Annotated in this window: 61 protein-coding genes and 1 pseudogene (1 of these 62 only partly in view); 21 read left to right on the top strand and 41 right to left on the bottom strand. The window is 43.5% G+C overall.

Features of this window, described 5'->3' with window-relative positions; genetic code table 11:
- Window positions 1–526, bottom strand: the 5' portion of a protein-coding gene (liaF, locus tag BLV00_RS16640; protein WP_176791663.1) for a cell wall-active antibiotics response protein LiaF. 242 nt of this gene lie to the left of the window's left edge; the window shows 526 of its 768 coding nt (coding positions 1–526); it begins with the start codon at window positions 524–526; its stop codon lies off the left edge, out of view.
- Window positions 527–685: 159 nt separating this feature from the next.
- Window positions 686–1321: a phosphatase PAP2 family protein gene (locus BLV00_RS16635; protein ID WP_093046092.1), complete on the bottom strand. Its 636-nt coding sequence runs from the start codon at window positions 1319–1321 to the stop codon at window positions 686–688.
- 105 nt (window positions 1322–1426) lie between these two features.
- Between BLV00_RS16635 and BLV00_RS16630 the strand changes: the two genes are divergently transcribed.
- A complete protein-coding gene (locus BLV00_RS16630) occupies window positions 1427–1861 on the top strand; it encodes a ferritin-like domain-containing protein (protein ID WP_093046091.1) in 435 nt (144 codons plus the stop codon).
- Between the two features lie 121 nt (window positions 1862–1982).
- Complete coding sequence (locus tag BLV00_RS16625; RefSeq protein ID WP_093046090.1) at window positions 1983–3161, top strand: M20 family metallopeptidase; 1179 nt, start codon at window positions 1983–1985, stop codon at window positions 3159–3161.
- Here BLV00_RS16625 and BLV00_RS16620 read toward each other — a convergent pair.
- The 3 genes from BLV00_RS16620 to BLV00_RS16610 all read right to left on the bottom strand — a co-directional run bounded on the left by BLV00_RS16620 (window position 3158) and on the right by BLV00_RS16610 (window position 6401).
- Complete coding sequence (locus BLV00_RS16620) at window positions 3158–3871, bottom strand: EcsC family protein (protein ID WP_342722962.1); 714 nt, start codon at window positions 3869–3871, stop codon at window positions 3158–3160. The genes BLV00_RS16625 and BLV00_RS16620 overlap by 4 nt on opposite strands.
- 579 nt (window positions 3872–4450) lie before the next feature.
- A complete protein-coding gene (locus tag BLV00_RS16615; protein ID WP_093046089.1) occupies window positions 4451–5665 on the bottom strand; it encodes an ABC transporter permease in 1215 nt (404 codons plus the stop codon).
- Window positions 5658–6401, bottom strand: a complete 744-nt coding sequence (locus BLV00_RS16610; RefSeq protein WP_093046128.1) for an ABC transporter ATP-binding protein — start codon at window positions 6399–6401, stop codon at window positions 5658–5660. The genes BLV00_RS16615 and BLV00_RS16610 overlap by 8 nt, the downstream gene beginning before the upstream one ends.
- Before the next feature lie 501 nt (window positions 6402–6902).
- On the opposite strand from BLV00_RS16610, the gene BLV00_RS16605 reads away from it, so the two are divergent.
- The 3 genes from BLV00_RS16605 (at window position 6903) to BLV00_RS16595 (ending at window position 8545) form a co-directional block, all read left to right on the top strand.
- The gene (locus tag BLV00_RS16605) at window positions 6903–7337 is read left to right on the top strand and encodes an HIT family protein (RefSeq protein WP_093046088.1); all 435 of its coding nucleotides are present in this window, start codon (window positions 6903–6905) and stop codon (window positions 7335–7337) included.
- Between the two features lie 121 nt (window positions 7338–7458).
- On the top strand, window positions 7459–7983 hold the full coding sequence (locus BLV00_RS16600; protein WP_093046087.1) for a tryptophan transporter: 525 nt from the start codon (window positions 7459–7461) through the stop codon (window positions 7981–7983).
- A gap of 151 nt (window positions 7984–8134) precedes the next feature.
- Window positions 8135–8545: a YtxH domain-containing protein gene (locus tag BLV00_RS16595; RefSeq protein WP_093046086.1), complete on the top strand. Its 411-nt coding sequence runs from the start codon at window positions 8135–8137 to the stop codon at window positions 8543–8545.
- 783 nt (window positions 8546–9328) lie between these two features.
- Here the strand turns inward: BLV00_RS16595 and BLV00_RS16585 are convergent.
- The 3 genes from BLV00_RS16585 to BLV00_RS16575 all read right to left on the bottom strand — a co-directional run bounded on the left by BLV00_RS16585 (window position 9329) and on the right by BLV00_RS16575 (window position 12375).
- A complete protein-coding gene (locus tag BLV00_RS16585) occupies window positions 9329–10267 on the bottom strand; it encodes a glycine betaine ABC transporter substrate-binding protein (RefSeq protein WP_093046084.1) in 939 nt (312 codons plus the stop codon).
- Window positions 10268–10343: 76 nt separating this feature from the next.
- Window positions 10344–11189: an ABC transporter permease gene (locus tag BLV00_RS16580; protein ID WP_093046083.1), complete on the bottom strand. Its 846-nt coding sequence runs from the start codon at window positions 11187–11189 to the stop codon at window positions 10344–10346.
- Window positions 11173–12375, bottom strand: a complete 1203-nt coding sequence (locus BLV00_RS16575; RefSeq protein WP_093046082.1) for a quaternary amine ABC transporter ATP-binding protein — start codon at window positions 12373–12375, stop codon at window positions 11173–11175. Before BLV00_RS16575 ends, BLV00_RS16580 begins: the two co-directional genes overlap by 17 nt.
- 286 nt (window positions 12376–12661) lie before the next feature.
- Between BLV00_RS16575 and BLV00_RS16570 the strand changes: the two genes are divergently transcribed.
- Window positions 12662–13186: a GbsR/MarR family transcriptional regulator gene (locus BLV00_RS16570; RefSeq protein WP_093046081.1), complete on the top strand. Its 525-nt coding sequence runs from the start codon at window positions 12662–12664 to the stop codon at window positions 13184–13186.
- Window positions 13187–13237: 51 nt separating this feature from the next.
- On the opposite strand, the gene BLV00_RS16565 is transcribed toward BLV00_RS16570, so the two are convergent.
- Window positions 13238–14887 carry a right-handed parallel beta-helix repeat-containing protein gene (locus BLV00_RS16565; RefSeq protein WP_176791661.1) on the bottom strand — a complete coding sequence of 550 codons (1650 nt, stop codon included), beginning with the start codon at window positions 14885–14887 and terminating at the stop codon, window positions 13238–13240.
- Window positions 14888–15200: 313 nt separating this feature from the next.
- On the opposite strand from BLV00_RS16565, the gene BLV00_RS16560 reads away from it, so the two are divergent.
- Complete coding sequence (locus tag BLV00_RS16560; protein ID WP_093046079.1) at window positions 15201–15749, top strand: DUF3267 domain-containing protein; 549 nt, start codon at window positions 15201–15203, stop codon at window positions 15747–15749.
- Window positions 15750–15875: 126 nt separating this feature from the next.
- On the top strand, window positions 15876–16061 hold the full coding sequence (locus BLV00_RS16555; RefSeq protein ID WP_028781956.1) for a hypothetical protein: 186 nt from the start codon (window positions 15876–15878) through the stop codon (window positions 16059–16061).
- Between the two features lie 99 nt (window positions 16062–16160).
- Here BLV00_RS16555 and BLV00_RS16550 read toward each other — a convergent pair whose 3' ends face one another.
- Window positions 16161–16244, bottom strand: a complete 84-nt coding sequence (locus BLV00_RS16550) for a YjcZ family sporulation protein (protein WP_037985558.1) — start codon at window positions 16242–16244, stop codon at window positions 16161–16163.
- A gap of 189 nt (window positions 16245–16433) precedes the next feature.
- Between BLV00_RS16550 and BLV00_RS16545 the strand changes: the two genes are divergently transcribed.
- Window positions 16434–17348, top strand: coding sequence for a peptidylprolyl isomerase (locus BLV00_RS16545; RefSeq protein WP_093046078.1), 915 nt, complete (start codon window positions 16434–16436; stop codon window positions 17346–17348).
- Between the two features lie 147 nt (window positions 17349–17495).
- On the opposite strand, the gene BLV00_RS16540 is transcribed toward BLV00_RS16545, so the two are convergent.
- From BLV00_RS16540 to BLV00_RS16520, 5 genes are all read right to left on the bottom strand, one after another.
- Entirely contained in the window at window positions 17496–17693 is a 198-nt protein-coding gene (locus BLV00_RS16540; RefSeq protein WP_028781954.1) for a sporulation YhaL family protein, read from the bottom strand.
- A 66-nt stretch (window positions 17694–17759) separates the two neighbouring features.
- Window positions 17760–18707: a 3'-5' exoribonuclease YhaM gene (gene yhaM, locus BLV00_RS16535; RefSeq protein ID WP_093046077.1), complete on the bottom strand. Its 948-nt coding sequence runs from the start codon at window positions 18705–18707 to the stop codon at window positions 17760–17762.
- Between the two features lie 146 nt (window positions 18708–18853).
- Window positions 18854–19414 (bottom strand): GbsR/MarR family transcriptional regulator, encoded by a 561-nt coding sequence (locus tag BLV00_RS16530; RefSeq protein WP_245729000.1) that lies wholly within the window; start codon window positions 19412–19414, stop codon window positions 18854–18856.
- Between the two features lie 70 nt (window positions 19415–19484).
- Window positions 19485–22421 (bottom strand): ATP-binding protein, encoded by a 2937-nt coding sequence (locus BLV00_RS16525; protein WP_093046075.1) that lies wholly within the window; start codon window positions 22419–22421, stop codon window positions 19485–19487.
- A gap of 16 nt (window positions 22422–22437) precedes the next feature.
- Entirely contained in the window at window positions 22438–23658 is a 1221-nt protein-coding gene (locus tag BLV00_RS16520; RefSeq protein ID WP_093046074.1) for a metallophosphoesterase family protein, read from the bottom strand.
- Between the two features lie 118 nt (window positions 23659–23776).
- Between BLV00_RS16520 and BLV00_RS21745 the strand changes: the two genes are divergently transcribed.
- Window positions 23777–23929 carry a YuzL family protein gene (locus BLV00_RS21745; protein WP_143030740.1) on the top strand — a complete coding sequence of 51 codons (153 nt, stop codon included), beginning with the start codon at window positions 23777–23779 and terminating at the stop codon, window positions 23927–23929.
- Window positions 23930–23981: 52 nt separating this feature from the next.
- On the opposite strand, the gene BLV00_RS16515 is transcribed toward BLV00_RS21745, so the two are convergent.
- Together BLV00_RS16515 and BLV00_RS16510 are read right to left on the bottom strand one after the other, a co-directional pair.
- A complete protein-coding gene (locus BLV00_RS16515; RefSeq protein ID WP_093046073.1) occupies window positions 23982–25238 on the bottom strand; it encodes an ABC transporter permease in 1257 nt (418 codons plus the stop codon).
- Window positions 25231–26130 (bottom strand): ABC transporter ATP-binding protein, encoded by a 900-nt coding sequence (locus BLV00_RS16510; RefSeq protein ID WP_093046072.1) that lies wholly within the window; start codon window positions 26128–26130, stop codon window positions 25231–25233. The genes BLV00_RS16515 and BLV00_RS16510 overlap by 8 nt, the downstream gene beginning before the upstream one ends.
- Before the next feature lie 185 nt (window positions 26131–26315).
- On the opposite strand from BLV00_RS16510, the gene BLV00_RS16505 reads away from it, so the two are divergent.
- On the top strand, window positions 26316–26501 hold the full coding sequence (locus BLV00_RS16505; protein ID WP_093046071.1) for a YhzD family protein: 186 nt from the start codon (window positions 26316–26318) through the stop codon (window positions 26499–26501).
- Window positions 26502–26794: 293 nt separating this feature from the next.
- Here the strand turns inward: BLV00_RS16505 and BLV00_RS16500 are convergent, their stop codons facing one another.
- The 3 genes from BLV00_RS16500 to BLV00_RS16490 form a co-directional block, all read right to left on the bottom strand.
- Complete coding sequence (locus tag BLV00_RS16500) at window positions 26795–27565, bottom strand: enoyl-CoA hydratase (protein ID WP_093046070.1); 771 nt, start codon at window positions 27563–27565, stop codon at window positions 26795–26797.
- Between the two features lie 752 nt (window positions 27566–28317).
- Window positions 28318–28671 carry a YlbF/YmcA family competence regulator gene (locus BLV00_RS16495; protein ID WP_028781945.1) on the bottom strand — a complete coding sequence of 118 codons (354 nt, stop codon included), beginning with the start codon at window positions 28669–28671 and terminating at the stop codon, window positions 28318–28320.
- An 89-nt stretch (window positions 28672–28760) separates the two neighbouring features.
- Window positions 28761–29927 (bottom strand): DUF445 domain-containing protein, encoded by a 1167-nt coding sequence (locus tag BLV00_RS16490; RefSeq protein ID WP_245728999.1) that lies wholly within the window; start codon window positions 29925–29927, stop codon window positions 28761–28763.
- A gap of 87 nt (window positions 29928–30014) precedes the next feature.
- On the opposite strand from BLV00_RS16490, the gene BLV00_RS16485 reads away from it, so the two are divergent.
- Both BLV00_RS16485 and BLV00_RS22075 read left to right on the top strand, forming a co-directional pair.
- On the top strand, window positions 30015–31325 hold the full coding sequence (locus BLV00_RS16485; RefSeq protein WP_093046068.1) for a YheC/YheD family endospore coat-associated protein: 1311 nt from the start codon (window positions 30015–30017) through the stop codon (window positions 31323–31325).
- 64 nt (window positions 31326–31389) lie between these two features.
- Window positions 31390–31557, top strand: a complete 168-nt coding sequence (locus tag BLV00_RS22075) for a hypothetical protein (protein WP_176791657.1) — start codon at window positions 31390–31392, stop codon at window positions 31555–31557.
- Between the two features lie 172 nt (window positions 31558–31729).
- Here BLV00_RS22075 and BLV00_RS16480 read toward each other — a convergent pair whose 3' ends face one another.
- Window positions 31730–32008 carry a metal-sensitive transcriptional regulator gene (locus BLV00_RS16480; protein WP_093046067.1) on the bottom strand — a complete coding sequence of 93 codons (279 nt, stop codon included), beginning with the start codon at window positions 32006–32008 and terminating at the stop codon, window positions 31730–31732.
- A gap of 168 nt (window positions 32009–32176) precedes the next feature.
- On the opposite strand from BLV00_RS16480, the gene BLV00_RS16475 reads away from it, so the two are divergent.
- Entirely contained in the window at window positions 32177–33097 is a 921-nt protein-coding gene (locus tag BLV00_RS16475) for a PucR family transcriptional regulator (RefSeq protein ID WP_176791654.1), read from the top strand.
- A 267-nt stretch (window positions 33098–33364) separates the two neighbouring features.
- Window positions 33365–34462 carry an ABC transporter ATP-binding protein gene (locus BLV00_RS16470; RefSeq protein WP_093046065.1) on the top strand — a complete coding sequence of 366 codons (1098 nt, stop codon included), beginning with the start codon at window positions 33365–33367 and terminating at the stop codon, window positions 34460–34462.
- Window positions 34463–34537: 75 nt separating this feature from the next.
- On the opposite strand, the gene BLV00_RS16465 is transcribed toward BLV00_RS16470, so the two are convergent.
- The 3 genes from BLV00_RS16465 to fumC all read right to left on the bottom strand — a co-directional run bounded on the left by BLV00_RS16465 (window position 34538) and on the right by fumC (window position 36616).
- The gene (locus BLV00_RS16465) at window positions 34538–34810 is read right to left on the bottom strand and encodes a hypothetical protein (protein WP_245728998.1); all 273 of its coding nucleotides are present in this window, start codon (window positions 34808–34810) and stop codon (window positions 34538–34540) included.
- A gap of 117 nt (window positions 34811–34927) precedes the next feature.
- Entirely contained in the window at window positions 34928–35137 is a 210-nt protein-coding gene (locus BLV00_RS16460) for an alpha/beta-type small acid-soluble spore protein (protein ID WP_028781938.1), read from the bottom strand.
- Window positions 35138–35224: 87 nt separating this feature from the next.
- On the bottom strand, window positions 35225–36616 hold the full coding sequence (fumC, locus tag BLV00_RS16455; RefSeq protein WP_093046063.1) for a class II fumarate hydratase: 1392 nt from the start codon (window positions 36614–36616) through the stop codon (window positions 35225–35227).
- A gap of 349 nt (window positions 36617–36965) precedes the next feature.
- Between fumC and BLV00_RS16450 the strand changes: the two genes are divergently transcribed.
- On the top strand, window positions 36966–37883 hold the full coding sequence (locus BLV00_RS16450) for a zinc dependent phospholipase C family protein (protein WP_093046062.1): 918 nt from the start codon (window positions 36966–36968) through the stop codon (window positions 37881–37883).
- Between the two features lie 74 nt (window positions 37884–37957).
- On the opposite strand, the gene BLV00_RS16445 is transcribed toward BLV00_RS16450, so the two are convergent.
- Window positions 37958–39253, bottom strand: coding sequence for an MFS transporter (locus BLV00_RS16445; RefSeq protein WP_093046061.1), 1296 nt, complete (start codon window positions 39251–39253; stop codon window positions 37958–37960).
- Between the two features lie 105 nt (window positions 39254–39358).
- Between BLV00_RS16445 and BLV00_RS16440 the strand changes: the two genes are divergently transcribed.
- Entirely contained in the window at window positions 39359–39979 is a 621-nt protein-coding gene (locus BLV00_RS16440) for an NAD(P)-dependent oxidoreductase (RefSeq protein ID WP_093046060.1), read from the top strand.
- Between the two features lie 120 nt (window positions 39980–40099).
- Here BLV00_RS16440 and BLV00_RS16435 read toward each other — a convergent pair whose 3' ends face one another.
- The 9 genes from BLV00_RS16435 to BLV00_RS16395 form a co-directional block, all read right to left on the bottom strand.
- Window positions 40100–40987, bottom strand: coding sequence for a M15 family metallopeptidase (locus BLV00_RS16435; RefSeq protein ID WP_093046059.1), 888 nt, complete (start codon window positions 40985–40987; stop codon window positions 40100–40102).
- Between the two features lie 87 nt (window positions 40988–41074).
- Window positions 41075–42553: a methyl-accepting chemotaxis protein gene (locus BLV00_RS16430; RefSeq protein WP_093046058.1), complete on the bottom strand. Its 1479-nt coding sequence runs from the start codon at window positions 42551–42553 to the stop codon at window positions 41075–41077.
- Window positions 42554–42690: 137 nt separating this feature from the next.
- Window positions 42691–42933 (bottom strand): IDEAL domain-containing protein, encoded by a 243-nt coding sequence (locus tag BLV00_RS16425; protein ID WP_093046057.1) that lies wholly within the window; start codon window positions 42931–42933, stop codon window positions 42691–42693.
- A 235-nt stretch (window positions 42934–43168) separates the two neighbouring features.
- A complete protein-coding gene (locus BLV00_RS16420) occupies window positions 43169–44233 on the bottom strand; it encodes a hypothetical protein (RefSeq protein ID WP_093046056.1) in 1065 nt (354 codons plus the stop codon).
- Window positions 44234–44399: 166 nt separating this feature from the next.
- Window positions 44400–45014, bottom strand: coding sequence for an NAD(P)H:quinone oxidoreductase (gene wrbA, locus BLV00_RS16415; RefSeq protein WP_093046055.1), 615 nt, complete (start codon window positions 45012–45014; stop codon window positions 44400–44402).
- Window positions 45015–45169: 155 nt separating this feature from the next.
- Window positions 45170–45811 (bottom strand): ATP-binding cassette domain-containing protein, encoded by a 642-nt coding sequence (locus BLV00_RS16410; RefSeq protein WP_093046054.1) that lies wholly within the window; start codon window positions 45809–45811, stop codon window positions 45170–45172.
- A gap of 5 nt (window positions 45812–45816) precedes the next feature.
- Window positions 45817–46497, bottom strand: a complete 681-nt coding sequence (modB, locus tag BLV00_RS16405; protein ID WP_093046053.1) for a molybdate ABC transporter permease subunit — start codon at window positions 46495–46497, stop codon at window positions 45817–45819.
- A 14-nt stretch (window positions 46498–46511) separates the two neighbouring features.
- The gene (gene modA / locus BLV00_RS16400; protein ID WP_093046052.1) at window positions 46512–47264 is read right to left on the bottom strand and encodes a molybdate ABC transporter substrate-binding protein; all 753 of its coding nucleotides are present in this window, start codon (window positions 47262–47264) and stop codon (window positions 46512–46514) included.
- A gap of 132 nt (window positions 47265–47396) precedes the next feature.
- The gene (locus BLV00_RS16395) at window positions 47397–47615 is read right to left on the bottom strand and encodes a hypothetical protein (protein WP_093046051.1); all 219 of its coding nucleotides are present in this window, start codon (window positions 47613–47615) and stop codon (window positions 47397–47399) included.
- A gap of 246 nt (window positions 47616–47861) precedes the next feature.
- Here BLV00_RS16395 and BLV00_RS16390 point away from each other — a divergent pair, with 246 nt between their 5' ends.
- A complete protein-coding gene (locus BLV00_RS16390) occupies window positions 47862–48737 on the top strand; it encodes a cation diffusion facilitator family transporter (RefSeq protein WP_093046050.1) in 876 nt (291 codons plus the stop codon).
- Window positions 48738–48844: 107 nt separating this feature from the next.
- Here BLV00_RS16390 and BLV00_RS16385 read toward each other — a convergent pair whose 3' ends face one another.
- From BLV00_RS16385 to BLV00_RS16370, 4 genes are all read right to left on the bottom strand, one after another.
- A complete protein-coding gene (locus BLV00_RS16385) occupies window positions 48845–49396 on the bottom strand; it encodes a GNAT family N-acetyltransferase (RefSeq protein ID WP_093046049.1) in 552 nt (183 codons plus the stop codon).
- Window positions 49397–49472: 76 nt separating this feature from the next.
- Window positions 49473–49985, bottom strand: a complete 513-nt coding sequence (locus tag BLV00_RS16380) for a hypothetical protein (RefSeq protein WP_093046048.1) — start codon at window positions 49983–49985, stop codon at window positions 49473–49475.
- A gap of 63 nt (window positions 49986–50048) precedes the next feature.
- Window positions 50049–50339: an AzlD domain-containing protein gene (locus BLV00_RS16375; RefSeq protein ID WP_093046047.1), complete on the bottom strand. Its 291-nt coding sequence runs from the start codon at window positions 50337–50339 to the stop codon at window positions 50049–50051.
- A complete protein-coding gene (locus BLV00_RS16370; protein ID WP_093046127.1) occupies window positions 50336–51025 on the bottom strand; it encodes an AzlC family ABC transporter permease in 690 nt (229 codons plus the stop codon). Before BLV00_RS16370 ends, BLV00_RS16375 begins: the two co-directional genes overlap by 4 nt.
- Window positions 51026–51490: 465 nt before the next feature.
- Here BLV00_RS16370 and nhaC point away from each other — a divergent pair, with 465 nt between their 5' ends.
- Window positions 51491–52867, top strand: a complete 1377-nt coding sequence (gene nhaC, locus BLV00_RS16365; protein ID WP_093046046.1) for a Na+/H+ antiporter NhaC — start codon at window positions 51491–51493, stop codon at window positions 52865–52867.
- A 65-nt stretch (window positions 52868–52932) separates the two neighbouring features.
- Entirely contained in the window at window positions 52933–53760 is an 828-nt protein-coding gene (locus BLV00_RS16360) for an MBL fold metallo-hydrolase (RefSeq protein ID WP_093046045.1), read from the top strand.
- Here the strand turns inward: BLV00_RS16360 and BLV00_RS16355 are convergent.
- Window positions 53757–54539 carry a cobalamin-binding protein gene (locus BLV00_RS16355; RefSeq protein WP_093046044.1) on the bottom strand — a complete coding sequence of 261 codons (783 nt, stop codon included), beginning with the start codon at window positions 54537–54539 and terminating at the stop codon, window positions 53757–53759. The genes BLV00_RS16360 and BLV00_RS16355 overlap by 4 nt on opposite strands.
- Before the next feature lie 96 nt (window positions 54540–54635).
- On the opposite strand from BLV00_RS16355, the gene BLV00_RS16350 reads away from it, so the two are divergent.
- Window positions 54636–55493, top strand: a complete 858-nt coding sequence (locus tag BLV00_RS16350; RefSeq protein ID WP_093046043.1) for an alpha/beta fold hydrolase — start codon at window positions 54636–54638, stop codon at window positions 55491–55493.
- A 66-nt stretch (window positions 55494–55559) separates the two neighbouring features.
- On the opposite strand, the gene map is transcribed toward BLV00_RS16350, so the two are convergent.
- Both map and BLV00_RS16340 read right to left on the bottom strand, forming a co-directional pair.
- Window positions 55560–56315: a type I methionyl aminopeptidase gene (map, locus tag BLV00_RS16345; protein WP_093046042.1), complete on the bottom strand. Its 756-nt coding sequence runs from the start codon at window positions 56313–56315 to the stop codon at window positions 55560–55562.
- Window positions 56316–56408: 93 nt separating this feature from the next.
- Window positions 56409–56960 (bottom strand): annotated as a pseudogene (locus tag BLV00_RS16340) (sugar O-acetyltransferase).
- Between the last annotated feature and the right edge of the window lie 556 nt (window positions 56961–57516).

Here is a 57516-nt window from a genome sequence, read left to right as displayed (position 1 = left end):
CAGGAATGAAAGCTTTCGTAAAATCAAAATGATAGTCGCCGACCACATTGCGCAGCTCCATTGGCTCTACTTTCCAGTTATCTGCAGTATATTGATGATCGCCGATTACCATGTGTTGTTTTTTATGTTTCTTTTTTGCAGCTTTCCCATCCCCGCCATTCGTATCTACCTCTACCCGGAATTTTGGTTTGCTGCCGCCAAGAAATATCCCAAATCCGATATAGATGAACAACAGCGGCCATAATTGCAGCACATCTCCGAAAGTGAACGGAATAACATTTACCTTACCCAGCAGCACCAATACTCCATAAATGAACAGGAAAGACCCTGCCATCCATGAGCCACCGTTGCCGGTGATGCGGTCCCACCAAAGCTTTAGCCCTATAATTGTCAAGCAGGCCGCAATAATGATGCCCCAGGAAAAATACAACGTTTTTTCAATTACTCCGAGGTTCTCCAGCACCAGTATAATGCCAACTGCTATCAACAAAAAAGCAAGCAGAAATTGTAACCATCCTTTTCTCATCATCGCTCATCCCTTTTTATCTCTATCTTTTGTAAATTAGACATTTATGTCTTTAATCCCTTCTTTCCAGGATCCTTCCTTGTCTTTATTATCACAAAAAAACCCCCGGGCAGTAACGCACGGAGGAATGGTTTCTTCTCCGCCTTAAGACGGAGATGATTATTTTCTTTTTTTTACCCAATGATAGATAGAAAGCCAGATGACCACCACAAGGATACCGAAACTGAATCCAGCTACCACATCGGTCAGATAATGCACCCGCAGGATGTAGCGGCTGAACCCTATCAATAAAATCAATACCATGCCTGAAGCGATCATCCAGATGGCAGTTTTCATATTGTTCAATTTTCCTATTAAAAAATAAATCAAGAGTCCATAAGTAACCATTGAAACCATGGCGTGTCCGCTGGGATAACTCAACCCTGTTCCATCGACGCTCTCCAATATACGGGGGCGTTCCCGCTCTACCAAATGCTTGATTAAGAAATTGGCACCATAACCGACCGCCACCCCGAGCACAAGCATAATCCCTGCAATCAGATCTTTAAAATACAGCCACAGCACCAGGCCAAAGATAATTGCAATCGTATATAAAGCTATGCTTGAGCCTAATTCTGTAACCCAACGGAAAATGGCTTCGATACTTGTGCCTTCGATGTCAGCAACAAACTGATTCGCCCAGCGGTCGATGGCCGGTTTCCCATTCCCTTTCACTTCCATCGTGAAAATGACAACAGAGAGCAATGCCAGGATTACCATAGCAGCCAGAAAGTACCGTTGTTTTTGTGTCAACATCCCTAACACCTCTATTCTTCATTACGATACCCACTACTACGTTTATTAAAAACAATCCAGGGAATATTACCTGTGGATGAAGAATAATCGAAAGGGTGATAATCAATGGATGAAAAAATGAAAGAATTAATTGAAGGTTTAAATGAAGATTTAGCGAATGAATATGCCGCGGCTATCATGTATACCTACAATGCATCTACTGTGGATGGGCTTTACTACTCTGTGCTAAAGCCATTTTTCGAAGGGGAAATCGGTGACGAACAAGGCCACGCTCTGTATCTATCGGAAAAAATAAAGATCTTAGGTGGTACTCCGACGACTACGCCGGCAGAAGTCAAACAGTTTACAAACGTCAAGGATATGCTGGAAGAAGCACGTAAGTCAGAGGAAGACACGATCAACCGCTACGAAACACGTAAAAAGCAGGCAGAGGAACTAGGCCTTACCGAACTGGTCGTAAAGCTTGATGATATGATTGCTGATGAAACGCATCATATGGAAGAGATGGAACGCCTGTTGGCTGATCCTCGTTTATCCTAAAAACCATTAAGCGCTCTGACAAATGACCGTCAGAGCGCCTTTCTATTAATTGAACTATTCTGACACTGACCGAGGATGTGGTAGAATAAGGACACGCAAACTGTAAAGGAGGAGCTAATCGATGTGGCAAGAAATCTTCACGGCAATTGATCAGGCATATGAAGAAATGGTAGAGATCAGGCGATATTTACACCAATATCCTGAAGTATCATTCAAAGAAGAAAAGACAGCCAAGTACATTGCAGATACATATGAACAGCTCGGTATCCCCTATCAAGCACACGTAGGTGGAAACGGGATCATCGCCAGGCTTGAAGGTGATAAGCCAGGAAAGACGGTCGCCCTCAGAGCCGACTTCGATGCATTGCCGATCCAGGAAGAAAATGATGTACCGTATAAATCAAAAAATGACGGCGCCATGCATGCGTGCGGCCATGATGGTCATACAGCAACCCTACTGTCCCTCGCCAAGGTACTGGTGGACTATCAACACGATTTACCAGGCACAATTGTATTTTTGCATCAGCATGCGGAAGAATATGCCCCTGGTGGAGCGAAACCGATTATCGAAACCGGTGCATTAGAAGATGTGGACGCAGTTTTCGGTACCCATCTATGGGCTACAACTCCCTTAGGGACCATCGAAACCGCCAAAGGTCCCTTTATGGCTGGAGCAGACCGATTTGAAATTCTCATCAAAGGGAAAGGCGGGCACGGAGCCCAGCCCCACTTAACAAAAGATGCATTGGTCATTGGCTCCCAGCTTGTCACCTCGTTGCAGCAAATTGTCAGTCGGCGCCTTGACCCGCTAGAGACAGCCGTTGTCACCGTCGCACAATTTGAATCAGGTACAGCGTTCAACGTCATCGCAGACACTGCCAAACTCACGGGAACCGTGCGTACCTTTGATGCGGATATCCAGGATACGATTATCGAAGAGATGGAAAAGATCATCAAAGCCTCCTGCCTCCCTTATGATGCAGACTATCAATTCGATTATTACAAAGGCTACCCTCCGGTGATCAACCATGCGGATGAGGCAGACCTGATCCTGAAGCATGCTCACGAGGCAGATGAAACCTTAACTGCCAGAGAAACAGCACCAAGCATGGCCGGAGAAGATTTCGCTTATTATCTGGAGGAAAAACCAGGTGCCTTTTACTTTACAGGCGCAAAAATCGAGGGACATGCTTATCCCCATCATCATCCGAAATTCGACATTGATGAAAGAGCGCTCCCGCTTGCGGCAAAAACACTGCTACAGGCGTATCGTTCCTATCAGGAAAAGCATGCTTATTAATTTCGAAGCAATCGGAGACGGTAGCAGTTCATGGCCGTCTCCCCTAATTGCTCCAGCAAGCGCGTATTGGCTACTGCCCCGACAATAGCACCGATGCCCGGCAGCAGCTGTAGCATTTTAGCAAAATCGATGGTATCACGATATTCTAACTGCAATGTTTTCCAATCGACTTCCCGCCATTTTTCTTTCTCCTCTTCCCAATTAGCTAGGATCATCGCTACCTCTTTTTGATTGGCATCGCTGGAAAAAGCGAGCATGAAGACTTGCAGGATATACATCCGCTCCCGATAATCCCTTACCTCATAACCGTAGATCTGACCGACGTCAAACAAAAATTTCATTTTAAGGCTGAGCAAAAGGGGAAAATCAGCCATCCCCAGCCATAATCCTCCCGCTCCTGTACCTGCGCCTTCAATGGCAGCGGTCCGCTTATACTTTTTCAATCGTTTGTGTACCATTTCTTCCCTCTCCCTGAAAGAGGCTTCCGATGATATTTCTACTGGATCGATATAATCGGAGCTTGTTAATGCAAGCTCAATCATTTTTCGGATACTTTCCGTTACGACATGGTGAACACGCTCTGGTATTTTTTTGTTGATTTTCTTCTGAAACTGCTTAGATGAACGCTGCAATAATGGTGATCGTTTGCTTAACGACTTCTCCCATCTTTTCGCTTCTTTAAGTACAGTCTCCTCGTAAGCTGTCAACATACTAATCACTCCTAAACTGGTTGGCTCTATATTACTATTGGTGGCGAAGAAATTCACTCCCTCCCCCCTTAATAAAAAAGCTCTGTTAATCTCAGTGTTAATTTTACAGCTAAGCTCCCAATTGCTTAAGACTCAGTTTCAAGATAGTAGAGAAATGGGTTCTTGGAAATAACTCGCTTTCCACGGGGAAGACGGCACTGTTATGGTAGTTGATCTTTATTTTCATCTTCATAAACAGAATGGAATTCAATCGATTCCACCTAAATTTTCAATTCAAGGGGCGTAGGGAAACGGTGAGACTCCTCGAAAATGCTACGCATTTCCTTCGTGCGTGGGTTAACTCAAGGTGAAAATGCAAAGTCCTGTGGAAGCTGAGTGATAGATGAGGCCCCGCAAGACGAAGCCTGAGGAGACTCAGCACACGCCCACGGAAAGCGAACCGTTTCCTGAAGCCCTCTTATACACATGAAAGCCTCGGAATCGAGTGTCTTCAACTTTACGGCCTTAAAATTAAATTATTCAACAATAACCTTTAACAGAGCCAAAAGAAAAAAGAGGCTTGATTTCAAGCCCCTTCGCTTATGTCAATCTTGGTTTGATATAGCTTTGGGTAAACAGCCAGCTGAAAACCGCACCGCCGCCCCAGACGAGGACGAGGCCGAGCAGATTCCACTGGATAATAAACAGCAGTCCGAATAAAAAAGTCTGAAACAGCATCAGCATAAGCAGCCATTTCAGGACGGCCTGCTGCCTCCATTCCTGTTTCAATGGATATAAATCCATCCAGGCAATCGTCCGGTGATGGTTCCACAGTGTCATCATCTGGAAAGCACTCAAGTAGAGGAACAGAATCGCGAATGCTACCTTCACCCAGATGTTCGGGACGTAATAAATCGCCAGCCCGCCGATGACAACCAGCCTGAAATACATCCCCACATAATCGCTGCTGCGAGCAAACGTAATCCGGTATAGATAATCAAACGATTCGGATTGTTTGTAAGGTACGGGCTTCACTAGCAACCCGACAAGCCAGTGGCGTTTTTTGATCGTATTTTTTAAATGTGGGACATCCGTAAACATATTGGCGATCCGGTAGAACGCCCGCATCCGCGCCTGGTCTTTTTCCACGAGGACATCCCATACAAGGCCAGGCTTTTTCTTAGCTAGTGTATAATTGTACATGGTGACGCCGAACAGCAAGACGGTGACTATACCTGCGAACAGCAATTCGCCAGCCGCGAAAAAGTAAAAGACGACGATATTGAGCACGATACGGATCAACAGATCCCAAAGCCTGGTGGTAGCATTACGCTCTTTCAACATCCACCAGTTGGCGAGCATATTCCAAACTTTGAAAATTAACACCACTAGAAGCATCAATAAATAATAATTGGTTCCCTGCTCAGGATAGCTCGCGAAATAAAGCGGACCTAATGCCGCCCCCACAAGCAGTACCAAATATAGCTGGATGACATAGCTGTAATAAAGGCAACGTTTGAAGTAGTCATCCAACTGATGTTCTGCCGGCAGCAGGAACACGAGGTCCGGCTCCTTTAATAGAGTTCGCACCGGACTATAGCTGGCAATCAAACCAAATGCGATGCCCACAATCAAAGCGGTTGGAAAGTTTTCCGGTAAATTGGCCAGCCATTGCTGATAGTAGAAAGCCAGGGCGGAAATGAAAAATATCATGGCGACCGCGATATGGCCATTGAAAATATATCTTAAGTACCTTCCTGTTTCTTTGGTATGCTCATTGAACCTTTTCAGCCAAAACGCTTTTGCATCAATCATGGCTCTCTTCCTTTGTCAATTGGACATATAAGTCATCCAACGATGAACCCGGCATCCGGAACGATTCACGAAGCTCCTCCAGCGTTCCTTTGGCACGAATTTCACCATCATGCAAAATAACGAAACGATCGCAGTATCGTTCGGCCGTCGCCAAAATGTGGGTAGACATCAGTACACCTGCACCTGCCTGTTTCATTTCCTCCATCAACTGGAGATAGGACTGGATACCAAGCGGATCAAGTCCTACAAACGGTTCGTCGACAATATACAATGAGGGCTCGATCAAAAAGGCGCACATGATCATCACTTTCTGCCGCATCCCCTTGGAAAAATGAACAGGAAACCAGTTCAATTTCTTTTCCAGCCGAAATTCTTTCAAAAGCGGATTCAGCCGTTGTTTGAACTGTTGTTCCTCTATCCCATAAGCCATCGCAGTCAAATGCAGATGTTCGTACAATGTCAACTCGTCATAGAGTATCGGCATTTCCGGAATGTAAGCCATTTGCTGGCGATAAGCTTCCGGATTTTCTTCAAACCGTTGTCCGTTGACCGCTACTTGTCCTTTTTTAGCCTGCATCATCCCGATGATATGTTTGATTGTCGTACTTTTACCGGCACCATTCAAGCCAATCAGTCCGACGATTTCATTTGGATAGACATCAAAAGAAATCCCATGCAATACATTTTTATGTGTATATCCTCCATGGAGGTTGTCGATATGTAATAAAGGTTTCATAAAACCATCCTCTCTCCATTGCAATCCTTCATTATAGAATTTTACCATTCCCCACATCCTATGCCAAAAAATTCTTGTGCATATTTTCTTTTCATTTCGACAAACTACGTAGTAAGGAGTGAGGCAATACCCGTTTCACAAGGACAATTTCAACTAGTGGTTCAACCACGAAATGAGGTGTCAGTGAAAGATCATTCATGAGCCGAATTCAGATTACCCATGCAAATGAGGTGTTGACAGAAGGCTTATAAACGGTTTCCTATCCGAAATTCCGGAAGCCTTTCCAATTGAATGGCTTCCCTTTTTGAAAGTAGGCAACAAGTTCGATCTATTGGCTTCACTCCTTTTATGGCAGAGTACCGGTTTCGGTGCTCTGTTTTCTATTTTGCAGGCATGATTCGGTAAAATATATGTTTTACGTCTTTCTTCCTTGTCGGATGTTTCTTAACAAAGGAAAGATTGTGGTACAATACAATCAACTATTTTAAAGGAGTGAGTGTGATGAGCCATAATGAAGATTGTATCTTTTGCAAAATCGTAGCAGGTGACATTCCTTCTGCTAAAGTATATGAGGATGACGACGTTTATGCCTTCCTTGATATCAGCCAGGTGACGAAAGGGCATACGCTCATCATTCCAAAAAAACATACAAAAAACATTTACGAAACCGATGCAGAAACTGCAGGAAAACTGTTCACTCGCGTGCCTCAGGTTGCTGCAGCTATTAAAGAAACGTACCAGCCGATCGGGATGAACTTGTTGAACAACAATGAGAAGCCTGCCGATCAATCCGTATTCCATTTACATATCCACCTCATTCCGCGTTATGGCAAAGGAGATGGATACCGTTCAAACTGGGAAGTGCATGCAGAAGAATATAGCCCGGAGGACCTTCAGAGAATCGCTGGAGAAATCAATCAACACATATCTTCCTAAACAGATACTTTGCTGTTGGACAATGTTTTGATATAATGTACCTATACTTTTGCAAACGGTCATGAGGACACGTTTGAAAAGTAAATGTAGTATAGATTAGTTGAGAAGAGGAGAGAATAAAGTGAATATTCGTATTTTAGTCATGCTTTCATTACTTGTTGGTATTGGTGCCGTTTTACATGCTATCATGCCGCCATTCTTTTTAGGAATGCGCCCTGATATGCTGTTAGCGATGATGTTTCTGGGAATCATTTTATTTCCTAAATTCAAATATGTGATGATCCTATCCCTGGCGACAGGATTCATTTCTGCACTTACAACAACAGTACCTGGAGGTCAGATTGCGAACATTATTGATAAACCGTTGACCGCATTAGCTTTCTTCGGGTTATTCATCGCCGGGCGTAAATTTGTGAAGCAAAATATCTATGCCCCTGTATTGACAGCAGTAGGTACGATGATCAGCGGAACTATTTTTCTCAGCATCATCCTTTTTATCATCGGTTTGATGGAGGGAAGCTTCGCTGTCATGTTTGCTACTATCGTGCTGCCGACAGCTGCGATCAATGCCATTGCAATGATGGTCATATATCCTGTAACCCAGGGAATTATGAAACGGTCACAACTAAGTGCTAGTTATCAATAACATTCCTCAACCTCTGGCTGCCAGGCTGGGGGTTTTTTTACTACTGGAAGACATATTCCCAGAAACTTTTGATATTCTTTTAAAAAGGGTTTCATTTTTACATATAAAGAGAAAATAATCACAAGAAGATGTTTTGAAAGGGGTTTTGTTCATGGCAAACGGTAAATCGTTATTTTTGGGCTTCATTGTTGGAGGAGTAGCAGGTGCAGCCTACACGTTAATGAATACGAAAACATCAGGGGAAGAATTCCGTGAAAACGCGAAAGCCAAGAGCGCGCAGCTGAAAAATACTGTCTTCAAATTGAAAGATGATGGCGTGCAATTGAAAGATCAAATCATGCAAACTTCTAAAGAAGGCGCCGAACTGATCAAAGACCTTTCGGAAGATGTGAAATCATCCATCGAAAGCTGGAAGAAAACCGTTGAACCACACCAGAAGAACATCCAAAAGTACCTCGAGCAAATTGAAGAAAGTTTGAAAGAATTAGAAGAAAAAGCTAAATCAGAACAAAACACTTCCCGTCAAACTCCACCAATGGAAGATCCCGATAAGAAAGAATAAATCAAATGCAAAAAGCTCCGTTTCCTGATGGAAGCGGAGTTTTTTTCGCACGTATCAAAATTGCTTTGCCATTTAAGCTCCCCTGTTGGGTCCGTTACCATGAGAGGCATGGGATGGGCAGGAAAACGACTCGCTTTCCAGCTTCATCGCCTAGACACTCGCGACATAAGCCTGCCATCAACGGGAAGAAAGAGCCCTTCCCTTTTGCTGTTCTGCTTATGCGTGTCGTGTCTCCCAAGGCGATTACGCATTCATTTCTTTCCTGCGGGGGACCTGGCAAGCTTCCACGTGCTAAAGCCCTGCAGGATCTTGCCTAGCCCCTTCTCCCGCGGGAGTCTCGACGTTTCCCTTCCATCCAGCCAGTTTTGTACTAAACAGACCCTTCCAAAAAGAGAATGGTGCACAACTTAACCCTTCATCCTGATGCATTTATAAAGGATATACAGAGGCCAACGTCTTTTTTCAATATTCATAGGGTGATTTCCAGAACTTCCTATGATGGCAAGGGGCGTAGGGAAACGGTGAGACTCCAGTGGGATTTGAGTGATAGATGAGGCCCCGCAAGGCGAAGCCTGAGAAGACTCAGCACACGCCCACGGAAAGCGAATTGTTTCCCGAAGCTCCTAAACCCCAACAATATCCGAAATCAAGTCTTCGACTTTACGGCCATTATGTTGAATAAGGTTTTTATGAAAAACAACACTAACATTTATCTGAGACCTTTAATTTAAAGGCATGCAAAAACCCCGCTCTTTAAATGAGAGCGGGGTTATAAACATCTAATTATTCAGCTGGTTGAAGGTCTTCGATAGAATCGACGTCCATGTATTTCGGAACGACAAGACCGATTTTTGCACCAGTCAAGTTAGCACCAAGATCGACAAGGTCATCTTTATGATCTTCGTATTGAGAACCATGAGTTCCAGGCAGCCATGCAGCAACCATACCATCTGCTTCACCAGATGCAACTGATTCCCACATCGGGCCATTATCCAAAGCAGTCATTGTTACATCAAAACCTTGCTGTTGCAGGACATGACCGATGACATTAGTGGATGCAATTTCAGAGTCCCAGTTCACATAAACCAATTCGATTTCTTTACCATCGACTTTTTCTGCACCTTTTGTCCAGGCTTCTACTTTATCGGAATTACTTTCTACCCAATTCTTTGCAGCTTCCTCTGGAGAAGAACCTTCTTCAGAAATCTCCAGCATAACCTTTTCCATGTCGCCTGTTTCCCATTCAAATTGATCTAAAATCTTATGAGCGTTCGGCATATCTTCTTCTAAGCCTTTACGTACCATTGTTTTGATTTCTTCTTCACCGCCGAATACTTCTTTCGGATCTTCAAGATATTTCAATTCAAACTTTGCAAACTTCCAGTGTGGCGTCCAGCCAGTCACCACGATCGGTTCCTCATTTTCATAAGCACTAGTAAGTTCTTGCGCCATTGCACCACTGGAAGAGGTTGAAACTTCCCAGCCATTTAGGCTGTCATATTCTTCTACAGCTGATTGCGCTGAGCTGACTACTCCAGCACCAGCTTCAATACCTGTGATGGTGTAATCCATTTCTTCACTATAGTTAGGTGCTCCACTGTCCCCGTTGTTTCCTTCATTGCTGCTGCCGCTTTCTTCCTCGCCGGATCCACAACCTGCAGCTACTAGAGATAAAGATAAACCTGCAACCATACCAAGGCGTTTCCAGTTTACATTAAACATAAAATAATCGCTCCCCTTTTAATAGTTTTTTATATGAGAAGACCAGCCTGAGCTGGCCCTGATCCACATTTATCCCTTATTGACCTTTTTGCGTATTCAAATTCTGCGTAAAGCGATCGATGATAATCGCCAGAATGACAATTCCAAGACCGGCGACGAAACCAGTACCCACGTCTGCACGCTGCAGACCGGTAATTACCGTCTGTCCAAGTCCCTTTGCCCCGATCATGGAGGCAATGACCACCATGGAAAGTGCGAGCATGACCGTCTGGTTGATTCCGGCCATTATCGTCGTTTTGGCCATCGGCAGCTGGACTTTAAATAGCTTCTGCATACCGGTGGTACCAAATGAGTCGGATGCTTCAATCAATTCTTTTGATACTTGCCGGATTCCTAAATTCGTGAATCGGACGGTTGGCGGGGTCGCAAAAATGACAGATGCGAATACACCAGGAACCATACCGATACTGAAAAATGCAACCGCCGGAATCAAATAAACAAATGCAGGCATCGTCTGCATAAAATCAAGTACCGGAGTGAGAATAGTCTGTACGGTCTTACTTTTTGCCATCCAAATTCCAAATGGAACCCCGATGATTACAGAAATCAGACTGGCAAATATGACCAGGGTGAATGTGTTCATCAGTTCTTCCCACAATCCCTGATTGCTGATAAACCACAAACCGATAACGGAAAAAGCTACCAAACCAAATCGTTTTCCTGAAGCAAAGAATGCCAGGATAGCAATGACTGCTATGAACAACCAAATAGGAACGGCCATAAGCAGATCTTCCGCAAAGAATTCAATGAAGTCTCCAAAATCTTCTTTAATAAAATCAAATAAAAATTCAAATGTATCTGTTGTCCATTCTGTGGCGTTGTCAATCCACTCGGCAACAGGCAGCTTAGGAATGATTTCCATTGATAGACACCTCGCTTCCTGCTAATGCAGCAATCACAGCTCCCCTGACAATGATTCCCTTCAGCTTGTCGTCCTCAACGACAGCAATTGGAACTGGAGAGTCATGTATCATATTAAAGATTTCGTGCATGGTCGTATGCATATCCGCTTTCGGTACATCCGTATGAAGAATATCATGCAGATCTTTCTTGTCTTGTTTCGCAGCAGCAGAAACGTCATCAGCAGTTACATAGCCATACAATTTACGCTTTCGATCGACGACATATATGCTGGATAACCCTTCTTTGCGCATTCTTTCTAATGCTGCGCGTGGACCATGTTTTTCAATGTCTACGGTTTCCGGACGCTTCATGATGTGCTGAGCCTCTAAGACTTTGGAGCGGTCGACATCCTCGACGAACTTCTCCACATAGTCGTTGGCTGGATTGACAAGAATTTCTTCCGGTGTTCCAATCTGAACAATTTTACCGTCTTTCATCAAAGCGATCCGATCGCCAATCCGAAGTGCTTCATCCAGGTCGTGAGTGATGAATAGAATCGTTTTCTTCATATTATCCTGAAGCTCTAGCAGTTCATCCTGCATTTCTTTACGGATCAATGGATCCAAAGCAGAGAAGGCCTCATCCATCAGCAGTACTTCCGGGTCATTTGCCAACGCACGAGCCAAGCCGACACGCTGTTGCATTCCCCCAGATAATTGGGATGGGAATTGATGAATGTACTCTCCAAGCCCTACCATATCCAATGATTCTTTGGCAAGCTTGCTCCGCTCTTCTTTATCAATCCCTTGCACTTCCAGACCGAACTCGGCATTTTGCAAAATTGTCCGATGAGGAAAGAGGGCAAACTTTTGAAAAACCATACTCAATTTTTCACGTCGTACGTTACGTAAATCCTGTTTGTTCATTTTAGCCAAGTCTTCTTCATCGATCATGACGCTTCCTTCAGTCGGTTCAATCAAACGATTGATCAGACGGACCAGCGTGGATTTACCACTTCCGGATAAACCCATAATGACAAAGATTTCTCCTTCTTCTACTTCAAACGAAGCACGGTTGACCCCTACCGTGTTCCCTGTCTTTTTCAGTATTTCTTCTTTGGATAATCCTTCATCAAGCAATTTAGTCGCTTGCTTGGCATTCTTTCCAAAGATTTTTGATAAATTTTCAACTTTAATTACGGGCACGAAATTCACCTCACTAAAACTTTTTGTCTAATTTCTATGATTATTATTGCCCATTCCTTATCTTTCACCCTACATACTGTAACGCACTTGTAATAAAAAGTACAAACAATAAACTCAGATAAAAAAGTATGAAATTTACGTACAGTTTAAACTGTATAAAATTTAAACCGGAAAATACGTACTTTTTCTTTGATTTTCAAGAAAATACATGGTCATCTGCTATTTTTATTTTTTTCCACCTTACTATAACGTGTTAATTGGTCAATATTTGAAAAAGGAGGATTTTATGGCTCCTAACTCCCAATTTTTAGAAGAACTCCACACCAAAGTGATTCATGAATTCTCTAAGACACTGGAAATGTTCGCATTGTCACCAGCAGAAGCCCGCTTGTTTGTCACCCTCTATCTTCACGGGGAGCCGATGACGCTCGATGAAATGAGCAAGGCATTAGGAAAAAGTAAAACCGCCATGAGCAACGGGATCAAAAGCCTGGTCGAGCTGAATCTTGTTGAACGTGTATGGAAAAAAGGGGTAAGGAAAGACCTTTACCAGGCGGATGAAAATTTATATCGAAAGTTCATGACTTCCTATATTCAAAAATGGCTGGATGCTGCTCAACAGCAGGAACATTCCTTGAAGGAGATCGAATCGACACTTGAACAAAAGGCTGACCAATTACAGGAACCTGGGGAAATGGAAGAAATTGAGGAACTATACAACCGGCTGAGGGATGTGATTCGCTTCCATCGATTGATCAATGAAAAATTCAGTGATATGAAACCTTCTGCTCAGGAAGCTTCAATAAAATAAAAAAAGATGAATCTCCCCGTTAATGGGATAGATTCATCTTTTGTGTGCTATTTATCCTATATTACCATTTGTTGACATACCATCGCAAAGTTCCAAACCTATTCCGGCGGCATTGTTTCCTACTGCTAACGCATTGGTTGTGCATACCGCAGTATAAATGGCGCACGCCATCTGAAAACCCGGCTCCCGATTACTGAAGATGTTGCCGACTAAGGATATCCTGTTGCAGGAAGATGTCACACGAATTCCTTGGCTTTCCGACGCATAGTCAGCTCCAATACCGGTCAAGCGATTATTACTGATTGTCGTGGTATCATTCCCGGTTATCCAGATTCCATGACCACCGACATGCGACAAAGCATTATTTGCAATCGTCAAGTCGCGGTTTCCCGTAAATGCCTCAATGCCAGTGCTCGATATTGATCTGATGATATTGCCTGTCACATTCACCATCGTGGTTGCCGTCAACTTGATTCCTTTTTCGGCACTCACAATGATATTATCAGTCAGGCTCGACTGAGTAACGTGGGCAAGATAGATCGCATTCGTAGAAGCAGAGCCTTCGATCGTATTGCCAGTGACACTTACTTCGAGCATGTCATGGCGTTTATCCCCGGTTATACTCATCACTGATCCATGAGCACCAGATTTGATGAAATGGTTTCCCTGGATCGTCACCCTTTTCACCTGGTTGCTGTCATTCGTTTGATTCCCAAATATATCTTCGCTGTCCACTTCATCATCGCCGTAGTAGTTCGGATCGACGGAAAGCCCTGCGCCGCAGCCATCGAAGATATTGCCAGTGATCGTAACATCTTCCCAGGAGTAAGCACGTATTCCCCACTGCAGGGTGCCAGTGATAATGTTATTCGATATGATAATCCGCTTGTGCCATCGATCTGCTGTTGCTGAATGCGAGCCAATCGCTCTTCCCCAGCTCCCTAACCGGTCACTAGAACCGAAATAACAATTGGTAATCATTACATCCTGACAAGGTGTATGATCGAAATGGGATTTCTTCCAGGGAAACACCCCGCTGCTTTTCATTAAATCGAGCTGGATGGCTTCTGAATAGAACTTGCGCTTTCTGGGGGCCATGCCGATAAACTTGCAGCCATCAATCAACACATTCATGGAAGAATTGATTTCCATTCCATGACCTGGGGAAACATCCTTGATTGTCAAGTCCCTGAAAATCAGATTTTTCGCATGACCAAATACAAAACTTGTCCCGCCTAAATACCGGTGACCATTATTATCCCAAATGCCACCGATGATGGTAATGTTGCCGTTTCCCTCATACCCAGTATCACTGCTGTTTTTCTCGATATTCTTGAGCATACCGCGATGGTGCACTTTATTGAATATGGCCTTCGGGTGGCACTCGATCCGTGTACCTTCATGAATCATCAACGTCGATGTAAGTTTATATACACCTGCTGGAAAATAAAGAGATATTCCGTTCTTAGTTCTCTTTGCTTCCTCCAACAGCGATTGGATACCGGAAGTATCATCGTGCTTACCATTCCCTTTGATACCGGGCATACTTGCTGCTATATAATGCCTGCTATCCTTACCGGTTTTCTGTTCGACCGTTCTCAGTCTTTCTCTTAAACGAGCTGTCAATAATGCTTCACCAGGGTCATCCGCACTGGTGCGGTCGGGTTTGTTTCGCTTCAGGATATCGCTGTATTTCCCCATCGTCATCTCTCCGTTTCTTTCTTCAAATCGTTCCTCTCCAAAACTCTTATTCCTATATTTATGTAAACTTCCTTATTTCTTTATCCATAACCTGTTTTTCACGTTTCAAACGTGGTATACATAGTCGTGACAACTACTGTCATGGCAGTTTATAAACTCTTTTATATTTTTTTGAGAAAACCTATTGCTTTTTCTCTCAAAACATACTATTATTCCATTTGTGCTACTCAATACATAACGGTTCAACCCAAATATCATAGAAACATTCCTTACTAATGTTTCATTCATTTTTGTAGTAAAGGGGGATTCTGAGATGAACTGCTGGAAAACAGTAAACATCACTAAGGATTTCGGTAATAATCGCATTTATCTCACATCCTTTCTTACAGGGTTGTTAGCATTTCTAATTTTGTATCTGCCTTTTTCGTTATTACACCTGACGCATGATGTAAAAGATCATGGATTCATTCCATTGCTGGTCATTCTTTTTTTCTTGCCGTCACTTCATCGAATGATGCATATACTGCCTTTAGTTCTTGCTAATAAACGCGTAAGGGTGAAATGGAAATTCAGGAGACGATTGATTCCAACATTCGATTACCGGTGTCAATCAAAATTATCTAAAAAAACATCTATTTTCATGGCGTTGGCACCAACATTATTCATCACCCTTCCAGGTTTGGCGTTGAGTTATGTATTTCCTGGATATTTCGCTTATTTTGTTCTGTTTTCAGCTGTGAATATCGGATTATCGTTTACCGATTTCCTATATTTGAATCAATTCATCCGGGCTCCTCGCCGCTGTGTCATTGAAAATGCTAAAGATGGCTATGATATTTTAATCAAACGTAAAAGCTCATAAATATAGATAAGTATAGGAAGGGTGCTGATTCAGCGCCCTTCTCTTGTTTTTTAAACATAAATTCTGTTCAAAAAGACCATTTTTTGATAAAGTAAGTGAATAAGGAATAAAGGAGGTATTTCAGCAGTGGCATTCGTGTTTATTCTATACGCCTTAATTATCCTATTCATCATCAATTCTCTGACACATTCCTTATGTATGAAGACTAACATGTCTAAAGAGAAGCAGCCGCGCGTATTCCGTACCATCAATGTTCTGATAACGATCTTATTGATATCCTCTTATGTAGAAGTATTGAACGCGGCGGCTTAATATGATGATTCCACTTATAAAAACAGCACAGAATAAAAAAAGCCAGACGCCTGAATCGGCGTCTGGCTTTCTTATTAAACCATTAAATCCTGTCAGGGATTACAGCCATGCTGCCCCTACAATAATGAGCAAAATGAATAACACGACGATCAAAGCGAAACCGCCACCATATCCTCGACTCATAACCTCACCCCCTTATGTGATACGTACAGTATCCTATGCAGCGGGGCGCAATGATGGATAGGCGTTTGCCCCCTATCCCTTATCTTTTGAAAAATATACTAGTTTTTGTTAATGCGTATATGTTATATTATGTCATAGGTTGTTTGCCTTACGTCTAGAATTTAAATACATAATAGGGGTGTATGAGAAATGAATAAGTTTGCAGTTGCAGCTACACTTGCAGCAGGAGTTTTAACCTTATCTGCTTGCAATTCTGATTCAAAAGAAACCAGCGAAGCAGTAGTTGAAACAAAAAATGGCGAAGTGACAAAAGAAGAGTTTTATGAAGCGTTGAAAGATCAGAATGGTGAAGCAGTTCTTCAGCAATTAGTCATGAAAGAAGTGCTTTCAGATAATTATGAAGTAACCGAAGAAGAAGTAAATAAAGAATTAGAGAACATGAAAGAGCAATACGGAGAACAATTCGATATGATCCTTCAGCAGAATAACTTTAAAAGCGAAGAGGACTTCAAGGATATGCTCCGTCTCAGCCTGCTTCAAGAAAAAGCAGCAATGGAAGATGTAGAAGTTTCTGAAAAAGAAATGAAAGATCATTACAATAAAATGAAAACGCAGATCCAGGCGAGTCATATTCTTGTCGATAATGAAGATACCGCTAAAAAGGTAAAGCAGCAGCTGGAAGAGGGAGCAGACTTCAAAAAGCTGGCTGAAAAATTCTCAACTGACAAAGCCTCTCTCGAAAATGGTGGAGACCTTGGATTTTTCGGGCCAGGAGAAATGACCGCGAAATTCGAAGATGCAGCTTATGCGCTTGAAGAAGGCGAAATCAGTGAACCGATTAAAACAGAATTCGGCTACCATATCATTAAGAAAACCGGTGAAAAGAAAGCTGAAGATGTAGGTTCTTTTGAAGAAGAAAAAGATACCATCAAACGTCAATTGGCTTCTAAGAAAGTTGACCAGACAAAACTACAGGCTAAAATGGATAAAATGATGGAAGATGCAAATATCAAAGTCAAAGACGAAGAGTTCGAAGGGTTATTCGATAAGCCAGAACAACCTGCCCAAGGGGACAGTGGCTCTAAAGAAGACGCACAAGGATAAATCGTATAATTTAAACTCAGAGCTAATGCTCTGAGTTTTTCTTTTTAAAAGCTATTTATAAAACTGCCTATTGTTGTAGAAAAAAGCTGTCTGCAAAAGGCTTCACCTTTACAGACAGCTTCATCATAAGGAGGAAATAATAGCAAATCAACCTGAAGCAACAGACTTCTTATGTTTTCTTTGCTCCTTCTCTTCTTCCATCCGCCTGATATAGACCTGGCCTTCGCGTTCGATGAACTGACGCTCGAGTTTTTGCTCAGCACGCATCGCCTTGTAAGCCATATACCCACTCAGAAAGATGAACAGGATGCAAAAGAATACCCAAATTGGAATTCCGAATAACATGGCATGATCCTCCCTGTCGGCTTTGTTCTATATTTATGCGGACAAGCGGACGGATATGCCAATCGGTTAATTATCTTCAAATAATGGTTTATAAAAGGTCCGTTGTTCCATCGCGAATAACCGTTCGGTAAATTCTCCAGGCTCTACTTTATCCAGGGCACGGTCCAGCATATTCATTTTGGCATCCATTAAATCAATCAAATGAAGCACTTCCGCTTCACGGACAAGGGGCGGTTTAGGGCTGCCCCATTCACTCTTACCATGATGGGAAAGCACAAGGTGTTGAATGATCGTCACTTCCTCCCCCTCAATCTTCAACTCTTCTGCAGCCTGGCCAATCTCCTGAATCATCATCGGGATATGTCCAATCAGTTTGCCTTCTATGGTATAGTTAGGAGCCGCGGCACCGGACAGCTCTTTCAATTTCCCTAAATCATGTAGAATAACTCCTGCGTATAACAAATCTTTATTCAGCGACGGGTAGAGCTCCTTCAACAGGCGAGCGAGATTCAACATCGATACGATATGATGCGCCAATCCGGACACATAAGCATGGTGATTTTTAGTTGCAGCAGGATAAGTCAATAATGCTTCCTGATACTTTTGGACAAAATACCGGACCAGTCGCTGAATGTTAGGGTTTTTCATTTCAAAAATAGCTTCCGTAATCCGCTCCATCAAAGCTTCCTTTTTGATCGGTGCTTTTTCAACAAAGTCTTCCGGCTTCACCCCATCTGTTGCCTGAACGGGGCGAATCGACTGGATTTTCAATTGCGGTCGTCCGCGGAAACTTGTTACTTCTCCACTTAGCTTTACTAGTTCCTCTGCCTGGAATAATGTCTCATCTTCTGGCGTGGCTTCCCAAAGCTTGGACTCGATCTCTCCTGTGGCATCTTTCAATATTAACGTAAGAAATGGCTTGCCATTACTTGCCACTCCTTTGCTGGCAGACTTGATCATCATGAAGCTGTCAAAACCATCCCCTACACTATAATAGGCAATTCCTTTTTTCACCGAATCTCCTCCCCAATTTCCAACAAAAAAAGATCATACCTTATATTTACGACTAACTTGATATGAAAAAGTCTTTGTAAATTAAACTATGATCATACTATTTGTCATTCCCGCGTTATATCGCTGAATTATATTTTTCGTAATCACTATTTCTCTGGCTGATCGAACTTCGGAACGTACTTGAAGATTTCCCCTGATTCCACGACACGTATAAACTCCATCAGCCATCGATAATAATTTTGTGCATAACGAAGGCGTTCGATATCCGAGTAAATCTTTTCTTTCAGCTGCTCATCCTCCGCTTTACAGGCGATTTTTTCCAGTTTATCTATCGTTTCTTCCGCTTCCTCGATATTCGTCTCTGTATGATGCCGCCACCGGCTTCCGAATAGTGTGGTGAATGATTTATACCAATCTTCTTCTGATTTATATAAATCCTTACGCACACCCCGTTTAAACGCAGGTTCCACCATCTTCATATCTGACAACGCCCGGACGCCGGTAGACATACTCGTCTTACTCATTTCAAGCGCATCCCTCATCTCATCCAGGGTCATCGGATCCTCCGCAAAATAAAGGACACCATATAAGCGGCCAATTGATGGTGTAACCCCATAAAGACTCATGTTTTTTGCGATAACCTGAATGAATTTTTCCAGAGTTTCTTCATATTTACTCCATTCTGTTTGTTGATCTTTTTTTGCCACAGGAAAACCCTCCATTATCCATCACAATCTGACCCTATAATCTGAACACATTTTACCATTAATATTTTTATTAAGCGAACTCTCCTGTTATTTGGTCTGCTAATTGGATAGCACGACTTTCTTTCGCTTCCTCAGCTAATTCTTTCCTGGTAGTAAATAAGAAAACCTGATGATGCTTTGACATCTCATCCAGTATTTCCATCATGACGCTTGTCCGTGTATGGTCAAAATGCACAAAAGCATCATCGATGAAAAACGGCAGTCGTTCCTTTCGGGAGAGAACCGCACTCAAGGAAAGGCGAAGGGCGATATAGAGTTGGTCTGCTGTTCCCCGGGACAGTTCGGAAGCGTCAAAATTCCATCCAGAAGCAGCTTCAATCTGAAGCTTCCCTTCTTCGGGATGAAAATAAACCCGTTTGTACTGTCCGTTAGTCAGTTTATCAAACCATCCGGTAGCACGGTCCAATACCTCTGGTAAGTATGAATGCTGGTATATTTCCTTTGTCCTTGATAACAACTGGTAAGCCGCCTGAAGAACGGCCCATTCTCGTGCTTCCTCACGTAGTTCATCACGCTCTGTCTGTAACTGATAGCGTTTATAGGAAAATTGTTCGGCACCTTCCAATTGTGCCAGCCTGCTATGAATATCTGCAAGCTGTTGCCGTATGTCTTCTTGTTCTGCTTCCAGCTGTTCCTGCATCTTCTGTTGCTCTATTTTATCCCTTTCCAGCTGTTGATAATCAGGGAAGGCTTCGAACACACGATATTCCTGTACATCGTTTTGTTTTAAAGTGGCAGCCAACTGTTGCTGTAATTCTTTCTGCTTCTTGCGGTGTTCTCTTGCTGTTGCAACAAAAACGGCGATCTGAAGAAATTCCTGCTCTGTGTCCACTCCACCCTGCTCCAGTAAAGCTTGTCGTTCTTTTGCATAAGGAATCATACGTGTGTGTACTTGCTTCAACTTATCTTGCAGCTCTTCCTTTTGATTCTCATATTGCTGTAACTTCGATTTTATTTCTTTATTCTGATCGTTTATATAGGACAATTCAGATAAAAGAGCAGAAATCTGGTTATCTATCCATTCCCATCCTATTTCTTTTAAAAACCTCTCTGCTTTAGCCCGATAGGAACGCAGCTCCTGCTCGATTGTATCGATTTCCTTTTTAGCTGCCTGATACCCTCTATATTTTTCTTTCAATGGTTTAAGGGCATGGTAAAGTTTGAACCAATGGCCGCATTCCACGTTGCTTAAAAATGGATAACGCGTACGGTGTCTCTGCAGTATCTGGTCTAATCGTTCCCTTCTGGAAGATAGCGTCTGGGCTTGTTCATCTGTTTTCATTCTCTCTGCAGCAAGACGCTGACGTTCCTCGTGCATCCGCTTCAGCTGATACAAAGCTTCTTCATGACGGTCAACTTTATTTCGCACTGCCTGGTATTCTTCCTGAGAAAGGTAACTTCCGGTTGGATTATTTTCCGAATCAGGCATATCAGCGGAAGACTGTTTATAAATGTAAAAACCGCCAAGGAGCATCAATCCTGCAAAAATAGCAATTGGAATCGAAGACAGCAGCCAGGATGCCAATAATCCTGCAGCAGACAAGCCTGCTGTCAGGGAAAACACCCTTTTTGCCTGCTGGCTGCGTTTTTCCAACATCGTTGATAACACATCCCTGTCTTTCCTGCTCTCGAAACGCTGCCTTTGTTCATATGCCTCGAGGTCAATGATATAATCCCGGTACGTTTGCTCTGATAAGAGAGCTTCTTCAAGTGCAGCATGACGTTGTTTTGCATGTGTTTCCTCTGATGACAGCTGTCGTTCCTGATCGACGAGCCGTTCTCCTTCATTCTCCAGGCTCTCTTTCTGCTTAGCTGCCTGGTTCCATTCCTCTTCTAAATAGAACGGGAAATCGTAAATGTCCAATTCGTCGAGGCTTAAATCAATAGCTAAATCTTCTAACTCACGGGTAAGCCTGTGCTCCAATTGCCGGACTCGCTCGTTAAGGTTGTCATTGTTTCGGATTACGTCCTCCACAGAAGGAATTTCTCCTATCAAGGCCTCCAGCTTGTCACGGGATGCTTCCGGAAACTGCTGTGCTTGAAGTTCAGCCAGCTTCTGTTCTGTTTCTTGTAATGTCTCTTCGATCAATTGCCGTTCACTTTCCAAAGGAAGCAGCTGTTCTTTAATCGCAGCCAGTCTTTCTTTACCATCAACAGGAAAGTTTTCGGGATAAGCTTCAGCTGCATTAGCGTGCTGGTGGTAGGCTGTCACTAAATCCTTCACTTGTAGTAAACGCTGTTGCCGGAATAGAACTTTCTGAACCGACGCTTTCTTCTCACGCAACTCTTCCATCTTTGCTTGTAATTTTCGTTGCTCTTCCTTCAACTGTTGATAAGAGCCTTCTTCCTGCTCCATCTCCCGCAACTCTTTGGCAGATTGATTTATCTTCTCGAGCCGTCGATTGATGAGCGGTTTCTTCCCGTGGGGTTTAAAAAGTCCAGCGAGCTGCTGGTCTAGTTTCTTTTCGGTATCCTTGATCTGTGCCGATCCGGTCAATCCGATATTCAGCAACGTCTCTCCCAAGTCCTGTTGCTCCATATGATGAATATCGGTAAGGTCACTGGCTTCAAAGGAAAAAATCGCTTCATAGGAAGCACGTTCCATCCCTATCAATGAGGCCAGGTAGCTCTCATCCCTTTCTTCCCCATTCGGCAGCCGACAGACAGCCGCCCCGTTATGGCGATCATGGACACGCTCAACCATCACTTTTTTTCCGCTTTCCATGAGGAGTTCCATTCTTCCGCCGATCGGACCACCTGTTTTCGGCTGGAAATATTCCCGTTGTTTCGGCGTCAATCCGAACAGCATAAATAATAGGAACTTTCGAAGTGTCGATTTTCCTGCCTCATTATCTCCCAACATGACTGGAAAATTTCCGCTATGGAGGTCAAGCTCAAAATTCTGCCATTTTCCGAAACCATAAATATGTAAATAAGTTATTTTCACCGGTTCCCCTCCTCCCTCATTTCAGTAATTCCATCAACACTAAATCCTTCGCTTCTTTCAACACTTGCTTTTTTTCATCATCTGACATCCTGTCGAGGTATTTTCTAGCGGTGCGGTGGCGGTATAAGGGGTCCAACCAGGCTTCCATATCGCCTAAAGCTTCATATTGCCGTAGTACTTCTCCGACAAAATGCTTCTCCTGTTTCAAATCTTTCTCATTCCAGGATGGCATAACATCAAGCGTGATATCACGGATCCATACCCACTGGCTCTCTGCCTGTTCTTGCTCATTAAGCCACTCCAGCAATGCCGCTATGTCATTTTTATTATGCCAGAGGGCTGCCAGTTCCTCACCGCCGGTTAGATGGAGATGGATAATGGCTGGACCTGTCTGACGCCATTGTTCCATTTTCGCTGCAAGAAACTTTTCCAATCCATTGAAGCTGTCTGCTTCTGTTTCCAGCGTAATGTTATAGAATTGAAAGGTATGTAATGGCAGGAACGTCAAGGTTGTGCTGGCAGGGTCCATCTCCACTAAGTAACAGCCTTTCTCGCCAGTTTCTTTGATGGAACGACCCTGGATATTACCGGGGTATACGATGTAGGGCGCTTCTGATAAAATTTCACGTTTATGGATATGACCGAGCGCCCAGTAATCCATATCCTGTTCTTTCAGTTCTCTCACACGGAAAGGAGCATATACATCATGATCGGAATTGGTTTCGATACTTCCGTGTAGCATCGCGATATGATATTTTCCTTCGTCTATACGTCGGAACTCTGCTGCTTTTCTCTCTTTCACGGCCCGGTGATGATAACTGAAGCCATAAACAACAGCTGCCGGCTCACCATTTTTATAAAAAGATTGATTGGTCACATGTGGCTCCGTGAACAGATGGACATTTTCCGGGTATTCAACCGGGTGGAAAACCGCTGATAAATAATCATGATTCCCATGGCTGACGAATACTTCGATGCCATGCTCGTCGAGCATCTGGAAGGCATCACGCAGTCTGATTTGTGCCTTCAGGCTTCTTACTTCATGATCGAATAAGTCTCCTGCTATCAGGATAAAGTCTACCTGGTGGACGATGGCCTGCTCTACTAGTGACTGCAAGGCTGTAAACGTACTATCTCTTATTTGCTGTTCTATCATGGATGGAAGTTCTCCTATCCCCTTAAATGGACTGTCGATGTGCAAATCGGCACAATGGAGGAATTTGATTTGATCGGTCATACGCTCGTCCCTTTCTCCTTATTTCCTTTCATTGTAGCAAAGCCAAAAAACGAATGCACGTTCGATAGCAATTTTTCTGAAAGATGGGAAATGCTAAGTCTAAGGAGGTGCCTGGACAATGCCAAAACAAAAGAAAGATCCATCGGAACGAGCGAAAAGCGCGGCCAGCGTCAAAGGAAAGAAAAACCAGGGTCCTGTCGACCCATTCGTGGACGAGCCGGAACACCAGACGACGAATATGCAATACGGCAAAAAGAACATGGGAGAATGAATATAAATAACCGCAAGCAACGGAGACTCCATGCTTGCGGTTGTGTTGTATTTTATTCTTTTTTTGATAGCTGTATGGCTGCTTTGATATCTTTGAGTGACGATGATTTTCCATACATCAGGACACCGCCACTGTAAATGCGCGCCCCGATAATCGCCATTATTAGTATGGTTAAAATCAAAATACCGATGGATAAGCCGACTTCCCAAAAAGGAAGGTCCAGCATCCCAACCCGTAAGAACATCAGCATCGGTGTAAAGAATGGGATAAAAGAGGTTACCGTTACAAACCCGGAATCCGGAGCGTTAAGGCCGAACATGGCAATCATGAAAGCCGCCACAATCACCAATGTCATCGGTGCAATTAACTGCTGTGCATCTTCAAGCCGGCTGACCAATGAACCAAGCATGGCTGCAAGCGTTGCATATAATAGATAGCCAAGAATGAAAAATACGATCAGATAAATAAATAAACTTACCTTCAAATCGTCCAGCCCGAAGTATTCAAAAATCCCTCCAGTCATCACATCCTGATTCATTTTTACCGCCTGAAAGCCGACCACCATGAATAACGTAAGCTGCGTCAACCCAAGTAGTGCGACTCCGATGATTTTAGCGAACATTTGAGCAACTGGTGAGGCACTTGAAATCAATATTTCCATGACCCTGCTCGACTTTTCCGTGGCTACTTCCATGGCAATCATGTTTCCATACATGAGCACAGCAAAGTACATGACAAATAGCATGACATAGACAAGTCCGCGTGCTTCGCTCAACTCTTCCTCTGTCTTGGCATTTTCCTCTAAAGCAATCGTATCGAAATGGACCGGGGAGGAAATCTGCTGAAAAACAGCCGGGTCGATATCAGCTTGATCTGCCGCTATCATTACTTTCAACTGCTGCAAGGCATCCCGGATTTTATTGCTTAGTGTCGTATTGGCAATCTGATTGGCATAAAAGGTTGCAGACGGTATTTCATTTTCTGCCGTCAGTTCCACAAACGCCTGATACTCCCCATCCTGGACAGCCTGCTCTGCTTCTTGTTTTGAGCCATCAAATGCTGCTAAATCAACGGAAGCCTTCTGCATATCCAGTTGATTCTGCAGCGGCTCGATCAAGCTATGCTTATCACCAATGACCGCAACTTCCTGACTATCGCCTCCTTCACTACCAGTGAACTTCTCAGCGATTGTTTGGAAGTTTGCCAGACCAATAACCAATAACAGCGTCACACCGGTAGTGATCAGAAACGACTTTGATTTCAACCGGTTCATATACGTATGGGTTAACATAATCCAAAATTTATTCATAAGAAGCACCTACTTTTTCGATGAAAATGTCGTTCAAAGACGGCTCTTCTAACTCAAATAGACGTACAAAACCTTTTCCATGGAGGGTATCGAATACAAGCTGGGCTACGGATTCATTTTCAATTTGCAGCTCACAGCCTTCTCCAGTCTGCTTGTATTTTACAACTCCCGGTACTTCTTTCACGTGTTCAACATCGAAATCTGCGTGGATGCGAAGGTTCTTCTTGCCGAACGATCGTTTGATTTCTTTCAGTTTGCCTTGGACTACTGGACGCCCTCTTTGTAAAATGCACAAGTGCTCGCACAATTCCTCGACATGCTCCATCCGGTGGGAGGAAAAGACGATGGTGGTGCCCTGCTCTTTCAAATCGATGACCGCCTTTTTCAATTGCTCGACATTGACCGGGTCTAACCCAGAAAACGGTTCATCTAATATCAACAGTTCCGGTTTATGTATGACAGCGGAAATGAACTGGATCTTCTGCTGGTTTCCTTTGGACAATTCCTCGACTTTTTTCTCTTTATATTCCGGTATGTGGAAACGGTCAAGCCAGCTGTCCAGCTGCCTGAGTGCCGATTTTTTCTCCATCCCTCTTAATCTGGCTAAGTAGACAAGCTGGTCTTTCACTTTCAGTTTCGGGTACAGCCCACGCTCTTCCGGCAGATATCCGATCAGATGGCTTTTCTCGTAGCTGATCGTCTCATTATTCCAGGAAATAGATCCGCCTGATGGATCAAGGAGTCCAAGAATCATCCGAAAGGTCGTCGTCTTGCCAGCACCATTCCCTCCCAAAAATCCGAACATCTCTTTCTCTGGTATGGTAAGTGATAAATGATCGACTGCCACAGCATGGCCAAACCGTTTAGTCACTTGATGCAATTGTAGTGTCATAACTGCTCCCCCTTTTTTTATCCTTCTTTTATACGCTGTTATTAGGCAAATAGTTTCATTTATTTCTATTAATTTTAAAAATACACTTTTCAGGGAAATAAAAAAAATAAATCACCAGTAAGCAGGATTTTCTGCTATATGTATTTAATTGTAGAAAGTGGGAAAATTTTAGGAGGGGTTAAACTATGAAAGCCTACGCACTGACTGTCTTTGCCAAAGATGGCGAGAAATTATTGGATGAAAACTTTGAAGCTGCCGATGACAACGATGCGAAACAAATCGGCCAGAATAAATTACAAGAACATGGCTACGAAGAACATACCCATCGCTGTGTCGCACCAGAAGGCCACCTGGTTTTATTCCATAGGTAGAACAAAGGCGCAAGCGCCTTGCTAGTAAGGACGTTCGACTAAAAACGGCACGTCCTCAAAAAAGACTCTGTCTTTTTCTGCGAAGTACATCCAAAGAAGTAGTTCTAGTGTGCCAACGTCGAACTGACCTGCATCCTTGAAAAAGAAAATAAAGATGTATTCCTTGTCCTGCAGGCCTCCGACAAGCTTAAGACAAGCCTAGAAAATTTTAAATTTCCTAGACAAAAACAAAAGCAGGCTCAATCCGGTTTCCCGTGATCGAGCCTGCTTTTTAATGGCTTATGCTTTTCATATTATTTTCCGGTAAACTCAGGTTTCCTTTTTTCCATAAATGCTTTGACACCTTCCTGGTGGTCACTCGTCTGCCGCAGTTTCCACTGGGCTTTTCTTTCTTCTTCAAGATATTTCTTCAACTTTTCCAGGCCATATTGATGGTACAGCTGTTTCGTCGCAATCATCGACTGAAGCGGCCTGTGGCTCCACCTTTCTACAAGCGCTATTGTTTCTGCTTGCACGTTTTCATCTGCTACCTGGTCGACAAGATGGTAGTCATAAGCTTTTTTAGCGTATAGCTCTTCCCCGTTCCATGCAAATTGCTTCGCACGATGCGTGCCAAGGCGTTCCTGAAGCCAGAAGTGTCCACCGCCATCCGGAAAAAGTCCGATACCGATGAAATTCATGGAGAATCGTGCCTCTGGATCGGCGATGATGTAATCAGCCGCAAGAGCAATGCTCAACCCTAAGCCCACAGCTGGACCGTGAACGGAAGAAATCACTACCTTTGGCATCGTGTATAGTTTAGTAACGATAGTTTCGATATTCCCCATCACTTCATGGAACTTGGCCTCATCACTTACTTCCGTCATCATCGAGACATCGCCTCCGGCACAGAAACCATCTCCTTTTCCAGAAAGTACGACGATCTGTGCATTGGATGCCTCTACCTCCTCCAGCGCTGTTACGAATTCCTCGAGCATTTCTACATGCAGTGCATTATAACGTTCTCCACGAGCAAGCTTCAGCTCGATGATATTATCTTTATTCTCTAATTCAAAATAGTTCATAACGATCTCCCCTTCATAATAAAAAGCTCTTCCATGTCTTTTTCGCTATCCCATTTACAAAATCCTGCCAGTTTCGACATAATTACATGATCTTCTTCTCTTTATATAAAGGATTTGTTAAATCTCCGTGTTGATTTTACAGATAAGCTCCCTTTAATTGAAGACTCAGTTTCGAGATAGTTGGGTCCGTTACCATGAGAGGAATAGGATGGTCCGGGAAACGACTCGCTTTCCAGCTTCATCGCCTAGACACTCGGGACATAAGCAGTCCATCAACGGGAAGAAAGAGCCCTTCCCTTTTGCTGTTCTGCTTATGCGTGTCGTGTCTCCCAAGGCGATTACGCATTCATTTCTTTCCTGTGGGGGAACTGGCAAGCCTCATCGGGCTAAAAACCCTGCGGGATGAAAATGACAGGTGAGACCCCGGAAGACGAAGTCTGAGGAGGCTCAGCGCATGCCCGCGGAAAGGGAGTCGTTCCCCACCGGACCCTTATTCAGACAAACATCTCGAAATCAAGTCTTCGACTTTTCGGCCCTATTGTTGAATAGGACTCTGATGAAAAATCAACAACCACTTAATAGAACCTATATAAAAAGCTCATGCAGCTTATCGAACCGATTACCGTATAATGAAATTCTGGGACAGGATAAGGCCTGTTTTCCTGAACCAAAAAAAGTAGTTCAATCAGGGAGTACAAATTGTTTTTGCACTCCGAAACTGAACTACTTCACTAGGGTTTGGTCCCTTTGTATTACTGTTCTTCTGGTGTACCATAAAGCTCTTCTAGAGGCTTTGTGATGATACGGCTCACATCGTTGATTACGGTGTTCAACTGCTGTTCTTTTTCCATAAGTTTAGAAATCACTTCATGCTGCTGAACAAGCTGTACTACTTGCTGTGCCTGCTGCACTTCTTCTTCTGTGATTTCTTCTCCTTGCATTTGTTTTTGCTGCAAGTTGATTTGTGTTTCACGGAAGTTATCGAACATTTTCTTCGCTGCTTCGTCAGCCATTACTGCTTCGTATGCTTCTTTCAATCCTTGGAATTCATCGCTATTACGAATCGCTTTTTCTAAGTCATACGCATTATCATAGATATTTGCCATTGTTTTAAAAAACCTCCTGTATAATTCACTTACTTTGATTCCTACCCCACTATAACAAACGTAAACGGATGTGTATAGGAATAGAGCTATTATCCTAAAATTAACACGATTACTCCCTGGAAGATTCCGATTAATCCACCAAGTAATGCTCCCAGATAGGTAATCATTTTCAATTCCCGCCTGGAAATATCCAGAACCATCGCTTCTAATCTCCCAACAGAAAAAGCCTCGACTTGATCCTGGACGATTTCCGCCAGGTGAAGTTTTTTCATCATCGGCTCAATCCGATCCGCCAACAGGGTACCTGCTTGCGCGACCAGCACCGGGACTGCATCCTGGATGATTTTAGAGCGAATTGGCTTCACCCAATCGGCTACGGTGCGATTCAGCCAGTTTTTAAGCGGGAAAGTTTTGGCTACGGTTGTACCTAACGTTCGTTTAATAGCGTTTTTCCCGATTTTTTCTTCAATTGTTCCTACCGGTTGACGGACCCAATAATCTTTTTCTTTTCCGATCAATTCTACGAGCCATTCCTTCGTTTCGGGAGCCCTCACATATTGCAGGACGGCCGGATGGGCTTTATCTGTAAGTCCCTGCGGTGTGATGAAGGAGGAAATCATATTACCGAGAAACCCTTGGCCGGTTAAATAATGTTCTATCAATTCCGCAATTTTACGCTTGCCTTCCGGGCTGTCAATATAAGTGCTTAGCTTAAGCTGGATATTGGCTGCAAGCTTATCTACTCCCTTATCCGCTTTCTTTTTCCAATCTTCCGGAAGCAGCTCCTCGACAGGAACAGAACGGTATTGGGTCATCATCTGTTCATATTGATTTTCCACCCAATAGGATACTTTCCTGCGAAGCTTGTCCTCGTCCGCTTCGACATCGAAGGAATCCAGCAGTTCGGTAATCTTTTTTTCCTGTTTGAGCAACTGTTTGACTTCTTCTTGTGCCCAAAGGGTCATCTGTCTTTGAAACTCACTCTCTTCCAGTTTTTTGCGGATCCCCTCTGCCGTCAAAAGATGCTGGACAACCATCCGGCCAAGCTGTCGGGCCAGTTCCTGCTGACGCTTCGGTATCAATCCGGGTGTAAAAGGCAAACGATATTTACCTATAAATTTTGCTTCATATGGTCGGAATAACATTTTTATCGCTAATGAGTTGGTGAGACCGCCAATAAGTGCTCCGATCGCCATCATCATCAGTATTAATAAGACTACGTTCATGACATCAACCTCATTTCCATTCTCCGTCACCAGTATATATCATTTTCCCGGAATGAGAAACGGTCATGCTAAGAATTGCTTGTGCATATATAAATAGAAAGACGGGGAGGGCTGTCCATGTATTTTTCCATACGTTATTACGCAGGATCACACGCCAGAATGATCGTTCCAAAAGCCTATGAAAAAGAGTTCCAATCTGTCGATTCCTTATCATTCGGAAAGAAATACTGTACGGTCCGATGCTTGACTCACCGGGAAAATGATAATTGTATTTTAATTTCTTCTGCAGCTAAAGAAAAATTGCAGCTGCCCGATCATCGTATGGCGATGTGCCATATCACTGCTGATAAAGCACGTTTGACTGTTCCATTCGGCGTATTTACAGCTGGCTTTCAAATAGAAGGCCAATTACTGGGCCCGCGGACAAAATATTTCGAGGGCTTCAGTACCACAGGACAGGAACTCGGATACCAGGCTGTTTTTTTCGGATGTCAGCATTTGTCCACACTCCCGGCCTATATTAGTGGTTATGTCTACGACAGGCAAGTGTGGCGGAAGATAGAATCGCCATTACCGGAAGTTGTCTATAACCGTATCACGAACCGGAAAACAGAAAACCACCCGAAAGTCCACCAGGCTCTGCGGACATTAAAAGAAAAATCTCGTTTGTTCAATCCTGGATTCTTTAATAAAGCAACTATTTTGAAATATGTAATGGAAAGTAATGAAACCGATCATTTGCTCCCCCCTACCATTTTCAACCCTTCGAAACAAATGCTCGGGGATATGCTGCAAAAAAATGCCGTGTATATCAAACCTACCCACGGAAGCCGTGGCGAGGGTTTGATGAGAGTAAAACAAAATGAAGATGGTTCACTCGATGTTCACGAATCCGATGCCCGCCATCCTCATCGCTTCCAGAGTATCCATAGTTATTTTCAAGCTTATTTTCCGCAAGGCAGTTCCGGTTATTTAGTTCAACCGAAAATCGATCTCCTTGAAATAGATGGGAAGCCAATAGATTTTCGTGTTCATAGTAATAAAGATGAAAAAGGGACTTGGAAAATCACACTGATCGGTGTCAGGATCGGTAATGAAAACCAGCCTACCACCCACCATATTCATGGAGGCACTATTAAGATATTAGAAGAGATTTTTTCTCACGTACGTATACGCCAAATCAAACAGCGGCTGACAGACACAGCACTAACGGTCAGCAAGGAAATCGATCAGCACTTTGACGAGCAATTAGGTGAATTAGGCCTCGATATCGCCATCGACAAAGATGAGGGATTGTGGTTGTTCGAAGTCAATTCCAAGCCCGGATTTTTCTTATTCGATCATCCTGCCCTGGCTGAACAAATGAACGATTATTTTTCATATAGCTATCGATACGGGCAACACTTGATGGATCGAGACACTGATTAATTTCTTTGCGCATGAAAAAGACTTGCTGGCAAAAAATAAGTGTATATTGCCGGGAGGTGAAACAATGAAGGAGAAAAAAGAACGCCACCATGCCACAGAAGGCAAGGGAAAATTGGAATTAGATGTTGACCGGATGATTAATGAAGGCATGGCCGGCGGAATGGAACGATCTGTTTATGGCAGAGAGCAGCTGGGAGAAGTCCATGAATTAACTGAACAAAAAGATGACTGACCATTTTCACATTAGAAAAATTCAGATTATCGCCAAGTACTTATGGCGAAAGCAGCCTAAGTGTTTCTTATACCTTAGTCCTTTAACAAGGTTAAACTTTCTTAAAGTACAAAAAACGTACGTCAGAATTGCTGACGTACGTTTTTTTATAAGGACTTTTCTCTATTGGTGCTTAGCGGCTTTTAACAATCATTTGTACAGCGTCGTTGATCAGCTGCTCGGCAGAATCGCCTTTTTCGTTGCTGGTACGAATACAGGTTTCAAGGTTTTTAGCAACGATATATCCAATCGCACGGTCCATCGCAGAACGGGCGGCAGACAGTTGGGTGATGACGTCTTTACATTCTTTTTCATCTTCCATCATCTTTAATACACCGCGGATTTGACCCTCTATACGTTTCAAACGGTTTTTCGTTTCCTGGTTATATTGGTCCATTTTAATTTCTTCCATGCTTGTCCCTCCCTTTCCCTAGGGTTATATCATGAAAAGTATTCCCTTTTTCAGTGTACCCTTATAGGTATATTATAATCATTTTCTCCTGAAAAATAAACCCTTATGTTTGGTATAAGTATTCCTATTGATATAATAAAGAATAACTTAAAAAAAAGGAAGATACAAATGATTATAATAGAAAAAATAAAATCGATTTACCCTTCTCTTGTCCAACTTCCATGCGAAAAGCATCTGGACGCAAATGAATATAAATGGTTTCGCACAGAAACCGACGAAATCATCGGAATTAAAAAAAGTGAACTATCCAGTCGTGAATCTGACATGCTGGAAATCTTTCTGACCCCATATTACTATGACACTCCTTATATTACTGAACGGGAACAACAATGGATCGACTTGATTTACCACCATCAGCCGGAAAATTTGAATGAAAATAATCCACCCGGCAGCTTCCGATTTGTTTTTTTCAAATTATCAGAGCGAAGTGCTGAGCCTGAAACCTTCCGCGAAGCCATCCAGGGTTTATTTTCCGTTCAAATGCCAATCATCTGGGAAAATGATCATACCGGATTCATTATCGAAGAAAGAAAAGGAAAGGGAGAAGAGAAACTTTCCTTTGAACAAATCATCGATGTATTAATGAGTGATTTTTATAGAAAGCTATCTTTTTATGTCAGTGAATTCGTGGATGATATCGGGGATGCTCCCTCCCATTTCAGCTGGAGTAAACACTGTTTTTATATCGCACAAAATCACTTAAAAAAAGATGTCACAAATTTTCTTGATGTGATTCCCTATGTATACCTGGATCAGCTTCCTGACGACCAGGCTGCCCGGGTGACTCAGGCAATACTGCAGGAAGTGATCCAGGAAACAGATCTTCTGCATACCGTGCAGGTATTCCTGGAATGCAATTCCAACGCTACCTTGACGTCAAAAAAATTATATATGCACCGCAACAGTTTGCAATACCGGATAGATAAATTCATTGAAAAAACCGGAATCGATGTCCGGCAATTTCAATTCGCCCTCCCCACCTACCTGGCACTATTGCAAATGAAAATCAACAGCTGGAGTGACCGATGATTGTTAAATGGACTGTACTGAACCATGGAAAACCACAAAGGGTATATGCGAGCGGAGGTCCTAAATGTTCGTAGTAAAGATAATGCACGAGCCCCAGGCAGCAATATAAACACGAAAGGTAAGGCGCATAAGCTGATGCAACTATACAACGTGCACAACCAGGTATAGTTTCTTTGTGCATGTTGTCCATTTACGCCCTCTCAAGATAAAGGTAGACTAAACCCATAGTTTAATAAAACGCTTACATAACTTCGGGGAGGAATTAACATGGCAGAGCTTAAATTAAATCATATTGATAAAGTATATGACAAAAATGTCAAAGCGGTAGAAGATTTCAATTTGGATATCGCGGATAAAGAATTCGTAGTATTTGTAGGACCATCCGGGTGTGGTAAATCCACGACGCTTCGTATGATCGCTGGTCTGGAGGAAATCACAGGTGGAGATTTTTACATCGATGACAAACGTATGAATGATGTTGCGCCTAAAGACAGGGACATCGCAATGGTGTTCCAGAACTATGCATTGTATCCACACATGAATGTATACGATAATATGGCATTCGGCTTGAAACTTCGTAAAATGGATAAAAAAGAAATTGACCGCCGAGTGCAGGACGCAGCAAAAATTCTTGGACTGGAAGCATTACTGGATCGTAAACCGAAAGCCCTTTCCGGTGGTCAGCGTCAGCGTGTCGCTTTAGGGCGTGCGATTGTACGGGATGCGAAAGTATTCTTGATGGACGAGCCTTTATCCAACCTGGATGCGAAATTACGTGTACAGATGCGTGCCGAAATCCAAAAACTGCACCAGCGTCTCCAGACCACAACAATCTATGTTACTCATGACCAGACAGAAGCGATGACAATGGCGACACGTCTGGTTGTCATGAAGGATGGTTACATTCAGCAGGTCGGTGCGCCTAAAGAGGTGTATGACAAACCGAATAACGTTTTTGTCGGTGGTTTCATCGGATCGCCAGCGATGAACTTCCTGACTGGTACATTGAAAGAAGGCTATATCGAAATCGGTAATGTCAACATCAAAGTCCCAGAAGGAAAAATGAAACCACTCCGCACCCAGAACTATTTGAATAAAGAAGTCATTCTTGGTGTCCGTCCAGAGGACATCCATGACGAGCCTTTGTTCATTGACGCCAACCCTGAAAGCAAAATCACTGCCCATATCGAAGTAGCAGAATTGATGGGTTCTGAATCCTACCTTTACTCTAAAGTGAACAGTCAGGACTTTATCGCCCGTGTTGATTCCCGTACAGATATCAATGGTGGAGAAGACATCGAGCTAGCAATGGATATGAACAAAGCTCACTTCTTTGACGCAGAAACAGAAGAACGTATTAAGTAATTTTCCCTTAAGGTAGCGTTGCATCATAAAATAAGAAAAAGGACTGTCATCTTTTCTAAAAGTGGCAGTCCTTTTTCAATATGGTGCTTCTTGTATCTCTTTAGTCATGATCTTTCCACAATCTACACATTGGATGATATGAATGCATTGATGAGCGGTGGCCGAGTCCGAATCTCCATCGACCAGCTTTGTCATCATCACCTCCAGGTACGGGCTGTAGTCGTCCAGGTAATCAACTATTTTTCCCTGATCGACCATGTCACTCGCACAATCCGGACAAATATCCTCAATCTCTTTTATCCCATTGCAAATCGGACAAATCAGCATATCCATCTCTCCCCTTACCATCAATACCTCAAAAGAGTGTTGTTATGCACAAAGGACCTTGATATATGTTTTACAGGATTATACTACTAAAACAAAAGGAAGGAGAAGCGTAGGCCGCTTCTCCTGTTTACCATTCATTTATCGTGGTTGTTGTCCGCCGAATTGAGATTCAGCCATTTGGACAAGACGCTTAGTGATTTCTCCACCTACAGATCCGTTAGCACGGGAAGTAGTGTCAGCGCCTAGTTGCACACCAAATTCTTGTGCAATCTCCATTTTCATTTGATCAAGTGCTTGTTGAGCACCAGGTACTACTAATTGATTAGATTGGTTTTGGTTTTGAGCCATTGTGTCTCACCTCCTGTGTAATTGTAGTTTGACCCACAATTCAGGAAGTATCACGAAAAATCATTGGTAAATTTGTACAAATCTACATTACTTTGCGTTGGGTTTGGTCATCGCTTTCGGATCGACATATTCTTCGAATTCTGCTTCTGACAAAATACCTAATTCTACAGCTGTTTCTTTCAATGTCTGATCCTTCTCGAAGGCTGTTTTTGCTATTTTTGCAGCATTTTCATAACCGATATGAGGATTCAAAGCAGTAACAAGCATCAAGGAATCCTTCAAATATTGCTCGATTTTGCCATGTTCAGGCTCTAAACCACTGACACAGCGTTCATCAAACGATACCATACTGTCAGCTAGTAATTGAGCAGACTGCAAGAAGTTATAAGCGATTACGGGTTTGAAAACATTCAATTCAAAGTTTCCTTGACTGGCTGCAAAACCGATTGTCGCATCATTACCCATGACTTGAGCTGCTACCATGGTAACTGCTTCACTTTGGGTCGGATTGACTTTACCAGGCATGATCGAGCTTCCAGGTTCATTGGCAGGTATGGTAATCTCACCAATACCGCAGCGAGGACCGCTTGCCAGCCATCTGACATCGTTTGCGATTTTCATAACATCAGCTGCCAAAGCCTTCAATGCCCCGTGAGCATGGACTAACTCATCATGAGACGTCAATGCATGGAATTTATTCGGAGCAGAAATGAATGTTTTTCCTGTCTCCTCATTGATTTTTTTCACAACCGTTTCAGCAAAGTCCGGATGCGCATTCAGGCCTGTCCCGACTGCTGTACCGCCGATAGCCAGCTCTTTTACATATTGCAGGCTGTCTTCGAGCATGCTTTCTGTCTTTTCCAGCATACGGTGCCAGCCACTTATTTCCTGGCCAAGCGTCAATGGTGTCGCATCCTGAAGATGTGTACGACCGATTTTTACGATATCTTGAAACGCTTCCATTTTTTCTTTTAATGTTGTTTTCAATTGCTTCAAGGAAGGCAATACGGTTTCTTCCACTTTCAATACAGCTGCGATATGCATTGCTGTTGGATACGTATCATTGGAGCTCTGGGATTTGTTCACATCATCATTCGGGTGCAATCTTGTATCCGTCCCCTGCTCCTTCAGCCATTCATTACCTACATAAGCGATAACCTCGTTGACGTTCATATTGGATTGCGTACCGCTTCCAGTCTGCCAGACAACCAGTGGGAAATGTTCCTCCAGCTCTCCAGCTACAATTCGATCTGCAGCATGTCCGATAGCATCGGCTTTTTCTTGTTCCAAAAGTCCTAATTCCTGATTCGCTCGAGCCGCACTTTTTTTCAAAACGGCAAATCCATGAATCACTTCCACAGGCATTTTTTCATTGCCAATTGGGAAGTTTTCTTTACTGCGCTGCGTTTGTGCTGCCCAGTATTTTTCTTTTGGTACTTTCATCTCACCTAATGTGTCTTTTTCAATACGATAGTCCATGTTGTATCCTCCCTCGCCTTATGAAAAATAAACTCCTGTCCAATTATAACAAAAATTTTTGCGCTTCATCACCAGGAAGTACGACTTCCATGATAATAAGCAACTTTCTGACTATTTACATTATTCAGAAATAGGTGTATGGTATATGTAACAACTCGGAAAGGAGGCAGGAAGGCACTACATACAACGTGAAGGAGGGATGATCACCGAAACACGTTTAGTAGCTGATTTTCTTGCTCGATCTTTTTTCAGTGGGTAGAATAATGGATTAGTGGTTGAAGAAGCCCTGTGGGAGGGCTTCTTTTTATTGTATAATAATGACAAAAATGATTACATAGGAGGTTTATCCATGCCCAATATCTGGACCCATATCCATTTTAGCCAATCATTGCTGGACACCCTGGAGCACACCGAACGGTTTAAAATCCTTTCAGCTTATGTCAAATTAGGGGCCCAGGGACCGGACCCGTTCTTTTATCACCGCTTTTGGCCTTTTTTAGAAAGCAAAGGCGTCGAGGAAGTTGGCATGCGTCTGCATACCGAATATTGTGGGGATTTCCTCCTCGACCTTATCAAACAAGGGAAAGAAGCCCCAGCATCCTCCCAAGCCTACATTTTCGGTTTCCTGACCCACCATATCCTGGACCGGAACACCCACCCTTACATCCATTACCGTGCCGGATACGAAGGAAATAAACACCAGGAATTAGAAGTCATCATCGATACCCTCCTATTAGAACGCGAGAAAAATATGAAAACCTGGCGCAACCCTGTCCATAAACAAATCGATGTCGGAAAAAGGCTCGATAAATGGCTTATACGGCTCCTCGATACTACCATCAAAAAATACTTTGCTGATGTGAGTACCGACCTCCCCGGTGATTACATCCAGGAATCTTATTATGATATGAAAACAGCCATGCGCGTGTTATATGACCCGACAGGCTGGAAAAATAAGCTGTTGGGCTCCCTTGTTTCTTCATTCTCCCACCGGCCAGTTGAGGAAACGAAAGATTACCTGAACATTAATGAAAACGAATGGCGCCATCCGGCAACCGGAGAAACAAAACAGGAATCGTTTGATGAGCTTTACGAAAAAGCATTCGATGAAGGAAAAGAAATCCTGACGTTACTGCTGCACTATTGGCAAAACGGTTCAAAAAATGCATTGGAAGAGCTAAAAGACAAGCTGGCGAATATATCGTACGATACTGGCGAACCGCTTCATAAAAACCTGATAAATCAGTTTAGTGCACCAATCGTATAACACCGCTAAAAAGACTTGGTCTCCCAAGTCTTTTTATGTGAATTGCGGGGGAAGCATTCTCTATTGATTCCGACTTACGTGTGTATTTCTACTTTATCTTTCAGCCGTGTCTGGTCCTTCGCATCTTTCGTCCCCTGCTCGACATCCACTTTTTGAAGCAACACCAAACCTAGAACAAAAAATACGAGGAGAGCCATGATTCCCAACCGGCTTGAACCTGTCAATTGCCCGACTATTGCAAATAAAAATGGACCAAAAATAGCAGCGAATTTAGACGAAATCCCATAGAAACCGAAGAACTCGGCATGACGGTCTCCGGGCACCATGCGGCCAAAGATAGATCTGCTTAAGGATTGCGCACCGCCCTGTACCATTCCGACACAGATAGCTAATACATAAAAATGAAATGCAGAAGTCATAAAATATCCGATGATAACGATCATGATATATACGACAAGACTGAGGGAAAGCGCCTTTTTAGCAGTGATTTTACCAGCAATCCAACCGAACAAAAAGGTGAATGGAATACCGACAAACTGAGTAATCAGCAGGGCAAGAATCAAATCATTGCTGCTGATACCGATATCCCGCCCATAGACGGTCGCCATTTTGATAATGGTGGAAATGCCGTCATTGAATAGCCAAAAAGCAATCAGGAATAAAAATAGCTGCTTGTATTGCTTGATTTCCTTAAATGTAGTCCCGACACGGTTGAAGCCAATACGAACATAGGACTTAGTCCGTTTCGGTTTGACTTTTTTCTCTTCAAAAATATTTTTAAATAAAGGAATGGAGAATACCAGCCACCACACCCCGACGGACACAAATGCCAGTTTGGTAGCTATTAATGTATTCGCAATACTAAATAAGGCGGGCTGCATTATCATCAGCAGATTGATCGCAAGCAGTACCCCACCTCCTATATATCCAAAAGCGAAGCCCCAGGCAGATATTTTGTCGATTGTATCTTCATCGGCTACTTCCGGCAAAAAAGCATCATAGAACACATTACCTCCTGAGAAGCCGATGGTACCGAACACCATCAGAATAGAAGCCAGAAGGTAGTCTCCCTCCCCGACAAAAGCCATCAGGATACTTGCAACCATTCCCATGAATGCGAAAAACATCAAAAACTTCTTTTTTGCAGCCGAGTAGTCGCTGATCGCCCCGAGCACAGGCGCCAGGACAGCTACAATCAATACGGCAATCGACTGCGTATAGCCCCAGTAACTTGCTGCCAATGACTCTTTCAAACCAGCCGCTGCAACATCATAATAAAATATAGGCAGTACAGCTGCCATCATCGTTGTAGCAAAAGCAGAGTTCCCAAAATCGTAGAATACCCAGCTTAACACCGGTTTCTTTTTCATAACCTTTCCCCCATCAAGATCAGACTTGTTATACTAAGCATAGCAAAATTTTACTATTACGATGCATCTTTTTTCTGAAGATTATATTTATTTAGGAGGAATACGATGAAAATTGCTGTATTTGGAGCGACCGGAAGAATCGGCTCCGTATTTACTGGTTTAGCCGAAGATTCAGGATGGGAAGTTAACGCTCTTATTCGAAATCCCCATAAAATACCCCCTTCGCTTAGAAAAGTTAACGTTATAGAAGGAAATGCCTCACGGCGGTCTGATGTGGAAGCCACCATCAAAGGCTGCGATGCCGTTTTTGTCGGACTTGGCACTGATAAAACAGATACCCTGTCTGTCTCTGCTCCTCTGATTACCGAAGCCATGAAAAAATATAACGTAATCAGGGCAGTTATCATTGGGACAGCTGGGATATTGGACAGCCGTTATCAACCAGGGAAATATCGTTTTGAAACACCAGAAAGTAAGCGCAAGTCCACGGCAGCTGCTGAGGAACACTTAAAGGCTTATCAAGCATGGAAGGCCAGTGGACTTGACTGGACGTACATCTGCCCTACTTACCTGCCTGACGGTGATGTGCAGGGAGACGTTCGCTTTGAACGCAGCTACCTTCCGGAAAACGGAAAAAAAGTAACCGTTGGGGATACCGCAAGCTTCGCTTTTGATACGCTAGTGCAGGAAAAATTCATCCAGCAAAGAATCGGGATATGTTACTGAGCAACTATTTTTATAGTTACAGCAACCTTTTGAGTACCAGGGAGTTATAGGTTTCCCCAAACAAAAAAGCACCATCTGATTTCGAAGCGACTCGCCCGACTTCAGATGGTGCTTTTTAATTTATGGATATAATCCAAAGAACTCTTCTAAGGTTTCCTGCTCTTGATGAATTTCAGTGGCTGTTTCTATGCCGACATAACGTAAGTGCCATGGCTCATAGGCATAGCCTGTGATATCCGATTTTCCTTCTGGGTAGCGAATGATGAACCCATATTCGTGAGCATTGTCTTCAAGCCACTTGCCTTCTTTTGTTTCAATAAAAGACTGTTCCAGCTTGAAGGCTGCTGCCGCTGAAGTAACATCCATGGCCAGTCCGGTTTGATGTTCACTTGTTCCTGGTTTGGCGGAGAATTGATTGGCATGTTCTTTACCATTCTGACTTACATTATTTTGATAGATCTGTTTTTGCCTTTCATACGAACGGTAGCCTGAAGCCGCTACCAATTCTACCCCGTCCTGCTTTGCTCCACGGAAAAGTTCTTCCAATGCTTCAGCCGCCTCTAAGCGAAGCTGTTTCTTTTGGTGGAACTCATCAAAAGGGAACGGAACTTCAGGTACAGTCAAATTTTTCGGTTCAAACCCTTCCGGCAGTTTCCTGTTTTTATTGACTACTACCGTAATGGCATGGGGCTCCTTCACCGTAACCAGTTCAGAACCAGAGCCATCCCCAGAATCAGATTCAGTTTGTTTATCTTTTGTTTCATTTTCAGATTGATTATCATTCTGAGATTTTTTTTGCCCTGTATCCGTTTCTTTTTGATCAGCCTGTTGATCCGAATCTGCTCCGAAGCCTTCCGTATCATCCGGACCTTTCTCCTTATCGGGATTCTCTTGTTGGGAAGAACTATCAGAGGACGTCGAATTGCTATTATTCTCATTTGTGACGCCACTGCAGCCGGCACCTATAACCAGCAAAAAAAGCAATACGGTGATGTATAAATGCTTCATGTGAAATATCCTTTCGTAAAATAACTTCCTCTCAACTATAACATGGAAAAAGAGCAGGGTGACAAGTAATTGTTGAAAAAAATACCATCAGGACACTTGCTTATCCTCCTGTAACAAAGCCATCGAAGCATTTGTTTCTGTGATTGCTTCGGTTAAAACCTGCTGGTCATACGTTTGTTGTTCTACATGGGCCTGAAGCTGCTGCATGGTGGCAGAGGTCTCTTCAATGATCGCAGCCAGTTCATTAACAGCCTTATCAATAGAGAGAGAGGAGCTGCGTATATCTCTCGCCTGTCCATCGAACTCTTTCATTTTTCCAATGAAACCATCCAGTTTATTTGTAACAGAGGTAAAAGCACCGGAGGTCTCCGTCGTTATGGCGAGGCTCTCTTCCAGTTTCACTTCGTTATCCTTCACCTGGTTTTCTGTTTTGATTGCGCGTTCTTTAATTTCTGTTAAATTATCGTTAATCTGGACAGCAGTCTGGCTCGAACTTTCCGCAAGCTTACGTACTTCTTCCGCCACCACTGCAAACCCTTTTCCTGCTTCTCCAGCCCGGGCCGCTTCTATGCTTGCATTCAATGCCAATAGATTGGTCTGTTCCGCAATGGCCTGTATCTGCTTCGTAAAGTTGGTATTCTTTTTGATGCCCTCGGTCAATTGTTCCATATCACCTCGCATCTGGTCAAAAGCTTCCTTGAAACCTTCCATCGTATGGGTAAGTGATTGTAAAGAAGTTTTTCCAAGAGCAGAAGAATCCTGGACTTCTTCCCCGGATTGAGCCAAATCATCAAAATCACTCATCATTCTTTCCAATAATCCATTTGCCTGATCGGTAGAAGTAGTAATCTCTGTAATTGCTGATGCCTGTGACTGGGCAGCGTGGGAGATCTCCTGGAACGATAGATTCATCTCATTCATCATCCCGGTATTCTTTTTACTGCTCGTATCAATAGCCGTCATATTGGATTGTACGTCGCTTGCGACCTTTCTAATCCTTTGTGCCTGCTCGCCACTTTCTATTACAAGTTTATTATTATGTACCAGGTTTGTTTCTACGTCACCTAGTAATTGCCTTGAAAGTCTGACCTGAATCATCAACACAGCAAAAACCAAAATGAAAAACACGAGTGAAATAATAGTGGCCCGCATATCAAAGTCCATCACTTCCCCTTTAACTATGACAAAAAGAGCAAGTAACCCTAGCCCTAAAACGCCCCCTGTCATCAATACAGTCAAAGATAAAGAAACGGCAGCTACTCCCAGCAGGAAAAATGTGAACAACATGTTCGTAACATAATCAGAACTCATCATGATGACGAAGGCCACTCCAGTCATTCCCGAAACAGCGACATACGGAACCGCCTGCTGCCAAAGCTTCTTATAATGGAAAAGTATCATCAACCCTGCCACTACAGATCCTCCAATTCCAAGAGCCAGCATGTTGACCATCGGAGCTCCTACTGCGAGTTCCGCTCCTAACCCAAGCAGGATGGATAAAAGCATAATTTTTATTAAGACTCCATTCTGCTTTACTAAAATCGTCTGTTTGATATTATTCTCCACCGTGTTCTCCCCCTATAAATGAACCTTTATTCATATATCTAATATATCGGCTCATTAGGGCATTAATTAAAATTGTTCCACACACCAAAAAGACCGGTCCACCTGGTGTACGGTGAACCGGTCTGAAAAATGTTTAGTTACTCCCATGTATAGGGTTGATACTGTTTGCTTAAACGATCGAAACTATCTCGGTCTTCATTTGCTATTGCCTCATTAATCTGTTCATCCAATTTATGTTTATTGAACTCATAACTTAATTCATCAAGGATTAATCTGGAGGCGAGTTGTAAACCAAAGGATAATTCTCGTTTAGCAGTGATTGTCTTATTTCCAAAAACAGGGCTTCTTCGCAACACGTAATTGATTTTTTGCTTTTTCATGTGGCCTACCCCCTAAAGACTTTTTTCTATTATGCAGGAAATCGTTGTGTTTTGCAACAATTTTCTGAATATTTACTATACAGTTCCCCGCTTCAACCCTTGTTAAACCTGAACTTAACGATTATTATTTTGTAAATATTGGTAATTAATAAGTTAAAAAGGACTGCCTTTGTCCTTATAGGCAGTCCTTGTTGTATGAGTCTCTCCACTCATTTTATCATATAAAATGCAACTATTAATTCTTTGGTCCTTTTTCTTTGTTTTTATTTTTTCCTTGACCTTTATCAGCAGCTTCCTTAGCTTTCGCTTCCGCCTTTGCTGCTTTCTTCTTTACTTTAGCTTCAGCTTTGGCTTGCTCTGCCTTTGCTTTAGCTTCTTGCTTTTTAGCCTTTGCTGCCTCTTTGGCTTTTTTAGCGATTGCTGCCCCTTGACTATCTTCTTCGATTGTTTCCTCGATATCTTCTGCCGTTTCTTCAGCGGAATCAGAAGTGTTGACAATCACGGAATCTTTTTCTTGGTCAGATTCCTCAGCTGTTTGTTCTTCGTCAAGGCCAGCTAATTGTTCTTTCAAAGCGCTAATATTACCATATTTAGCTTCCAGACGCTCTAATGACTTATTCATATTGCGCTCAAGCACAAATTTTGCACGCTCGTTTGTCACTTTCATAGAAGCCAGTTTCAAAGCAATCACATTTTGACCGATTTTAGCTTCCAGCATTTCTCCTTCATCATTACTTTCCTCTTCTTCAGAGCTTTCATCATTTTCATCTTCTTCTACATCTATTGGATCTTCTTCACTTTCTTCCTCATCACTATCGGTACCTTCTTCATCTGTTTTTTCTTCGTCGCTGGCCGTATCTTCTTCATCAGCGCCTGTGTCTTCATCTTGCTCTTCGTTGTATGTATCTTCCTCGACTAATGATTCTGCTTTTTCCATTAATTCGGCAGCTTTTTGCAAAAGTTCGACTGCTTCCGCTTCATTACCTTCTTCAATCAGCTCTTCTGCTTTTTCAATTTGCTTTTCTGCAAAATCTACAAACAGGTTGGCTTGTTCCATATCATCCTCATCCAGCGACCATTGCAACTGATTCACCAATGTATGGAGAAAATTAAAAAGATCACCCTCGAAATAAATCGCTTCGTTTTTCACATCTTCTTCAGTTTCGATCTCTTTTTCGACCTCACTCATATCTACTGTCACAGTGTCATCATCTTCCGCCCAGGCAGAATAGGGTACCGCAGAAATAGCTACTGCCAAAGCCGCGGATGATAGTACATTAATTACTTTCTTGTTTTTCATTGGATTTCCCCCTTTTATGTTTTCGTTCATACTTTTACGTAAAGCGTTTTATCTTTACGGGGGTACATGCTTCATTTTTTTACAAAAACATTTCAAAATCATTTCAATACGTTAAATGGCTGCATATAAAAAGCGCCTCTTTTAAGAGACGCTTTTCCCTGAATATTTATTTTTCCTGGCCTTTTACGACCATTTCTGCTACTTGAAGTGTACGGAGTGCCTGGTTTCGTACTGCTTCCTCTACGTCTTCTTGCATATTACCTTCCGCATCGACAGTGACACTTGTACCATATGGGTTTCCTCCAGAAGCGAATGCTGCGTCATTGGTATAACCCGGAGCAGCAATTAACACGCCCCAGTGAAACAAGCTGGTATAAAGGTTAAGGATAGTAGCTTCTTGGCCTCCATGAGGATTCTGAGCCGATGACATGGCACTGGCAACTTTGTTTACCAGTTTTCCCTGGAACCAAAGTCCACCGGCCTGGTCCATCAACTGTTTAAATTGTGCCGGCACGTTTCCGAACCTGGTCGGCACACTGAAAATGTAGGCATCTGCCCATTCCAGGTCATCGACCGTCGCTTCTGTTACATCTTTAGTTGCTTCGTAGTGTTCTTTCCAGGCAGGATTCTGTTCGATTGCTTCCATTGGAGCAGTTTCTGGCGTCTTTACCAATTTCACTTCTGCTCCGGCCTGCTTGACTGCATCCTCAGCCCATTTCGCCATCTTATAGTTGGTACCGGTTGAACTGTAATAAATTACTGCTACTTTTACATTTGCCATCGTTACCCTCTCCTTACTTAGAGTCGTTCTAAAGTTCGAATTCAGCCAACGCTAACTGTCTCATCACATTTTTACTAATACCCGTGTATTTCATCACTCAAACTAAAGATTCTTCATTTCAAGATATACAGCATAAAGAAAGGCTTGAACTACAGTCAAGCCTGTTGTGTTATCTTTCCGTCATGCATGTATAATATCGAATCACCCAGCTTGCTTGCTTCATCATGATCGTGGGTTACAAGCAGGATCGGTATCTGCCATTCCTGTTTTAGCCTCAGAATTTCTTCATGGCACTGCAGACGATTTTTTTCATCCAGGGCTGAAAATGGTTCGTCCATCAAAAGCAGATCAGGACGGTATGCGAGCGCCCGGACAAGAGCCACACGTTGTTTTTCCCCACCTGAAATTTCGCCTGGATACTTGCTTAACAAGTGGTTGATTCCAACGATGTCGATCAATCGCTTCAAGTGGTCTCCAGAATTAGGTAGTTGTTTCGATTTTATGCCATAATAAATATTCTTTTCCACGGTCACATGAGGAAATAAAGCATAGTCCTGGAACACATAGCCGACATTCCTTTGCTGTGGAGGAAGATCCACTTTGCCTGCCTGATATAACATCCGGCCGCCGAGCCCGATCTCCCCTTGTTCCGGCTTGAGCAGGCCGGCGAGCATGTTTAGTAATGTCGTCTTTCCAGAACCGGATCTACCAAAAAGAATCACCAGTTCTTCTTCTACTGTGAAGGACACATCCAGCTTATAATGTTCCAAGTTCTTTTCCAGGTTTACCTTCAACATGCCCTTCACCTCTTCCGACCGACGTGTTTTTTCCAGGGACGCTGGTTCCAATTATTAAGCCAATATATCGTCGTGAACCCGATAACTACCATGATGATGACCCAGACGAGCGCTTGATTTTCATTCCCAGCTTCTACTGAAAAATAAATGGCGAGTGGCAGCGTGTCCGTTACACCTGGAATGTAGCCTGCCAGCATCAATGTCGCTCCAAATTCACCAAGAGCACGAGCGAAAGACAGGACAAGCCCTGCAACCAGCCCAGGCCATGCCAGCGGGAAAGAAATCGTCCAGAACACCCGCCACCTGCTCGCCCCCATGGTATATGCAGCGTTTTCCAGCGAGCGATCATACTTAGAAAAAGCTGCAACGGCGCTTTGATACATCAATGGAAATGAAACGACCATAGCAGCAATGACAGCCGCATACCAGGTGAACACGATCTGGATGTCAAACCATTCAAGCAGCAATTTACCGATCCATCCATTTTTACCAAACAAATACAATAGCGCAAAACCCACCACTGTAGGCGGGAGAACTAAGGGTAATAAAAACAGAGCATCGAGTACTTGCTTACCTGGGAAACTTCTTCGCGTCATCCATCTTGCACTAAAGGTACCGGCTGCGAACACTATGATCGTAGATATCGTGGCTATCCTGATGGATAACCATAACGGAGATAAATCCATACTAACACCCTGCCTTATTGTTCAAACCCGAACTCTTTTATGGTCTGTTTTGCTTCCTCGCTATGTATATATTGCAGGAACTCTTCGGCTGCTTCCTTCTGCTTAGATTCTTTGACAATCCCAGCAGGATAAATAATCGCTGTATGATGATCTTTGTTGACTTCGTCAGCTGCCCTTAATTTATTCGACTTTATCATATCACTTTGATAGACGAATCCTGTATCGACGTTCCCGGATTCAACATAGGCTGCTACTTGCTGCGCATTTTTACCATAAACCAGCTTTCCTTGAATATCTTTCCATAAACCGAGACTTTCCAATGCTTGTTTGGCATACATCCCCGCCGGTACGCTCTTCGGATCTCCAATAGCTATTTGGGATACAGCATCTGTTGTAAGCTTTTTAAGTACAATATCACTCGAATCGTTTACTGCCAGAACTAACCGGTTGGCCATTACCGAAGCTATACTTTTTTCATCCATCATTCCATTATCGCTAGCCTCTTTCATCCAGTATTCGCTCGCAGATATGTATATATCACTCGGCGCACCTTGTTCGATTTGCTGTGCCAGTGTCCCTGAGGAACCAAAATTCATCGTTAATTGAATGTCGGTCTGGGATTCAAAATCTGTTTCTATTTGTTTCATCACACCGGTAAGACTTGAAGCTGCGGCGATACGAAGCTCTGGTTTACCCATCTGATTATCTCCCTGACAACCCGTTAATACTAAAAGTCCTAAGATTACTGCTATAATGTTACGTGTCATATGATTCCCATCCTGCAACTCAGTCTAACACCCATTATAACGAATCCTCTGGTATTTTGACTACATATACACAACAAATAGAAATAGCCGTACATGGGGGAATACATGCACGGCCATTGGAAAGTCTATCTCTTAGATTACCATTTCGTAATAAGCCGGATAAGTCCAATAGGCATCCTGCCAACCACGTTGGATTGCCAACTCTTCAAAATTTCTAGCCTGACTTCCATAAAAACTAATAAGAGCTTGTTCGGGTGTTGCAGAATCTGGGTTATAAGATAATAGTACCGGTTTAGAAAATTTCATTTCATCTACATAACCTTCAATGATGACAGTTTCCTGAATAATCAAAAGACCACCCCCGTTTTTGTAAAATTTTAAATATTATAATAACTATGCCTCTGGTTTGTATATACCCTTGTAACACAAAAGTAATCGTTTTATAAGAAATTTATCTATCTCATTATTTGACTGCTGCAAAAAACATTGGCATATCACAACTACTGTGAGACAGACTATCATTGTTTCTCTAGACTTACACAAGCAGGCTTTGGTAAGCTATTTATGCTTGACAGCCTAAATTCCGGAGGCAGTATTATGAACGAATATGAGAATTTAAAAAAGGGAGAAAAAGGAGCATGGATCAGTATCATTGCCTACCTCCTATTAGCAGTGGTGAAATTGTCCATCGCTTATATCGGCGGTTCCTCGGCATTAAGAGCTGACGGTTTAAATAACACCACCGATATCATCGCATCGCTGGCAGTGTTGATCGGCTTGAGAATCTCCAGAAAACCCCCAGACGAAGACCATCACTATGGCCATTTCCGCGCAGAAACGATAGCTTCCCTGATCGCTGCTTTCATTATGATGACTGTCGGTTTCGAAGTGCTATACGGAACCTTCCAAAGCATGTGGACGAGCGATTACAGTCAGCCGGACATGGTGACAGCCTGGACTGCACTTGCGGGTGCTGGTGTCATGATCGGAGTTTATCGCTTCAATTTAAAATTATCTAAAAAAATCAGCAGTGCTTCTCTCTATGCAGCTGCTCAGGATAATCGGTCCGATGCCCTGGTAAGTCTAGGCGCTTTTACCGGGATCATCGGTACTCAGTTCGGCCTCTACTGGCTGGATCCCCTGGCCGGATTTATTGTGGGTATCATTATATGTAAGACCGCTTGGGATATTTTTTCCGATTCGACCCATACACTAACGGATGGTTTTGATGAAGATTTGCTTCAGGATATCAGACATCATATTTCTAAGAATCCAGGGGTATGGGTGGTGAAAGATGTTAAAGGACGTCTCCAAGGGAACATTATTTTGATTGATGTAACTATCCTTGTCGATCCGCACATCACTGTGCAGGAAGGCCATGAGATCACCGATGAAATCGAAGATATGCTGGAAGACGAACTCAATATTCGTTTTGCGCAAATCCATATTGAACCATATGAGGAAGAAGTATAAAGCCATGGTTCCCGGTGAACTCCGGATTCATGGCTTTCGTGTGTGTAAACTTTTTAATTAATAAAAAAACACCTCCGCGCTGCTTGTCAGGAGGTGCCTGCATTTTATTAAATCTGTTTACTTTGTGAAGCAAACCATTGAACTAGTTCATTAATATGTTTCCATCCGAAAGCCGTTTCTTCATACGTACCTTCTCCTATGGTAACGGTTTCTGCCTCCACTAGCTTAGCACCGTGTTTACGATAAAAATCGCTCGATGGATTGTGAGTCAGCACCCACACGAGCAGCGATTGATAGCCAGCCTCCTTCATTTCTTTTCCGAAGGCTTCTAACAGCAACCCACCGAGTCCCTGCCTTTGGTAGGAATCTAACAGATAAATGGCATAAATTTCACCATCGTAGCCATAATGCTTCGTCCTTTCTTTTCCACCTGAGACAAAGCCTACTACCTTGCCTTCATCGCTTTCCACAACAAGAGCAACCTGACCATTGACAGGGACTTTCAAGACGGCTTCCCAAAGGGCGATTCGGTTTTCCACGGTTATATTACTCATATCCTTTTCGTCTATCAAATCTTTGTATGTAGATTTCCAACTCCTGACATGCACATGCGCTATTTGTTCTGCATCTGCAAAAACTGCCTTTCTTACATGAAACATACTAGATCCTCCTTCAAACACTGGTTATGAACGCCAACAGCAGCATGCTCGATACTGCTGTCAGCTTTCTTACTTGTTAACATTGGAAGGTAACAATTCGATCTGTATCTATGCCAAAATAAACCCATTGCCTGCGGCGTGGCCGCCAACGATAACCGGCAACAGACCGGCGCCCGATGAATACAGGGTAGAACCAAAATCTTTGCCCGTTACGCAGCATCACTCTCGTCATTCGGTATAGGCAGCCGTAAAAAGCCCCAGGGTCTACAGCATACACCCCAGGTCCGCCTTGGAATGACTGTGCTCCAAATTGTGGTACATCTGTTGGCGGTGGTGGTAATTGCATCGTCTGCCCCTGACCACCGCCTACCGGTCCTTGCCCCGGGAATCCTCCTGGGCCCTGACCTGGAAAGCCACCTGGACCTCCAGGGAATCCGCCCGGTCCGCCAGGGAAGCCACCTGGACCCTGGCCCGGAAAACCGCCTCCGCCAGGGCCGAAGCCTGGAAAGCCGCCAGGACCTTGCCCTTGGCCATAGCCGCCGCCAAATCCAGGTAAGTTAGAAAAAAATCCTCCTTGTTGTCGATCCATATGCGATCAAACTCCTTTATAGGAATAATCTCTACACTATATGCATCGCAACAGGGCGCGTGACTAGAGAGTCACCAAAAACACTGTAGTGATCGCACCTATCACCACTAAGATTATATTCATCCCGAACCATGCTAATGTAATGGCGACCGCCCCGCCGATCAACCCGACATGAGGAGCATCCGGTTTCACTGTCATGATCCCTGGGAAAATCAATGCTCCTAAAGCTGCGTAAGGAATCGCGTTCAGCCATCGATCCACCCAACGGGGAAAGTTCAACTTATCCACTATAAAAGCCGGCATTAACCTTGGGATAGCAGTGACAATTGCCATCCCGATGATCACCCACATCATGCTGCTTCCTCTCCTTTCAGCAGGAAGACGCCACAGCCCCCGCCAATGATCGTTCCAAGTACTATCGCCCATCCATCACTGATAAATAATGAGAAAAAGAAATTGATTAGCATCGCCAGCAAAGCTACCAGTGCAACCTTTGTCTCTTTTTTTACAGATGGAATCAGTAAACCGATGAACATGGCATACAAAGCAATTCCCATACTTTGGCTAAGTCTGCCTGGAATCACATCGCCCAGTACACCGCCTAAAAAAGAACCGCCTACCCACGATATATAAGCAGTAAGAATCAACGCTCCATAAAACCAGGTTCCATGGGTCTCCTTTGCCTCTTTGGCATGCAGGGAAGAAACCGTAAAAGTTTCATCGGTTAATCCGAGTGATAAGGGGACTTTCCACTTCAAGCTCACTTCCCTCAGACGGTTCATGAACGAAAGGCTCATGACAAAATGGCGGAAATTCAACACGAAAGTAGCAATGACGATTTCGACCATCCCCGTGCCTAACGCAATCATATTAGCTCCCATGAACTGGGCAGCTCCCGCGAAAACAAGAATACTCATCAGGGTCAATTCCAAATTAGAAAGTCCGGATTGTCTGGCCAGCACTCCATATGTAATCGCTACCGGCAAATAGCCGAGCATGATCGGAAAGCCTGCAGCAATCCCCCGTTTAATCATCGTCATCCGCACAGATTGATCTGTTACAGCAACAGCATTAGGTTCCACAACTTTCCCCCGCAATCAAGAAAATTTCCACTATTATACACAATTATAACTTATCTTGAAAGAACTTATTGATAATACCCTCAATAGTAATAAATGACAATCAGAAAATACATTGACAAACTTCCCGGCTATCCTTTATATTTACTTTACAACATAAAAGCGTTTAAGTGTAAAAGAAAAGCATCAGGGATTCCACAGTAGATGGAACAGAAACAGCATCAGAGACTGGATGGCAGCTGAGAATCCAGGTTTCTTTCCATTCGAATTACAGAGTTCGTCAAGGCTATGTTTTCTTTTAGAAAGAGCGGATGATCGTTCATCAATCAGGGTGGTACCGCGGAGCCAGGCTTCGTCCCTATTCAGGGATGAAGCCTTTTGTATGTTCACAAACTTACGCTTTTTAAGAATATAGGAGGAATCGTAATGCTTCATTTACAGCCTAAAAAATTACCAGGGTTAATGGAATCAATCGGAATGCTGCTTGTTATTGTAAGTTTGATCAGTTTTTTTATCATTGAATTGCAGAGTGTTCCACACGTGCCGATTTTATTAGCGGTACTTTTGATGATTACCTATGGATTTATTAAAAAATTCACCTTTGCCCAGCTTCAGGAAGGGATGGTACAGGGTGCCCAATCAGGGATGGGTGCTGTCCTGATCTTTTTCCTGATTGGAATTCTGATCAGCAGCTGGATGGCAAGCGGGACGATCCCGGCATTGATGGATGTCTCTTTTTCTTTAGCCGGAGGATCCTGGTTCCTAGCAATTGTTTTTACGATCACGGCAATCACCGGTGTGGCACTCGGGAGCTCATTCACTACCAGTGCTACCCTTGGAGTAGCATTTCTTGGAGTGGCCCAGTCGATGGACGCATCGCTTGCAATGACAGCAGGCGCCATCGTTTCAGGGGCTTTCTTCGGGGATAAAATGTCCCCGTTATCCGATACGACCAACCTTGCGTCCACAGTAGTAAAAGTGGATTTATTCGACCATATTAAAAACATGGCCTGGACGACGATTCCAGCTTTTATCATTTCTTTTATTCTGTTTGCTGTGTTATCTCCACAACAGCGTGTGCAGTCAGAAAATTTAGCTACAATTCACAACGCATTAATTGAATCAGGATTGGTTCATTGGAGTTCCTGGATTCCAGTCCTTGTTTTACTGGCGATGACTGTCACAAAAAGACCAGCCTTTGTTGCATTAGCAGTCAGCAGTATTACTGCAACGCTGATTGCCGGCTTACGTGGGATCCTGCCATGGAGTGAACTGTGGAGTACCTGGTTTGGCGGTTACAGTGCAAGCACCAATAATGACATGGTCAATGAAATGCTTTCCAGAGGCGGAATCGACAGTATGCTGTTCACGATATCACTTGTAATCCTTGCTCTTGCGCTTGGCGGATTGTTCTTTGTGACCGGAGTCATTCCATCCGTGCTGTTCCACGTACAGCGCATGCTGCAATCTGTTCGAACAATTACATTATCAACAGCGTTTACTGCAATCGGTATCAATGTCTTTATCGGGGAACAATACCTTTCGATTCTTTTGACAGGCGAAGCATATCAGGATATCTATGACCGCGCGAATCTGGCCAGAAAAAATTTATCCCGGACGCTGGAGGATGCCGGGACAGTAATCAACCCACTCGTTCCATGGAGTGTCTGCGGTGTATTTCTTGCTGATGTTCTCGGAGTAGCGGTCATCGATTATCTGCCGTTTGCATTCTTTTGCCTGCTAAGCCCGATACTAACTATCTTATATGGATTGACTGGGAAAACTATTACAAAAAAAGCCTGAATCTCTTTTCATGCATAACATCCCCGCTTTCTATCAAGACTAAAAGAAAACGAGGAGCATGAGACATGGATAAACATCAGGAACATTTGCAAGATGGTTGGAAAATGGACCATGCGGAACCGGACATCATCAAAGAAGATCTGGCCATTTACCAGACTCTGATCGCCAATGTTTGTATGATCGGAACAGAAAACACCGACGACTGGGTACTTGTCGATACCGGAATTGCCCGCTATGGGGAACGAATCCTGGCAGCCTGTGAAAAACGATTTGGAGACCGTCCGCCAAAAGCAATTATTCTGACACACGGGCATTTTGACCACGTCGGCTCAGCTAAGTATCTCTGCAAGCATTGGGATGTCCCGGTTTTCGTTCATCCGATGGAGTGGGACTATGTCATCGGAAGACGGGATTATCCAGTCGGGGATTCAACCGTGGGTGGCGGCACCATTGCCTTATTCTCACCGTTTTTTCCATCCAGAGGCGTAAACCTGGCAAGATATGCCGAGAAACTTCCGGAAGATGGAAGCCTACCCTTTTTACCAGATTGGAAATACATTCATACCCCAGGCCATACACCTGGGCACATTTCCTTATTCCGGAAAAAAGACAAAGCCTTGATTGCTGGAGATGCATTTACTACAGAAAAAACAGAGTCCACCCTTTCCGTTTTCACCCAGGCTCAACATGTCCACGGACCTCCCGCCTATTATACTCCTAACTGGCGAGAGGCTGAGACATCCGTCAAGCGGTTGGCTGAACTGGATCCTTCTGTCGCAATCACCGGCCACGGTCTGCCGATGGAAGGTGAAGCACTCACCAAGCAATTGAATGAACTGGCAGATAACTTCCGGGAACTGGCGATTCCTAAGCATAAACGTAGCATTCACTAATCCTGGGAAATTTCAGGATGGAGAAGGTCAGAAAGTTTTTTCAATCCTTCTAACAAACGAGGAGACGGTCGGCAATATAGCGATTCCTCCAGGACATGGATCTGATTCTGCTTGACTGCCGTCATTTCCTCCCAGCCCGGACGCTTCTTCACAAGCGCCGGGTTCATTTTTTCTTCTTTAACGCCTACCCACACCATACAGATATGTTCAGGATTCCGTTGCAGCACATCCCCCCAATCGGTTTGGATATTCGCTTCCGCTTCTGTTTGAAAAATATTATACGCACCGGCAAGTTCACTTATCTCGGTAAGCCAGTTCGCTTTTCCAGGGGTGAAAATGGGCTTCGGCCACCACTCCCAATATAAAGCAGGCCGCTCCGTCAATTGTCCTGCCCTGCTCCGGTACTTTTCAATATTTCGGACAAACTCCTCCCTCTTTTCTCTCGCAGATGACTCTAAACCAATTGCTTCTCCGACTGTTACCAGGTCATCGGCAATCTCTGTTAATGAATTTGGGTTCAAGATGATATATGGCAGCCCTTTTTTATCCAAAGCTTCTATATTCTTTTCCATCCCCGGAACGCTTAAGGAGGCAAGCACCAGATCCGGCTCAAGCGCTGCGACCTTTTCCATATCAATCGATAAATCCGGCCCTACTCGCGGGAGATGATTTATTTCTTCCGGCCAATCGGAATAGTCATCCACCCCTACCAGCCATTCTGTTTTTCCCAAGTATGCAAGAAGCTCTGTGTTACTGGGGCATATTGACACAATTCGCACATTATCTCCTCCTATTTCGGAATTATCAGGTATTTCATTTTCTTCCATTATAGCTTATATTTAGAGTAGCGATAACCATTAGGGAAGGGTGTTAGGATGAAGCCGATTTTATTTGAAACTTCCAAGGGGCTGGTTGAGTTCAGTTATGAAGGCAATGGTCCTGTCATTTTATTATTAAAAGGCGGGCATTGCAGCCGTGACACAGATCTTTCACACCGAAGCCTCATCCATGAAGGATACACCTTGTTGACAGTTTCACGGCCAGGCTATGATAAAACAGATATCAGAACCGGAAAGAAACCCGAAGACTTTGCAGATACATTGATTGAAGTCCTTGACCACCTGTCAATCCCCACAGCCCACGTCATTACTGTATCTGCCGCGGGTCCTACTGGACTTGCGCTTGCTTTTCATTATCCATCCCGGGTAAAAACATTGACTCTTGAAGCTGCACTCGTAACGCCCTGGGAAGTACGATTCCAGCGTAAAGGAAAGCTATTGTTCGCACCAGCCGGCTCACTTGTATGGAGAGGTTTGCGGAGTCTTTTGAAAGTCCAACCTGACTTTGTGATGAAGTTGATGTTAAAGGAGTTGACTACTGAAGATCCTGAAAAGCTCTTACGTGGTCTATCCAAGCAAGACCGGAGATTCCTCTATGATATGCTCGCCACTTCCCACTACGGTAAAGGGTTTTCCGCTGATTTAGATCATAACCCTATTGACCTCTCAAAACTTACAGTTCCTGTCCTTGGTATGTACTCTCAAAAAGACGGCAGTGTCCATTACTCGAATGCGATTCTGCTTCAATCACTGGTTCCCCATAGTGAGATATATGAGGTTCCATCCGATAGTCACTTGATTTGGATTGGAGACCACGCCAACGAACTATGGGGTAAGCGGCTCGAATTTCTAAAGAAGCATACGGAAGTTCGCCAGCCCCTGGAAACAAAATAAATATGTAAATAAAAAAGCTGTCCTTGAAAGTGATTTCACATTCACCTTTCTGGGACAGCTTTCTTTTTAATCTTCTTCTTGCTCGGTTAAAATCACCGGACCATCAGCCGTGATTGCTACGGTATGTTCATATTGGGCAGACAGCGAACCATCTACAGTCCTAGCCGTCCAGTTATTTGTATCCATCTTGCTTTCCCAACCGCCAATATTGACCATCGGCTCAATCGTAATGACCATTCCTTCTTTCAAGCGGGCTCCTTTTCCAGCTTCACCAAAGTGGGGAATGTATGGATCCTCATGAATCGTCTCACCTATTCCATGACCCGTGAAATCACGAACAACTGAGTAGCCTTCCCCTTCGACATAGCTTTGAATCGCATGGCCGATATCGCCGATACGCTTCCCGACTTGCGCCTGCTCAATCCCTTTATAAAGGGAGGATTTTGTAACATCCATCAGCTTTTGTGCCTCTTCGCTGATATTTCCGACCGGATGTGTCCAGGCAGAATCCGCCAAACCACCGTTCAAACGGATTACCATATCCACTGTAACGATATCTCCATCCTTCAATTCATCTTTTCGTGGGAAACCATGACAAATCTCATCGTTGATGGAAGCGCATGTGGCATATTCATACCCTTGATACCCTTTTTGCTCGGCTGTTGCCCCATGCTTTACTAAATATTTTTCCACGAAATTTTCAATATCCATGGTGGTGATTCCTGGTTTTATAAAACTCCTGAGTTCTTTATGCACCTTGGCCAGCAGCTTGCCAGCTTCTTGCATCAGTTCGATTTCCCGCTTACTTTTTCGTTTAATCATCCTGTCATCCCCTCTTTCCTGCAATTCAATTATCCTTCAACCATTATAGATGGTAACGAAATATTACATGAGATGCTATCCATAACTATTGTATCAATTTAATTGTCTAACGACACTGCACGGGTTTCCAGCCGCGAATACATTAGCTGGAATATCGCGTGTCACGACGCTTCCAGAACCGGTAACCGTATTATCACCAATTGTCACGCCAGGATTCAATATAGATCCTCCGCCAATCCAAACATCATTTCCCACATAGATAGGCTTTCCGAATTCCAGTCCTGTCTTTCTTTTCTCGGCATGGAGGGGGTGTGTAGCCGTCACTTGAACTTTCGGTCCCAGCAAAACCCGATCGCCAAATGTAATTTTACACACATCTAAAAATACACAATCAAAATTTGCAAAGAATTCTTCGCCGACATGAATATTATAGCCATAATCGCAATAAAAAGGCGGCTCGATACCGAATTCTTCACCAGTCGATCCGAATAACTCCCTAATCAATCGAATTCGGTAATCGCTGCCATGCTCACTCGAATGGTTGAATTCTCTTGTGAACTTCCTGGCCCGTAACCGCTCCTAAACCAATTCCTCATCCCAAGCCTGATAAAGTTCACCACGCAGCATTTTCTCTTTTTCAGTCATCGCCTATTCTCCTTTTCATCTAATTCTCTATTTACAATATCATGAAATTAAGATACTGTATTCTTTAAAAATCAAGATAGAGGGTTCCCTTGCCATAAGTAATCTTGTCAGTGGAACAGCTCGCTTTTCTTTTTTAAAAAAATCTCTTGATTTTAAAGTTATGCTCCCTTTAATTGAAGACTCAGTTTCGAGATGGTGGGGTCCGTTAACATGAGAGGAATGGGATAGTCTGGGAAACAACTCGCTTTCCAGCTTCATCGCCTAGACACTCGTGACATAAGCAGTCCATCAACGGGAAGAAAGAACATTTCCCTTTTGCTGTTCTGCTTATGCGTGTCGTGTCTCCCAAGGCGATTACGCATTCATTTCTTTCCTGCGGGGACCTGGCAAGCTTCCTCGGGCTAAAAGCCCTGCGGGATCTCGCCCAGCCCTTTCTCCCGCGGGAGATTCCTGTGGGATTCAATAGAGGGGTCCTTGTATTAAAAAAAGCCCTCCGTTATGATGCATTTGTACAACCAAATACAAACATCAAAAGGAGGACTTCCCCTTGAATTCT

It is taken from the genome of Thalassobacillus cyri (assembly GCF_900107755.1).
Classification (GTDB): domain Bacteria; phylum Bacillota; class Bacilli; order Bacillales; family Halobacillaceae; genus Thalassobacillus; species Thalassobacillus cyri.
This window is presented reverse-complemented; position numbering and strand designations above follow the sequence as displayed.

Excerpts from the sequence above, each read along its gene's own strand:
- BLV00_RS16385 (WP_093046049.1), bottom strand. The coding sequence starts at position 49,396 with ATGTTTCATGTAAGAAAGGCAGTTTTTGCAGATGCAGAACAAATAGCG.
- BLV00_RS16605 (WP_093046088.1), top strand. The coding sequence starts at position 6,903 with ATGAGCCATAATGAAGATTGTATCTTTTGCAAAATCGTAGCAGGTGAC.
- BLV00_RS16460 (WP_028781938.1), bottom strand. The coding sequence starts at position 35,137 with ATGGCTCAAAACCAAAACCAATCTAATCAATTAGTAGTACCTGGTGCT.
- wrbA (WP_093046055.1), bottom strand. The coding sequence starts at position 45,014 with ATGGCAAATGTAAAAGTAGCAGTAATTTATTACAGTTCAACCGGTACC.
- BLV00_RS16450 (WP_093046062.1), top strand. The coding sequence starts at position 36,966 with ATGCCCAATATCTGGACCCATATCCATTTTAGCCAATCATTGCTGGAC.
- BLV00_RS16610 (WP_093046128.1), bottom strand. The coding sequence starts at position 6,401 with ATGAAACCTTTATTACATATCGACAACCTCCATGGAGGATATACACAT.
- map (WP_093046042.1), bottom strand. The coding sequence starts at position 56,315 with ATGATTAAACGAAAAAGTAAGCGGGAAATCGAACTGATGCAAGAAGCT.
- BLV00_RS16440 (WP_093046060.1), top strand. The coding sequence starts at position 39,359 with ATGAAAATTGCTGTATTTGGAGCGACCGGAAGAATCGGCTCCGTATTT.
- nhaC (WP_093046046.1), top strand. The coding sequence starts at position 51,491 with ATGCTTCATTTACAGCCTAAAAAATTACCAGGGTTAATGGAATCAATC.
- BLV00_RS16475 (WP_176791654.1), top strand. The coding sequence starts at position 32,177 with ATGATTATAATAGAAAAAATAAAATCGATTTACCCTTCTCTTGTCCAA.
- BLV00_RS16630 (WP_093046091.1), top strand. The coding sequence starts at position 1,427 with ATGGATGAAAAAATGAAAGAATTAATTGAAGGTTTAAATGAAGATTTA.
- BLV00_RS16565 (WP_176791661.1), bottom strand. The coding sequence starts at position 14,887 with ATGGGGAAATACAGCGATATCCTGAAGCGAAACAAACCCGACCGCACC.
- BLV00_RS22075 (WP_176791657.1), top strand. The coding sequence starts at position 31,390 with ATGAAGGAGAAAAAAGAACGCCACCATGCCACAGAAGGCAAGGGAAAA.
- BLV00_RS16485 (WP_093046068.1), top strand. The coding sequence starts at position 30,015 with ATGTATTTTTCCATACGTTATTACGCAGGATCACACGCCAGAATGATC.
- BLV00_RS16560 (WP_093046079.1), top strand. The coding sequence starts at position 15,201 with ATGAACTGCTGGAAAACAGTAAACATCACTAAGGATTTCGGTAATAAT.
- BLV00_RS16520 (WP_093046074.1), bottom strand. The coding sequence starts at position 23,658 with ATGACCGATCAAATCAAATTCCTCCATTGTGCCGATTTGCACATCGAC.
- BLV00_RS16625 (WP_093046090.1), top strand. The coding sequence starts at position 1,983 with ATGTGGCAAGAAATCTTCACGGCAATTGATCAGGCATATGAAGAAATG.
- BLV00_RS16580 (WP_093046083.1), bottom strand. The coding sequence starts at position 11,189 with ATGGAAATCATTCCTAAGCTGCCTGTTGCCGAGTGGATTGACAACGCC.
- BLV00_RS16350 (WP_093046043.1), top strand. The coding sequence starts at position 54,636 with ATGAAGCCGATTTTATTTGAAACTTCCAAGGGGCTGGTTGAGTTCAGT.
- BLV00_RS16620 (WP_342722962.1), bottom strand. The coding sequence starts at position 3,871 with ATGTTGACAGCTTACGAGGAGACTGTACTTAAAGAAGCGAAAAGATGG.
- modA (WP_093046052.1), bottom strand. The coding sequence starts at position 47,264 with ATGACACGTAACATTATAGCAGTAATCTTAGGACTTTTAGTATTAACG.
- BLV00_RS16495 (WP_028781945.1), bottom strand. The coding sequence starts at position 28,671 with ATGGCAAATATCTATGATAATGCGTATGACTTAGAAAAAGCGATTCGT.
- BLV00_RS16425 (WP_093046057.1), bottom strand. The coding sequence starts at position 42,933 with ATGAAAAAGCAAAAAATCAATTACGTGTTGCGAAGAAGCCCTGTTTTT.
- BLV00_RS16550 (WP_037985558.1), bottom strand. The coding sequence starts at position 16,244 with ATGAGTCGAGGATATGGTGGCGGTTTCGCTTTGATCGTCGTGTTATTC.
- BLV00_RS16360 (WP_093046045.1), top strand. The coding sequence starts at position 52,933 with ATGGATAAACATCAGGAACATTTGCAAGATGGTTGGAAAATGGACCAT.
- BLV00_RS16435 (WP_093046059.1), bottom strand. The coding sequence starts at position 40,987 with ATGAAGCATTTATACATCACCGTATTGCTTTTTTTGCTGGTTATAGGT.
- BLV00_RS16515 (WP_093046073.1), bottom strand. The coding sequence starts at position 25,238 with ATGAATAAATTTTGGATTATGTTAACCCATACGTATATGAACCGGTTG.
- BLV00_RS16635 (WP_093046092.1), bottom strand. The coding sequence starts at position 1,321 with ATGTTGACACAAAAACAACGGTACTTTCTGGCTGCTATGGTAATCCTG.
- BLV00_RS16375 (WP_093046047.1), bottom strand. The coding sequence starts at position 50,339 with ATGATGTGGGTGATCATCGGGATGGCAATTGTCACTGCTATCCCAAGG.
- BLV00_RS16465 (WP_245728998.1), bottom strand. The coding sequence starts at position 34,810 with ATGGTAAGGGGAGAGATGGATATGCTGATTTGTCCGATTTGCAATGGG.
- BLV00_RS16445 (WP_093046061.1), bottom strand. The coding sequence starts at position 39,253 with ATGAAAAAGAAACCGGTGTTAAGCTGGGTATTCTACGATTTTGGGAAC.
- BLV00_RS16545 (WP_093046078.1), top strand. The coding sequence starts at position 16,434 with ATGAATAAGTTTGCAGTTGCAGCTACACTTGCAGCAGGAGTTTTAACC.
- BLV00_RS16410 (WP_093046054.1), bottom strand. The coding sequence starts at position 45,811 with ATGTTGAAGGTAAACCTGGAAAAGAACTTGGAACATTATAAGCTGGAT.
- modB (WP_093046053.1), bottom strand. The coding sequence starts at position 46,497 with ATGGATTTATCTCCGTTATGGTTATCCATCAGGATAGCCACGATATCT.
- BLV00_RS16370 (WP_093046127.1), bottom strand. The coding sequence starts at position 51,025 with ATGACGATGATTAAACGGGGGATTGCTGCAGGCTTTCCGATCATGCTC.
- BLV00_RS16480 (WP_093046067.1), bottom strand. The coding sequence starts at position 32,008 with ATGGAAGAAATTAAAATGGACCAATATAACCAGGAAACGAAAAACCGT.
- BLV00_RS16420 (WP_093046056.1), bottom strand. The coding sequence starts at position 44,233 with ATGAAAAACAAGAAAGTAATTAATGTACTATCATCCGCGGCTTTGGCA.
- BLV00_RS16585 (WP_093046084.1), bottom strand. The coding sequence starts at position 10,267 with ATGTTTAATGTAAACTGGAAACGCCTTGGTATGGTTGCAGGTTTATCT.
- BLV00_RS16470 (WP_093046065.1), top strand. The coding sequence starts at position 33,365 with ATGGCAGAGCTTAAATTAAATCATATTGATAAAGTATATGACAAAAAT.
- BLV00_RS21745 (WP_143030740.1), top strand. The coding sequence starts at position 23,777 with ATGCCAAAACAAAAGAAAGATCCATCGGAACGAGCGAAAAGCGCGGCC.
- BLV00_RS16570 (WP_093046081.1), top strand. The coding sequence starts at position 12,662 with ATGGCTCCTAACTCCCAATTTTTAGAAGAACTCCACACCAAAGTGATT.
- BLV00_RS16500 (WP_093046070.1), bottom strand. The coding sequence starts at position 27,565 with ATGAACTATTTTGAATTAGAGAATAAAGATAATATCATCGAGCTGAAG.
- BLV00_RS16595 (WP_093046086.1), top strand. The coding sequence starts at position 8,135 with ATGGCAAACGGTAAATCGTTATTTTTGGGCTTCATTGTTGGAGGAGTA.
- BLV00_RS16380 (WP_093046048.1), bottom strand. The coding sequence starts at position 49,985 with ATGGATCGACAACAAGGAGGATTTTTTTCTAACTTACCTGGATTTGGC.
- fumC (WP_093046063.1), bottom strand. The coding sequence starts at position 36,616 with ATGGACTATCGTATTGAAAAAGACACATTAGGTGAGATGAAAGTACCA.
- BLV00_RS16390 (WP_093046050.1), top strand. The coding sequence starts at position 47,862 with ATGAACGAATATGAGAATTTAAAAAAGGGAGAAAAAGGAGCATGGATC.
- BLV00_RS16505 (WP_093046071.1), top strand. The coding sequence starts at position 26,316 with ATGAAAGCCTACGCACTGACTGTCTTTGCCAAAGATGGCGAGAAATTA.
- BLV00_RS16615 (WP_093046089.1), bottom strand. The coding sequence starts at position 5,665 with ATGATTGATGCAAAAGCGTTTTGGCTGAAAAGGTTCAATGAGCATACC.
- BLV00_RS16510 (WP_093046072.1), bottom strand. The coding sequence starts at position 26,130 with ATGACACTACAATTGCATCAAGTGACTAAACGGTTTGGCCATGCTGTG.
- BLV00_RS16540 (WP_028781954.1), bottom strand. The coding sequence starts at position 17,693 with ATGTTATTCGGAATTCCAATTTGGGTATTCTTTTGCATCCTGTTCATC.